Raw genomic sequence first — 55989 nt, 5'->3', positions numbered from 1 at the left:
CGGGCGAGCGCCGGATGACGTCGGCCGGGTGTCGGTGCGAGCATCTCGGTTGCCAATTAGGCGAGTTCGGCGCCGATCGCCTCCAGGCGGTTCCTGGCCTTGGTGAACTTCCTGGCCCGGTCGTTGTCGTGCCGCTCCCACGGCCGGTCCTCGGCGAACTCGAGGAAGCGTGCAGCTGGGCGAACGCGCCGTCGTCGTGGTCGACGACGTGCACGACGACGGCGGCGAACTCGATCGGCCCCTCCGTTGATGTCACGAGGTCGGCCCCAGTGTGTGATGCTCGATCCGGGCGTTGTGGCTGGCGACCGATGGCCGACTCCAGAAGGAGGGTCGATCAGGACACGGGGTCGCCGGAGCGACAGGAGTACGGCGAGCACCCGTCGGCAGGGCCGAACTCGGCTTCTTCGGCGGCAAGCTGCTCCTCCAGGGCGAGCTGCTCGCGGCGGGTGAGCCGGTCGATGGGCGCCTCGTCCAGCGGCATCCGGGACCGGTGCAGGTAGGCCTGGCCGAGCAGCGGCCGGCCCTCGGCGTTGGCGCGGGCGTTGCCTGCGCGGATCTCGCGGTCGAACTCGACCACGTCCTCCCACCCCGCCGGGTCACCGTCGCGGATCGCCCGCCACTGCGCGTTGCCGTGGTACGGGCACCCCAGGCAACTGCTCTTCGGGGTGCTCTCCAGGCCGTGCTCGGCGAGCAGGCCCAGGCAGTCGCCGCGGCTCATACCCAGCTCGATCAGGGGGAACCGGTTGCGCGTGTATTTGACGTCGGCGTCCTTCGCGCGATGGAATTCATCGGTGCTGATGCCGATCCACTGTTCGGCGAAGACATCGGCCGGTATTCGTGCCGGATAGGGGTATCCGAGGATTTCCCGGACCTGCCGCTTGATGGGTTTGATTTTATATTCGCCGGTGCACTGACGGCGCGTCATCCCAGGCGAGCCATCCTGGTTCAGGATGTAGAGCGGCATGCTGGCGAAGCGGTGGGACGGGTCCAGGGCGTCGGCCCTGATATTACCCGAGGAAACTCGGAGGATGGGTATTCCGGCGGGTTCCGCTATTTCCTGCTCGACGCGGTCGAGGTGCTCGTAGACCTTCTTGGGCTCCCAGCCGGTGTCCGCGAAAATCGCGCAGTCGAGGCGGGGCAGCTCGCCGAGGGCGGACAGCAGCAGCAGGGTGGTGGACTGCACCCCGGCGCCCAGGGACAGGGTGCGCACGGTCGGGGTACTTGTGGCGGTGGTGCTCACGCGGCGGCCTCCGCATTGGCCTTGGCCCGCTCGGTGATCGCCGAGGTCTGCCGGGAGGAGGACTTGCCGATCACGTCGGCGCCGGGTTCCTTGTACCAGGGCCGCAGTTGGAGCAGCGCGGGCTTGATGCCGGTGGCGAAGAGCAGGGCAGAGCCCTTCTTGAGGGCGCGGATCTGGTCGGCAGGCAGGATCCGCTCCTGCCGCATCGAGACCGAGGTGGAGCGGCCGGAGTCGGACGTGGAGTGGGAGACGGTCTCGACGTCGTGGTCGCCGACGAGTCGGCTCAGCTTGTCGGCGAAGTCGGCGTCATCGATGCCGGAGCCGACGAGCTTGATCGTGGCGGCGGACCACATGGCGTCCATGCCGACCTCGCCCCAGACCCGCTGACCCTGTCGGTAGGACTGGAGGATCGTGATCGGGATGACCCCACGGGAGCCCAAGTGCGAGTACAAATCAGGTAGATCACCGATTTTGCAGACATTTGCCGCCTCATCGAGGACACACAGCAGCGGCGGGTCGAGGCGTCCGCCGTCGCGTTCCGCCTGGATGACCGCGGTGCGCATCACGCTGTCCGCGGCGGCGGCGATCAGTGCCGAGGCGCTGCCGCCGCCGTCCTTGCTGAGCAGGTACAGGGTGTCCTTGTGGCAGACGAAGTCGGCGGGCTTGAACTCCGGCAGGGTGTCGCTCGGGGTGACCCAGGCGGAGATCTTCGGGTCCAGCAGGCAGGCCGCGTACTGGCGGGCGGTCTCGAAGATGCCGTCCCGTGTCTCGACTGCGCCGCTGACGGTTCCCTGCAACTGGGCTGCGATGGCGGCGAGTTGGTGTTCCTTGAGGATGTCGATCGGGGTGCGGTCGGCGGGCTGCGCGAGCCAGCCGAGCACGTCGGTGATCGGGCGCCCGTCCGCGCCGGCCGCCAGGAACAGCGCGGTCAACGTGTTGGCGGCGGCCGTGGACCAAAAGTCACCCTGCTCGTTCTCGTCGACGGACGCGGTGACGAAGTGCTGGGCCAATCGTCTGGCACCGGGGAGGTCCTTGGCGTCGGCCAGCGGATCCCACCACATTGCCTGCTCGGTGTGGGCGATCTGCTGCGGGTCCATCGTCCACACCCGGCCCGCTGCGGACCGGGCGTCGAGCGTCACCGTGAACGCGTCGCCGGCCGCCTTGTTCGAGGTGAGCAGGACGGGACCGGGGGCGCGCAGGATCGACGGGACCGCGAGCGAGGTGGTCTTGCCGCTTCGGGGAGCCATGATCGCGACCGCGACGTCCTCCCAGGACGTGCGGACCTCGGGTCCGCCGTCGCCGAGGTTGCCGAGGAGGATGCCGGTGTCGTCGGGCTTGATGGACCCCGGCTTGCCGTCGGCGAGGCTCGGCCGAAGGCTTCTCGCCTTGGCCGAGACCTCCTTGGGCAGCAGGACGGCCAGGTCGCGGCTGGTGGCCAGCCCCGGGCTCTTCTTGGAGCGCTGGCGCTTGAGGACCAGGGCCGTGCCGGCGGCGGCCAGCGCGGCGAATAGCAGGCCGGGGATGATCCGGGTGCCGATCAGAACCTGGAGAGGGCTGAGAGCCGGCCACAGGCGGCCGGGGTGCAGGGCGGCGGCGACCGGCTGGTACGGCTGCCAGGGGCCGCTGCCGAAGCAGTAGTTGGTGAGGTTGCCGCCGACCCAGGCGAGGGAGCCGTAGGCGGCGAGGGCGAGGCCGGCGCCTATGAGGGTGTAGAGGACGGCGTCGGTGCCGGGGCTGGAGGAAGGGGCTTTGGGGGAGGGCAGAGAGGGTCCTTGCGGGAAGCCCGGACGCGGGGGCGGGGCGCGCGGGCGTAGGGAAGGCCGCAGTCATGGCGCGGCCCTGGGGACGGGCTGGCGGCGGCGCGGTGTGGTCACGCACTCGCGGCCGGAGCCGGGGAAACCGCTGGTCAGCGGGAGGGGGACACCGGTCGGTGCTCCGGGGCCCACGGCCGCGTGGCGGCCGCCGACGTGGCGGAGGCGACGGGTCGGCGCCCGGCGTGCACGGCCGAGGCGCGACGACGGCCGTGGTCGAGGTCCGCGAGCTGGCAGGCGGCGAGCGCCAAGGCGTGGTCGCGGTGCAGCTCCGGAGCGGTGGCGTCGACGCGCATCAGCGGGGCGATGATCCGGACCTCGTGGCTGTCGGTCCGCAGCGCGATCCACCGGCACCCGGCCGACGGGTCGCCGGGCGGCACGATGCCGGTGGCGGCCAGGACCCGGCGGGCGATGGCCGCCCACTGGGCGTCGGTCAGGCGAGGGGCGTCGGGGTGGTCACGAATGGTGCAGTGCCACACGTCGCGGCTCCGGCCCGGGCGCGAACCCTCCTCCGGGCGGTGCTCCCGGAGGATGGCGTTCAACTCCGCGGCGAGCACATCGAGCTCGGCAGTTCCCGGAGGTGGGAGTTCGGCGATCTCGCGCCAGGCGCCGACGACGCTCACCAGAGGTCCGCCGCCCGGCCGGCGCAGGGCACGGTGCTGCGCGGAGGAAAGCAGGTCACGGGTGCTCGCGTACCGGGTGATGGAAGGGATCAAGGAGGAACGTTTCTTCACCGCCCTCGGGAGCGGTGTGGTTCGGGTGTGAGCGGGTGCGCGGTGGGGGCGGGCGGGGCCTGTACTCGATCGGCGCCGGGGGCGTGGGTGGTGGTGCGCGCGGCGGCGGAGCGGATGCGGGCCGGGCCGGCGGTGAGGCCGCGGATCTGCGCGGGCAGGTCGGTGACGTCGGCACCGGCTTCCCAGATCTCGTCCGCGGCCCGGCCCAGCGGCTGCCAGAGGTACGCGCCGCCGGGCCGGGCCTTGGTCCACCGGCTCGCGGTCGCGACCACGTCGGACACCGCTTCGAGGGTGCCGCCGTCGCGGGTGATCTCCTGGAGCAGGCCGGCGACTTCGGCGGGGTCGGCGGAGTCACGGATCCGTGCGGCGACCTCGCGCAGGCCTGCGGTGAGAAGGGCGGCGGGAGGGTCCGGGGCCGGTTCTTCCTGCGGCAGCCGGTTCACCGCGTCCTGCCGAGGGTGGTGGCTGGAGCAGTGGGCCGGGTGGTGGCCTCGGACGGTGTCGCCGGGCCCGGAGTGCTGGAGGCGATGCGCGCGGCCTGGGACCGGTGGGCGAGGGCGGCGCCGGAAGGACGGCTGTACTTCCACGGCCACTGGCCGCCGATCGCGTAGAGCCCGCGGTCGTCCGGGATGACGTGTATCCGTCCGCCGTCGCCGTCGTACTCCTTGGGCCACGTGTAGACCAGCGAACCGTCCGGCTGGAACGCGGCTCCGAAGCCGACGCCGTCGGCGAGCATGTCCGCGACGACCTGCTCGGCGTCCCGGCGGGTGAACAGCGCGTAGCCGTAGGAGTCGGCATAGCCGCGACGGGTCGGTGCGAGGCCCGGCAGGGGCGCGCGGTCGGAGCCCTCGACCTGCCAGAGGTGGACGCGCTCGTTGCCGCGGATCTCGGGGCCCTCCCACAGGCTCTGCTCGGCGGAGAGGGCTGCGGCTGCGGCCTCGGCGGGGCCGGCGTGCCGGGCCATCAGCCGGGTCGCGGTGAGCAGGTGGAGCTGGGCCTCCTTCACGGAGTCGAGCAGCCGCTCCTCGATCCTGGTGGCCTCGCGGCCGATTTCGTGCAGGTGCTCGCTGCCCTCCTCGGGGCTGAGGGCCTGGTCCCAGGCGTCGAGGTCGACCCGGACGGCTGCGGCTGCCTCGGCGGTGAGCCGGAGCAGCCCCTGAGGAGAGAAGAGGGTTCGGAGCAGCGTCTGGCTCGGCCGGCCTTCGGCGGCGTCGAGCTGGTCGGCGAGGCCCCGAAGCCGCTGGGCGAAGGGCGGGCTGGGATGGGTCAAGCGCGGGTTCTCCGGAGGTCGGGGACGTAGGAACGGACGGAGGCGGTGGCGCCGGTGAGGACGGTTGAGGCGGTGCGCACGGCGGGGGACCGGTTGCGGGTGGCCGCAGCCCGGGCGGACATGGGGGTGCCGGACTGCGGATAGGCCACCTGTGAAGCGGTCCGCTGGATCGCGGCGAGGGCCTCGGCGCTCGCGTCGAGCCAGCCGGCGATCTCCTTGCGCTCGTGCGGGAGGCTGTCGGCGTCGCGCGCGGAGCTCGCTGCGGTGCGCAGCAGCTCGCGGGCTCCGTCGGCAACGTTGTGCGAGCCGGTGACCATCTGGGCTGCCACATCCGCGAGTTCGCGCAGGTCACCCATCCGGCCGAGCAGCCCGGCGAGTTCGTCGAGCGAGTCCCGCAGATCGGCGATGACCTCCAGCGCCTCCTCGCCGGTGGCGGAGAGCCGAAGCCGCGGATCTACCTCGACTTCGTACCCGGCGCACTCCAGCTGGCGGGCCGCTTCGCCGACCAGGGCACGGAAGACGAGCGGGCCTTCGGTCATGCTCAGGGACAAGGGCTGGTCGGCGGCACGAGGAGGGATGAAGCCGGTCTTCGTCAGGACCGCCCGGGCCGCGGCATCGGCACCGCTGGCACAGGCGGCGCCGAATTGGCCCGGCACGATGCGGGTCGGGCTGGTCAACGCCGTGTCGTGCGGCCGGGCGCGGTGACGATCGGCGCGGCGGGCACCGCGGCCGGCGGTTGTACGGGCCGCGGGGTGTGCACGGTCTGGGGTGCGGTGCGCTGGGCCGCGGCGGCCCGGGGTGAGCGGTCGGCAGTATTGGCGGGGAAGTTGAGGCCGAAGCCCCGCAGCCGGGTGGTGATCTGCTCCAGGTGCAGCCGTAGCAGGACGGTGGTGGCGCTGGCCTGGCCGAACTGCTCGGCGGCGCCGCGGGCGGAGGGTGCGGGGCTCGCGCCGCCGGTGGCCTCGGCTGCGCGTAGCAGGGCCTCCTCGATCTCGTGGAGCAGGGGTTCGAGCAGTTCGATGGGCCGGGCGATGTCGGCGGGGGCGGTGCTGTCGGCGAGGGAGTCGCCCAGGCGGCGCACCGCCCAGGCGGCGACGCGGGCGGCGACGCGGGCGGCTTCTGCGTCGTCGGGCCGGCTGTGGGCTAGCGCGGTGGTCAGGCTCACATCGCTCCCTGGCTAGAACGGGTTCTCGACGACGCGGTCGGCATCGGTGGCGGCGGTGAGCAGTTCCGGCAGGTCTCCGGGGGAGGCTTCGCGCTGGTCCACCCACCAGCCGGCGCGGTCGATCGTGCGGGCCAGGTCCTCGACCTCATGCCACCGTTCTTCAGTGAACTCGCCCTCGGCTACAAGGGTTTGGTAGGCGCCGGTCACGAGCTGGTGGCGGCAGCGCTCGCCCCAGGGCAGAATCGCCGCCGGGCCGGACAGCGGCGGCATCCGGTACTGCTCAGCCCAATCGGCGGCGACCTGCTGCTCCTCGGCGCGGCGGGCGGCGATCCAGGCCGCGCGCTCCTCGCCGCGGTCGCCTTCGCGCTGGGCGCGCCAGCAGTCGGTGCAGTCGCGTCCGGCGAGCCAGCGGGCGTACCCGGCTCGCCGGTCGGCCGGCCTGGTGCCGAGGTCGTGCTCGTGCTCGTGTCCGCAGGAGTGGGTGACCACCCACCGGGTCTTGACGGCCATATCGTCGGTTCTCCTTGGCAGTTGGATGGATCAGGGGAGTTACGGGTGCGCGGTCGGCGTGGAGCTGCGGGCCAGGACGGCAGAGACGAGTTCCAGTTGGACGGCGACGGTGTACCGGCCGTGGTGTAGGCGAGCGGCTGCCCGGGCGATGGCAAGGAGGTTGTCGTCCACGGCGCGGTCGGTGGCCGGAGCCCGGTAGAGGTCGAGGGCCGACACGTGCTGCCAGCCGGCCCGGGTGAGCAGCGGGGCCGGGTCGATCGGCAGGCCGTCGGCGACGGCGGCGACGATGCCCAGCTTCGGGTGCCGGCCGATCGCGACGTCGGGCTCGTCGTCGCTGCTGGGGCGGGCGGCGACACAGGTGTCGAACTCGGGGTCGGCGAGGACCCGGTGGCCCATGGTCCGCAGGGCGCGGACGGCAGTGACGGCCCGCTCCCGGCTGCTGTGCGGTGGTACGGCGAGGCGGAACGAGCCCAGGGCGGCCGGGTCGGGCTCGAAGCCGAGTTGCGGCAGGAGCGCGTCCGCGATCCGGAAGGCCATGCCGCTCGGTGTGGCCAAGACCGTGCAGGCCTGGTCGTTGCGGGAGATCGTGATGTCGAGGGTGTCGTCGCTCTCGGGGAATGCGGACACGTGGACTCCTCAACCGTCTTGAGCAGGAGGGGGTTTGGTCAGCGGGTGTGGATGCTGTAGGCCCGGCGCGGGTCGACGGGCTGAGCGGCGGCCTCGACCGGCTGCGTGGCGGTGACACGGCCCAGCCGCAGGCTGGTGGCGGTGGCTGCCTGGGCGCGGGCACCGAGTTCGGGTGCGACGGCTGGCCGGGCGGCCTGGGCGGTGCGGGTCGGGGCGGCGGCGGAGATCGTGGCGAGGTCGCGGCGGACCCCACCGAGGGCGGTCTGCGCATCGCTCAGGACAGCGGACACCTGCGCGGGGTCCAGGGCCTGCGGGTCGTCGCGCAGCTGCTGGCCGAGCGTGGCCAGGATCTCCTCGATCGCGCCGAGCGTCTGCTGCCGGTTGGTCAGCAGCGCGCCCATCCGGCTGTCCGCGCCGCCCCGGTCGGAGGCCGGAAGCAGCCGGGTGGCAAAGGGGTCGAGGCCTACCACCGGTTTCGGTGCGCTCGCCTCCTGCTTCGGCGCCGGGAAGACCCGGGTGGCGAACGGGTCCTGCGAGGAGTCGTACGTCTCGGCGGTGTCGGCGATCTTGACCAGGTGGGTGCGGAAGGCCCCGGCGGGTGCGCCGGGGGTGTGATCGGGGTCGAACTCCGCGTCCGAGGCGACGGTCAGCCCGGCCGCCCGCAGTTGGGCGACGGTGTCCGTGGCCCGGTCGATTCCGCCCGCTTCGGGCCGGGTCAGGGAGTACAGGCGCGGATGGTTCGCCACCCGGTAGAAGCCGGCCTTCGCCAGGAGCTGGGCTGCGGCCGGGCTGACCGTGCTCTGGGTGGCGGTGATCCCGTGTTCCGGATGGCGGCCGACGGTGACGTCGGGCTGCTGCCCGGCGGTCGAGGGTGGGGGCTGGGGCAGGACGCGGCCGGGGGTGATGACCTGGGCCCCCGGGGCAGTGGCAAGGGAGGAGAGCGAAGGGTGACCGGGGTGCGTGCCGGGGGTGTAGTCGAAGGAGGGGTCAGGGTGAACCTCGGCGCCGGCGGCGCGCAGGGCGGCTACGGTCTGCCGGGCGTGGAGGATCAGGCTGTCGGTCCGGCCGGTGAACGCCATGTTCGTGCTGCCGGGGATCGGGGTGAACCCGTAGTCGGCCAGCAGGCGGCGCTGGCGGTAGGTGGCGTGCTCCAGGCCGGAGGCGGCGACGCCGTGGTCGGGGTGGCTGTAGATGCGGATGGCGGGGCTGTCGCTGATGCGTGCTCTCCTAGAGCGTGGCGGCGGTGGAGGGTGCGGCGGTCAACGTCCGGGCGGCGGGTACGGCCTGGATGATCGGGCCGGCCGGCAGTCCGAGCGCGGAGACGGCGCTCGCCGCGGTCGCTCGGGCGCTGCGCGTGGTGATGATCGGCGCCTCAACGACGGCGCGGGTGTCGGCCAGCACGGACCGGACGGTGGACAGGTTCTCGGCCAGCACGGTCGTCTGGTGGCGGGCGATGCTCACCTGCGCGCCGAGCACCTCGCTCTGCTCCGGAGGGAGCCGGGCGACGAACTCCTGTGTGGAGTCGATCAGTTCCAGGAGATTGGGCAGTGCCCCGACCTTCGGATCGAGGGCGGTGTCGAGCACGTCGGCCACGTCCCGGCTGTCGGTGAGGCTGCGCAGGTTGACCGTTTCGACGGCGAGGTCCTCGGCGGCCTCGGCGAGCCGGTCGACGCCGGCCGGCGCAGTTGCGAGACCGACGGTGGCGACCTGCAGGCCCAGGCCCTGCAGGACCACGCTCGCCCGCGCCGCCGCTGCCAGGGCCTGGCGCTCGTCCGCGCCCGTGGGCGGTAGGTAGATGTCACGGTCGGGTGCGCTGCCGTCGTAGCGAAACCCGAACTGGCGTAGCACCTCGGGAACCAGGCCCTCGGTGGAGTCCGTCGCGGTCGCTGCGACGATTCCGTCCTCCGAGTGGCGGGCGAAGACCACGTCCACCCCGGCGAGCGGCATCGTCGGTGAAGTCTCCGGGGCGGGCGGGTTCAGCGAGTCAGCTTGGTGGAGCCAGGCCGCCTGGGCCGCGCGGGCGACGGCGTCCGGGCCGCCGAAGACGTACTCACCGTCCTGCGGGCCGGGAACGGCGCCGTTCTGCCTCAGGAATCGGTGTGCGCTTTCGCGAGCGTCGGGCCCGAGCCTGGCGGTGATGGCACCGTCCGGGCCCGGACCGAAGGAGATGTCGGACAAGGGGGTCCTCAGCTGTCGAAGTACGGGGGTGGGTCAGCGCCGGCGGCTCGTCGCGGCAGACGGGGGCACAACGGCGCCGGAGATCGGGTGCCGGCCGGGCGCGAAGTGCCGGGAGACCGCAGCGGTGCTGGTCCGGACAGCTGCCGGCGGGCGGGTGCCGCAGGTGGCGAGTTCGGGTTGCCGGGTGGTGCTCATCGCTGCCGGGTGCAGCCGGTCGGGCTCGGGGCCGATTGCGTGGCGGGCACCGGAAGGTGCCGCAGCTCCGCGATGCGGGCCAGCAGGTCGGACTCGGCCTGGTCGCGGGTGGTGGCGGCGTCCTCCAGGATCTCCAGCTGGTCGGACAGGTCGGCGAGCAGTCGGTCGTCGACCCGGCGCTGGCGGTCGCCGCAGATCACGAGCCGTACGCGCTCGAACGCGACGCGGGTCTCGGCTCTCACCAGCGCGCGGTGGGCGTCCAGCACTCGGGCGACGCCGGCCTCCAGACGCACTTCCTCGGCGTGCAGCGCGGCGATGCTGGTACCGACGGCCGCCTCCACGCGGTCGTCCAGACGGGTGAGGCAAGCAGGCAAGGCAACTCCAGAAGAGCAGGGAACGGTTGAAACGACGGACGCCCAGGAGATGAGCTGGGCGAAGACCGAGGACCGTCAGCGGGCCCGACCGGCGGCGGGGTGGGGCAAGCCGGCCAGGTCGTGTGCCCCGGCCGGATCCTCGGTCCCAACGGGACCGGCCGAACGGATGCGGCCGGAGGAAGCCCGTGCTGCTGCGGCCGGCGACGGCGGGGCCGGGATGGGCGCCCGGCGTCCGGGCGACCAGAGTTCGGAGTGGTCGCTGATGAAGGAGGCCGGATTGGTGGTCCAAGGCACCACCGGTCCACGTTCGTAAGTGCTCAGGCCGACCACCTCGATGCCGTCCGGGCGCAGGATGTAGGCCCAGCTCAGATAGGCGGCGGTGTCCTGGGTGACGACGTGCTTTCCAGGGGGCGAGCTTTCCGGGAAGGTGAGGTCGTCGGCGCTGTACTGGTGGAGCTGGGGATGGAGTGCGGGCTGATCAGCTTGGCCCGCACTTCCTCGGGGGCGCCGTCGAGCAGGTCGATGCCGATGTCCCTCCAGCCGATGACAGGGGTGTCGATCAGGTGGTGGGACAGAGCCTCCACGTCACCGCCGAAGCGGTACTGACGGGCGCTCAATATCAGGGGCAGCATGTGCCGGGGTCGCCGTCGTACTGGCAGCCGATGCCCTCGAAGCCGGCGTCGGTCGGACGAGCGATGGCAGAGCGGGTGGACAGGAAGCACTCCCTGGGGGGTTCGCAGAACGGAGGACCCTCCGAGGAGGGTGGCTGGACGCCACTGCCGGGCGGCGCCACTCACCCGGGGACCTCACGGACGAAGCCCGGAGACGGCCCGCGGCGGCACCTTGCGTGAAGACGCAGCCGGCTCCCGGAGAGCGAGCTCGTCGGCGCCCTCGGCGTACCGGGTGGAGCGAGACGCGGAGACCGCGGCTCGAAGCGGTTCTGGCCGGGCGGCGGGGACGGCCAGAGGATGGCCCCAGGCGGCCACTGCCGCATCCAGGTCGGGATACTCCGTGGCACCGAAGAAGCCGGTACCGCCGTCGGTGGTGAAGACCGCCGCACCGTCAGGTGGAAAACTGGTCAGCAGGTGCCGGGGACCGTCCGCCATGCTGAGCTGGGCATGGACCACGAGGCGGCCCGCGATCAGATCCGACGCCAGGTGATGGGCCCAGATCGTCCCGGGCGCACGGGTCACCGTGGGCTCCTCCGGGGCCGGCTGCGTGACGGACTGCTGCTGCTCCGCCTCGGAGTACAGGCGCAGAACGTCGTAGCCGGCCGCGTTCAGCAGGCGGGTGGCTTCGGCGAGGAGCCGCGGGGCTACCGACTTCGCGGTGGTGCGCGGAGTCCGGTGCAGGCCGGTCGCGTCGTCGCGGACGAGCCCGGCGTGCTCCAGCCATTGCCTGCTGGAGCGGTCGACGGACCGAGCGGCGACCGTGTCGAGGGTGGGGTGGACAGCGAAGGTGATGGGTGGGGGCACGTGCGACTACTCCTCGTCGGTGTCCAGGTCCGGGTTGGCGCCCGGGTCGTGGACGTAGCCGAAAACGATCCGCTCCAGCTGGCCGAGCAGCAGGCCGCTGTGGATCCGGAAGGCGTCCAGGCGCTCGGCGACGTAGTCCTGCCGGTCGGCCTCGGCACGCGCGACCCTGGCCAGGTTGCGCGTGGACAGCCGGCCCCATTCCAGGAGGTCGGTCGGTGTGGCGAGTTCCATCCACACCCAGATCCCGGAGCCGAGCTTGAGGATCCCCTGGGGGTGGAACATGCCGGACTTGCGACGGGGGTTGGGGCTGCGGCGCTCTCCCCAGCCGCGCACCAGCCCGTGCACCAGCTTGTCGAGAGCCGCGGACCGGACGGGGGCTTCGAGGCCGGCGTCGGAGATCCGCTTGTGGACCTCCACTTCGAGGTCGCCCTTGCGGAAGCGACCGGTCTCGTCGGTCACGGCGCGGGCGGCGTCCTCGACGATCTCCCACAGCCTCAGCTCGGCGGAGGTGTTCATGCGGCCTCACGCTCCCGCCAGGCCTGGGCCATCTCGGCCAGCGCCGCCATCGCCTGCTCGATCACCTCTCCGGTGACCGCCCGGCCGACCAGCGTGAACTGCTCGTCGTAGAGCGAGACCGTGTCGGTGCCGCGGGCCTGGGCGAGAGGCGGCACCACCTCGCACAGGAACGTGGTTGCGACCCGGCGCCGGCGCACCTCCTCCTCGGCTCGCTCCTTGCGTTCCGTCCACGCCGCCGCCAGGCCCAGTTCGCCCTCGACGACCTTGTCGGCCAGCTCCGGGTCCTCCGTCCGAAGTCGCGCCAGCTGGTTCTCCACGGAATCCGCTTGCGCCTTGGCCTCGCGCGCGGTCTTGTAGGCCTCGTCGAGCCCCAGCGCGCCGCTGATCACCCGGTCCACGAGATCGGGAGCGTGACGTACGACGGTCATGGCCTGCCCGATCCGGCCGAGCGAGACCCCCGCCCTTTCACTGAGTGAACGAGCGGAGAGTTCACCGGGCGAACGGCCGCCTTGTTCAGCGGTCGAACACGACTTCGCGGCAACCATGGCGATCTGTCCCTTGGTCAGGTTGCGGCGACGGATGTTGACCGAGAGGGCGAATGCATCCGGGTCGGGGCCGTCGTAGCTGGCGAACTTTGGCTCGACGCCGGCGATCTCGCAGGCCTTGAGGCGGTTGCGGCCGTCGAGGACTCGGCCGGAGCCGTCGAGCATGACCGGGTGGAACTGGCCGTTGGCCTTGATGTCCTCGGCGAGGGCGAGCAGCTCCTCGTCGTCGAGCATGGGGAAGACGTTGGCGGTGGAGTGGAACTCGATGATGATGTCCTTGAGTTGGTGATGGGGGTCGCCGGTTCTGCGGCGACTGCTAGGCGGCGGCGAGCTGGTCGCGCGGGTCTGCCTTCATGCGACTGTCGGTGTCGTAGAGGCCCCGCTCGGCGGGGTGGAGGAGGTGCTGCACCACGAAGCTCCGCCCGGCGATCTTGTAGAGGCCGCGGCCCCGGGCGAGCGCGGCGATGGCCTGCGTCTCGACACCGGTCAGTCCCAGCAGGCTTGCGGTCGCGGCGAGTTGGTCCGGCTCCTGCCGGTAGATGATTCTGGTCGCGCAGTCCGTAAGCAGGCCTTCGGCCAGGGCTCGGCCGCGCGAGCCGGCGTCGCCGGCCGACAGGAGGTCCGACAGGCGGTGGATCACCAGGAGGTTCGCGATGCCGAGGCCGCGCGAGAGCTTCCACTGCTGCTGCATGCGTTCGAGCAGCGGCAGGTGACGCATGAGCCGCCATGCCTCGTCATATACCACCCACCGCCGCCCGCCGGCGGGGTCGGACAGAGCCGCCTCCATCCAGGCGGAAGCGCAGGTCATCGCCAGGATCAGGCCGGTGTCGTCACCGGCGGACCCGAGCTGGGAGAGGTCGATGCTCAGCATCGGCGCATTGGCGTCGAACTGCACGGTCGACGGTGCGTCGAACATTCCGGCGAGGTCGCCCTGGACGAGGCGCCGCAGGGCGTGGGCGAGGTCCTCGGCGGCCGCGCCGAGGCGGCGGGCGGGGTCACCGAGGGCGTCGTCGAGGCGGCGGGTGTTGCCGAGCATGGCGGCGATGTCGCCGAGCAGCGGCACCCGGACGGTGCGTTCGGCGTCGGCGACGACCTCGTCGAGCGCGATGTCGAGGGCGGTGTGCTCCATCGGGGCCAGGTCGCGGTGCAGCACGGTGCGGGCGAGCGCGCCGAGTAGCAGGAGCCTGCGCTTGCGGACCTCGGCCACCCAGTCGGCGGGGTTCGCTCCCGGCGGGGCGGCGGGGGCGTCCAGGGGGTTCAACCGCCCGCTCATCCCGGGGCCGAGGGCGATGGTCCGGCCGCCGAGTGCCTCGGCGACCCCGCTCCACTCCCCCTTGGGATCGCAGGGGATGTAGACCCGGTAGCCGTGTGCGATGCTTCGCAGCGCAAGGGACTTGGCCAGGGCGCTCTTGCCCATACCGATCACGCCGGCCAGCAGCACGTTCGGATTTGTATAACCTTCAACTTTCCCGTACAGGCTGAACGGGTCGAACGAGAACCCGGCTTCGGCGTGGACGTCGTGGCCGATGTAGATGCCGCCTGCGCCGAGGCCGCCTTCGGCGAGGAAGGGGAAGGCGCCGCTGGCGATGGCGGTGGTCAGCCGGTGCGCCGGGAGCTTGAGCTTGCCGCCGCGGGAGGAGGCCGGGCCGGGGCGTCCGGAGGCCGGGTAGACGGGGCGGGAGTCGAGTTCGTCGACGGTGGTGTCGGCGCGACGGTGCGGCCGGTCGGCGATGCGGGCCTCTCGCTGGGCGGCGACGAGGTCGCGGCGGGCCTGACGCCGCTCGTCGCGGTCGCGGCGGGTGGGGGTGAACAGCGCGCTGGCGCTGGTGGTGCGTATTTGCAAGGGGGAACGTTTCTTCTCGCCGGGCCGGTCAGCGGCAGATCATGCCGGTGGCGGGGGTGTGCAGATCGGTGGGTGTGGTGATCAGCCGGACCCGCTTCGAGGCCGTGAGATGGCGCTGGCAGATGGTCAGCTCCGGTGCGCCCTCCGGTAGACGGAATGCGCACGCTTCGCGGCTGGGCATCCGCCCGTCGGCGCGCGGGGCCGCGTGGTAGGCGGCGTGCAGGTGCTCGGTGCTCTGCCACATCCGGATGCGGGCGTTGTGGAGGTGGTCTCCCTCGGCGGGGGCCTGGGCGCGGGTGCGGACCGTAGCGTGGTCGACCAGTTGGTGGAGTGCGACGGCGTGCTCGTGGAGGGCGTCGAGTTCCTCGCGGGACAGCGGCCAGTCGTCGGCCTGGGCGGTGTCGCGGTGGCAGGCGAGGGAGGCGGTGGCGAACCGGAGGAGGTTCGGCTCGTCGTTGTGCATGGGGAGCCCTTCGGTGGTCAGAGTCGGGCCAGCGGGAGGGCGGCGGCGGTGAAGGCCTCGGCCTGCTGAAGGGTGAGGCGGCGCAGGTCGATCAGGGCGGCGACGGCGGCGGTTTCGACCTGGGCGCACGCGGCGCTGAGCTGGTCGGCGTCGTCCGCGGAGACCACGAGCAGACCGGTCATCGCGACGTCGGAGTGGCCGGCGATCAGCTGCAGTTCACGTGCCTTGACGTCCTGGTACTCGACGGTGTCGGCCTCGGAGTCGACCTGTCCTCGGCGTATGCGCTCGGCCGCGTCCGCGATGATCGTCGCCTTCTTGCGCTGCACGTCCTTGAGTGCGGCGTCCAGGCCCTGGGGGGTGTAGAGGAGTGAGAGCGTGCGCCGGACGCCGGAGGAGTAGAGGAGTTGGTGGAGGAAACCGGCCGAGGTCTCGGTCCTGGGCCACTGCTCGATCCAGAAGACGGCGTGGTGGGCGGAGTCGGTGCGGATCTTATCCGATTCCTCTACCAGGACGACCGGCCCGGCGGCGGCGACGTCGGCCTCGGGGCGGCCGGAGTCGGACCAGCGCTCCAGCGAGCCGAGGACGGCCGGGTCGTAGGCGGTGCGGACGGTGGCGGCGATCTCGCCGGCGGTCAGCCAGCCGCTCGGCGTCAGCCCGGCGCCGCGCACCGACGCGTCGAGGCTGGAGGTGAGCTGAGCCAGGACGGCGAAGGCGCCGCTGAGGCCGCCACCGGCCTGGTTGATCAGGCGACGGGCGGCTCGCAGGTCCAGTGCGATGGCGATGTAGGCCTCGTGGGGGGCGGCGGACGGCCCGGCGGCGGCGAGCAGGTCCTCGTAGATCGCGCCGGCGACCGGGGTGGAGGGCCGGCCGTGCTCCAGCCAGTACCGCTGGAGGGCGTCGCCCGAGTCCGGGACGGTGCGCTCCATCACCTGGATCCGGGCGATCTGGCCCGAGCGCGACAGCGCGGCCAGCGCCCGGCCCCAGCCGGCGACGGCGCCGGCCTGGGTGGACGGGTCGAGGAGGGCGAACGCCCTGCTGCTGACGCGGGTGACGGCGGTGAGGGTGGCCTGCTGCTGGTCGTGGACGGCGCCGAGGCGCCCGTCGGGGGAGGTGACGGCGCGCAGCGAGGCGGCGGTGCCCGGCAGGTGGAGCAGGCCTTCGACGCGGGGACGGGCCGAGGGGCGGGCCAGCCAGACCAGCTGACCGCGGGTACGGCGCAACCAGTAGCGCGAGGCGACGGGGGCCCACTCGGCCAGCGACCGCCCGCGTATTCGGAAGACGACGGCGACGGCCATCAGTACCCACAGCGGAGTGAGGGCGAAAGCGCCAATGATGCCGAGCGTCATCAGGACGGCGAGCAGGACCGCTGCGCCGATCGCGGTGAGGACCAGCTGCGGGAGGGTCAGGCCGAGGAGGATGCCCCGTCGGCTGCGGGCGGGGAACTTGACGGTGGCGGGGGTCTCGCTGGGCGTGCTCAGGAAGGGGGCGCTCTCTGGTGCGGGGGAGGAGGGCGATCCTGTTCCCTCCGGGCCTGGGCGGCCGGAGAGGACAGGATTGTTCTGCAAGTAGGGCGAGGCCTATCGCCCGTCCTCCCCGGGGGCGGCGGGGGAGGGAGAGGAATCGTTCCTGCCGGGCGTTCCGTCAGTCGGAGGGCGGGCCCGAGGGGAAGGTGAACCGCTGGGGGGTGCCGGTGCCCCTCGCCGGACCGGGCGGTGGGGTGATCACCGGACCGAAGGCCTGGGCACCTGTGCTGCCTGCTGGTGCGGGCGAGGCCACCGGCGACGGTGCCGAGGGGGCGCGGGTCGGAGCGGGCGCGGATCCCGGGCTCACGGGTGCTCCGGCCGGGGCCGGTGCGGAGCCGGGAGTCGACAGGCCGGGAGAGCCCGCCGCGGCGTGGGCAGCCGCTGCAGGGCTCGACCCGGCGGACGCGGCAGGAACGGAGGATCCGCCCGAGCCCGTGCCGGAGTCCGAGCCCGTGCCGGAGCCGGTCGGACGGGTGACCAGCGCCCGGCCCTGGTCGCCGTCGCTGCGGTCGGTGTTGGGCCGCTTGACGAGCGGGACGCCTCCGTCGCCGCCGCCGGAACGCTGCTGGCCGTACTGGAAGGACGCGGGCGTCGCCTTGGCGAGCGAGTCGGTGTTCGGACCCTCGGGGCCCCCGCCGCCTCCGCCGCCCTGGCTGGCGCCGACGGACTGCATACCGGGGACCTGCGACGGGCCTGCGGGGCTGCCTCCGGCCATCGCGGCGCCACCCGCTGCTCCGCCGGAGGCGGCGGTCATCGCCATCCGGCCGCCCTTCTTGGCGGTGGCGCTGGCAGTCTGCAGGCCGGCGGCTGCGGACTGGTGGAGCCCGGCGGACTGGCCGTCGCCCGCCCAGTGGACGAACTTGTAGATCATGAACGGGCACAACAGGACGAGCGCCATCACGACGAGGCCGGCGATGATGTCCGACAAGGCCTGGATGCCGTCCTTGGTATCGGAGTTGCCGATCGCCGAGACGCCCACCAGCATGATGATCGTCATCACCAATTTGGAGAAGACCACGGTGGCAGTGGCCTCGACCCAGCGCCTGCGCCAGTCGCGGGTCGGTTCCCACGGGCCTCCGGCGGCGGCGAACGGCGCCAGGATCACCAGGACGAGGATCGACACCTTGCGGAAGATCATCATGCCCCAGTAGAGGATCGCGCCGACGGCGCAGCCGAGCGCGACCAGGGCGGGGACGGCCCAGCCCAGAGGTGAGACGACCGAGATCATCGACACCCGGACGATGCGGCGCACCGCGTCGTCCATGCTGGAGTTGGCGATGGTGAACAGACCGCGGGACAGCGCGTCGACCACCGTCAGGGCGACGCCGGTGAAGGTGATCGCGGTGACGGCGAAGAGGGTGCTGCTGATGGTGGCGGTGACGGCCTGCCCGAGCGCTTGTCCGTCCCGGCGCCACGCCGATCGGACCAGCTGGAACATGAAGGTCATCACCAGCATCACCAGGGCGATGGGCAAGATCAGCGCGTAGTTGTCACGGAACCAACCGGCGCCGAGGTCGACGTTGGTGGTCTTGTCGACGGCGCGGCTGGCCAGGTCGACGGCCGACTTCGCCAGGTCACCGCACGACTTGGCGATCCATTTGCCGATCGATTCCGTGATGCTGTCGGAGACGCCGCCGACGACGAAGTCGCAGACCAACCCCGTGCCCGGAAGATCACAAAAACCCATGGTCTTCTCCTCAAGTAAGAGACGGGAAAGGGGAGTTAGGGGTAGACGGTGGGGGCGACGGCGGCGAGTGCGCAGTCGTTGCCGGGGCGGCACTGGACGGCCAGGGTGATGGCGCGGTCCTCGGCGCCCTGGCCGCCGCCGTCCCAGGTGACGTTGACCTTCGCGGTGACGGTGACGGCGTAGATGTAGGCCTGGGTGAAGGCGGCCGGGTTCTGCTGGATCGCCTTGGTGTAGGTGTCGGGCACGTGGGCGGAGACCTGGCCGGCCGTGGAGGTCTGGCCGTTGTCGCGAAGCCGTGACCACAGCACCGGGTCGGGGACCTGGCCGGCGGCGGAGTCGCCGTCGGCGTACTGGATCTCAGAGGTGAGCCACAGGCGCAGGCCGGACACGAAGTCGGGCTGGGCGACTTTGCGGGAGTCGTACGTCCACAGGGCCTGGGCGAACGCCTCGGCGAACTCGGTGGGGCTGCTCGTGTGTGGGGGGCGAGCGACGATGGCGCCCGTCTCGGCGGGCGGAGTGTTGGCGCGGGGGCCAGCCGGGATGCCGGCCCACGAGCTGGGGCGCGGCGGGGAGGAGGGCTGCGGGTCCGTGCGGGTGGCGTGGCCGCCGCCCGCCAGCCGGGCGAGGAGCCCGGCCAGCAGGCCGGCGACCAGCAGCACGCCCAGCCCGATCAGCAGCCGTCGGCGAAGAGTCGAATCACCGCTGTGGAGAGGGGACTTGGGCTTGGTCACTTACTTGACCTGCGTCCCCAGGGCCGAGAAGAAGGCGACCAGCCCGTTGGCGGCGCCGAGGAGCAGGGCGACACCGGCGGCCACCATGGCGCCCTGCTTGCCCTTCTGTTCGGCGCCGTGGGATCCCGAGTGGTGGCCCCACGCCCAGACCACGCCAGCGACGCAGAGCGCGCCGACGGTCGCGACGACCGCGAAGAGGTTGATGCTGCTCACGACCTGCTTGAGGACACTGAGGCCGGGAAGGCCGCCCTCGGCTGGGGTTACGCCGGGGTCGAAGGCGAGGTCGGTGACCGCCTGGGCGGCAAGGATCAAGGACAAACGTTTCTCCAGAGAGGGGGAGGGCATGCCGGGGCGCACGGCGGCGCCGCACCGGCACGGAGAAGAGAAGAGAGGGGAGGAGGCGCTCAGGTAGCGACTCGGCGGACCGCGATCACGCCGGATTTCCAGGAATTGAAGCTCGCGATGCGCACGACGTCCCCGGTGTGCGGGGCGTGCACGACGAGGCCGTTGCCGATGTACATGCCCACGTGCTCGGGCCCCTGGGAGCCCCGCTCGGTGAACAGCAGGTCGCCGGCGCGCACTTGATCCACCGCGACTGCGGTGCCCTGTTTCACCTGGTCGTAGGTGGTGCGGTCCAGCGTGATCCCGGCGGTCTTGTACGCCTGCTGCATCAGGCTGGAGCAGTCGCAGCGACCCATCGGGTCGGGCCCGTGCGAGTTCGTGCAGGAGCCGCCCCACTGGTAGGGGGTGTTGAGCTGGCCGAGGGCCCAGCGGATCGCCGACTGCACCGCCGAGGAGGCGTCGTTGGGGATTGTGTAGCCCTCGGGGAGCACGCCCGGCGGGATGATGCCCCAGTCGGTGTTGGCGCCCGGGGGCGTGCACGAGCCGGGCGAGGCTCCGGGTGTCGGGGGTGTTCCGACCGCCGGGGCCTTGAGGGCCGCACCGATCGCCTGCTGCAAGGCGCCGGCCAGGGGCTCCCACTGCGCGTACGCGTCGGGGTAGCCGCTCTTCTGCACCTTCTGCGCGGCGACGGTGACCGGGAGGTCCTGCCACCCGGGCACCTTGAGCAGCTCCTTGTAGAACGCGGTGGACGAGTAGACCGGATCCTGTAGCTGGGCCGGGGTGCCCCAGCCCATCGACGGCCGCTGCTGGAACAGGCCCAGCGAGTCGCGGTCGCCGCTGGACAGGTTCCGCAGCCGGGACTCCTGCATCGCGGTGGCGAGCGCGACCACCTGGCCGCGCGGCGGCACTTGGAGGGCGATACCGGTGGCGACGATCGTCTGGGCCATCGGGATCTGCACGGTCGGCAGCTCCAGCCCGGAGACGGGGGCTGTCGGTCCGGCAGCGCCGGACAGGATCAGCTTGACCGCGGCCTGGATCGCGGCAGTGTCCACAGCCTGTGGACCACCGGGCCCGGTGCACGTCCCGCCAGAGCCCTCGCTGCCGCTGTCCCACTTGCCGTCCTTCTGGGAGGCCATGGCGACCGGCAGGATCAGGACGAACGGCGTCAGGAGAACAGCGGCGCCGAGCCCGGCGACGGCCTTCTTCACACCGCCTGCCGCTGCTGCGCGCCCTTCCGGATCAGGCCCGGCGGGCCGTCGGAAGACATGATGAGGCGAAGTCCCGGCAAGGGGAATCTCCGATCGTGGGGGTGTGAAACCGGGGCGCGGAAAGGCGTTCCGGTGCACTGGCGAAAGAGGGGAAGTCGCGGCCGGCCGAGGAATCCGGAGGGGTTCGTGTGCCCCATCCAGCCTGGTCGCGGCGGTTGGCGACGTCTTCGAAGGTATGAGCCGGAATAGCTATCGTGCAAGGAGATCGGAAAAATTCCCGGGAATTTCCGAACTCCTTGCAAAAAAGCCATTCCGGCTTCTACCTTCGAAGGAGGCCCGGTGGCCGCCTGCGCTTCGGGCTCTTTCGATGCGCCAATCGCAGCCGGAATCGACTCGGCGGCGGATCCGCACACCCCCCTGATACCCAAGAGGACATTTGACCGACTACACCCTTCTCCGGGGCGATGCCCTGACCCTCCTGAGCGGCCTGCCGACCGGAGCGGCCGACTGCGTCATCTGCGACCCGCCGTACAACAGCGGCGGGCGCACGACCCAGGAGCGCGTCGGCCGCAGCGCGAAGGCGAAGTACACCACCGCCGGCTCGAAGAACCAGCTCCCCGACTTCCCCGGCGAGAACAAAGACCAGCGCAGCTACGGGTTCTGGCTCTCGCAGCTGCTCGCCGAGTCCTTCCGGCTGACCGTCGACGGCGGCACCGCAGCGGTGTTCACCGACTGGAGGCAGCTGCCGACCACCACTGACGCGCTGCAGGCCGGCGGCTGGACCTGGCGCGGCATCGTGCCCTGGTACAAGCCGGCCGCCCGCCCGCAAAAGGGCCGCTTCACGCAGAACACGGAGTTCGTGGTCTGGGGCTCCAAGGGTGCGATGGACGGCGACCGCAACCCCGTCTACCTCAAGGGCCTGCTGGAAGGCAGCCAGCCCTCGGGCAGCAAGCGTCGGCACATCACGCAGAAGCCCGTCGGCATGATGCGCGATCTGGTCAAGATCTGCCCGCCGGGCGGCAGGATCCTGGACTTCACCGCAGGATCCGGATCGACCGGTGTCGCAGCGCTCCTCGAAGGCCGGAGCTTCCTCGGCATCGAACTGACCGGCCACTACGCGGACATCGCCGAGGAACGCCTCGCCGAGGCCAAGCGCACCGCCGACGCCGGCCAGGACCCGGCGTAGCCGCCGGAGGTACCTGACGGCCTCGGCCGCCACCCCAGGCCGATTCGGCAGAACCCCGGCCCAGCGGCCCCGGACCACCCCGGGGCCGCCTCACCACCCGACGGAGCCACCACCCGATGACGCACACCAATCCGTCCCACGACATGCCGATGGCGGTCTTCCCGGGCTACCTCGCCGGCCCCGGCGAGGACCTCGACACGCTCTTCGCCTTCACCAGGGGGCGAGACGACTGGCTGCTGACCGTGGAGGGCAACAACCTGGTCGCCTGCCACGAGAGCGGGACCGGGCTCGTCATCCTCGACCGGACCGAGGACAGCACCTCCCCCCGGTGGACCGTCGCCTCCGGCCACGGCCGGACAAGCGGCCTCGCCTGGCACGCCACGTTCGACGCAGCCACACCAGCCGAAGTGGTCATGGCCGCGGCCCGCCGCCTCGCCCACGGCACGGGCCAGCCCACCCGCGCCGAACGCGAGCAGCACCTGTGGAGCCACACCTCCCACGCCGACACCCTCGACCTACTCCACACGGAGGCAGCCCGCGCCCGCTGGAGCGCCGGCACTCGGTGTTGCACCTCCACCCTCGACGCACCCGACGGCACCGCCACCCTGCGGACCTACCGCGCCGCCGAAGGCCACGGCGACGCCCGCGACCTCGCCTACACCCTCACCGCCGGCGCCCGCGGCCACCAAGCGACCTGGTGGAAGGCCGAGTTCACTCGCACCGTGCCGACCAGCATCATCATGGCCGCCCTGCGCACCGTCACCGACCCCGGCCGCTACACCCGCCGAGCCTCCCGGATCCCAATGCTCCACCGCGCGTCCCTGCGTACCCACCCAGTGGCCCGACGATGCCCGGAGCCCGCCCTTGGCCGATGACCAGCTCGACCCCAGCAGCGCCCAGGGCGGGCAGCACGTCGTGGTGCGCCCCGGCTACCTCGCGGGGCCCGGCCACCCGGACACCGCCAGCTCGGAGTTCGAGGCCTTCCTCACCGAGCACCAGGGCTGGTCCCGGTACTCCTGCGACGGCGGAGACACCAGCGTCGCCGTCAGCGACTGCCTCACCGGCCGGATCCGGCTCGCCCACGAGCCGGGCGACCGCAACTCGCGTTGGACGGTGGCCGGATACGAATCCGCCGTGGGCGAGCGTGCCTGGCACGCGGACTTCGACCTGGAGACCCCGCACGAGATCGCCCTCGCCGTCGCCGCCGCCTTCTCCCACGCGCTGTCCTACAGCACGTTCGCCGCGAAGGACGAAGTGCTCTGGGGCAGGAACAACACCTGCGAGACTCTGCTGACCCGGATGCGCGCGTGCGACTGGCTGGACGTCAGCACCCCCTCGGAAATGGCGTTCCGGTCGCCCGACGCCACCACCGGGCTGATCCGCTGGGACGGAGGAGCGTTCCACGACGCGCCCTGGAGCCGCGACTACCCGGCCGGGGTCACCCTCTGGGCCCGCAGGACCGGCGACGACCATACGCGAACGGCGTGGCAGGCCCACTTCTCCAAGGACACGCCCACCCGCCTGATCACCGCGGCCCTGGGCCACCTCACCGACCCGCGGTCCAGCCTACGGCGCCTCGTGGAAGTCCCCAGCGCTCACCTCGGCGTGGTGGACGTCCGGCCCTACAAGGGCTCACTGCGATCCGCGGCCGCCACCGCCACCGGGCGCACCACCCTGGCCGACATCCCCGTCGAACGGTGGAACGCCGCAGCCGCCGTAGCAGCACTGGCCGCCGCCACCCGATCAACAGGAAGGACGACCTGAGCACCACCCCGCCCCCCGACACTGGACGGACATCGACGGCGACGTCCACGTCCACCCGGTCTACCTGGCCGGAAGCCTGCACATCGGCGACCCCGCGCTCCAACCCATCCTCGACCTGCCGCACACCGAACGGCACCACGACGACCTCGGCAACTTCTTCGCCACCACGGACGGACGCATCCGCATCGGGTTCATCCCCGAACAGGACTGGAACACCCTGTGGAATATCACCGTCGCCCCGGACCCCTTCTCGCGAGCCCGCTGGGTCGCGAACTTCTCCGACGGCACCCCGATCGAGCTCGTCAAGGCCGTCACCACCGAACTCGCCACCATGTACAGCGCGGACGACGACACCTGGCTCGACGAGCGCACCGCCGGCCCCCTGAAGACGCGCGCGGAGACGATGGGGGAATGGCCTCGGATGAGGGCCAGCCAGCCTTGCTGTCCCGCCGTACAGGAGGGGAACCTCGCACTGGTCACTGGGGTAAGGAGAGTAGGTCGATTCCATAGAGTCGCTATATGGGTGCAGTTGGAGGTGACTTGAACAGGTTGATTGATGCCTGGGTCGAGGAGGAGCTTGCTTGGTCGCCCGCACGGACTGCCAAGAAATTGGAGGCGACGGTGTGGGGAGTGGACTCACCGAGGGCGACCAGCACCGGCTCCGGGCCCATCGCTCCCCAGAGCGCCGGGGCCGCCTGACGGGCCAGCACCACAATGGTGGGGGTCTCATCGCGCGTTGGGCGGGCCCATCGGGCTCAGGGCATCCGGGTGAGCTTGCGGCGGGCGGCGCGCCGCCGCAGCCGCGGCAGGTGCTCCAAGGCGTCGTCGCCAGCGCGCCGCTGTGCCTCGTGGAGCACGCCGTAGGCGAACACGTGGCGACGCTCTGCGCCCGCCTCGGCGCCGAGGCGGACCAGGACCTGGCGGACGACCACGCTGTCGTGCTGATTGCCTAGCACCTTGTGCAGCTTCTTCATCCGCTTCGCGTACTTCCCCAGGCGGGCGGGGGCGGGCCCGGCGGCGTCCTGGCCGCACTCGGCGATGTAGCGGGCGCGTTTGGCGGCCTTGCGGGCGCTGTGCAGGGCCTCGTCCCGTGCGGGCCCGGCTTCGGTGTGCAGGGCCTTGTCGAGTCGGCGCAGGGTTCGGCGCTGCTGTCGCCGCAGGGCGCCGGCCAGGTACTCGTTGGCATCGCGGCGGGCCCGGCGGCGCAGCGGCGGGTGAGCCGCGAAGGTTTCCAGGTCGTCGAGGAGGTTGAAGTAGCGGGCGCCTTCGAGTTCGTCGACTGCTCCTTGCCAGGCGGTTTGGTAGGTACGAGCGTAGCGTTCGGTGATTCGGGCCCGTAGCGCGCCCTCGCGCATGGGGGCGGGGACGGCAGTCAGGGCGTTCACCAGCTGGTCCGCGAGGACCTCCTGGTCGCGCGCCTCACCCAGAAGCCTTGCAAGCCAGCGCAGTTCATCGGCCAGTGGTGTCGACAGGCGGGTGTCGAGCAGCCGCGCGTGGGCCTTCAGCAGGCTCCGCAGCCGACGCGCGGTGATCCGCATCTGATGGACGGAGTCCTCCTCGCCGCGGCGCACCGCCCCGTCCAGCGCCAGGAGCCTGTTGTACTGGGTCCGGATGCCGTGCATGACGACATCGCCGGCTGACCATGCCCGGCTGGCGCCCGTGGGCGCGATGGGCCCGGCAGGAGAGTTGCTGGTGTAGCCGAGCGCGTGGGCGAGCTTCGAGGGCCAGCGGGAGCGGGTCAGGCCAGCCTTGGCGAAGAGCGTGTCGGTTTGTCCGAGCAAGGCGGGTGAGCCGTGCTTCAGCTCGACTTCGAACTCGGTCCACTCGCTGACCTGCGTCGCGCTGCCGCCCACCCGGTGAGGAAGGGTTGAGGGCGCGCTCGCCCCCAGCCGGGTGTGGGCGGGGGGATCTTCCGCGGGGTCGAATGCCTGGGCCGTCACCTGGTCCTCGGTGACCTCCGCCAGGATCCGGCCCTCGCCATCGAGCAGCTGTGACCGGGCCCGTTGGGTTTGTAGATGGGCCACAGGCGACAAGGCGGCACCGCGGGTGAACGCCGCGAGTCGGCCGGCGAACTCCGTGGGCACCCCGCGCCTGCCCCCAGCGTCGAGGGGAAGGTGTACTTCCCGTCGCGCCTCGGCGCTGAGCGGCAGCTTGACGTGCCAGCCGGGGTCGCCGCCGCCGCTTCTGCGGCGCAGAGTGATCCCCGTGCGCAGCAGGCGCAGGTCCGCCGTGTCGTAGTACAGGGCGTCGAGGTTGTCCGGCTCGGCGGCTTGGGCGGCCGCCACACCAGGCAGCTCATCCAAGCCCGTCGGCAGGGCGGACCCCTCGTACTTCCGTTCTGTCTCCGTCTGTTCCCTGGCCATACTTCGACGCCTTCCCGTACCGGCCCCGGTCACACCCGGATGCGCCAGCCGCGGGTGCGCGCCACGCCCTGCACGGGCGCCCGGGGACCGGCCACGCCGTGCCAAACCCGACCCCCGCACAGGAATCGTCAGGGCAGTGTGGTGCTGTCGGTGAAGGAGCGAGAGAGCCGTCCCCGTGCAGGCCCGGGATGTAGTCGAGCAGATCGGGACGGCCCAGCAGGACGCTGTCGCTGTCGCGGGGGCGGCCAAGCAGCCCGTTCAGGGCGTGATCGGCTGGCAGGCAGGCCGCCCAATTGACGACGGCCTCTGGGTCCTGCCCCAGGTCGTTCTGCGCTGAACCGCCGCCCCCAGCGCCCCGGTAGGCAACCCTGATCCCTGTACGGAGGGCAGGACGGCGGGTCCCGATGCGGGCCGGGGCCCGATGCGGGCGCAGTTCCGATTATGGTGCGAGGTGGACGGCTCCCCGCTTATCCCAGGAGGGCGTCGGCGGCCTTCTTCAACGCGCTGGGCTGCTGTGGCCGTTTGGGAGCGGTGGCACGGACTTCGAGCATGCGCGCGCCAATCTCTTGAAGCTCCTTACGACCCAGGGCGTCTCGTACCTTGGGGAACCACTCGCCCTCCTCTTCCTCGATGTGTTGGCCGACGGACGAGATGAGGACCGTGGTCTTTGCGTCGAAACGCTCGTCGTCCGCGTCCATCGCGTCCAGTTCCGCACACAGGACATCGGCAACGTGGTGCTCCTCGAAAGACTCCAGGATGTCGCTCTCAAGTTTGGGGACGAGATCGCGGACGCTGGGATACATGACCTCGTTCTCGATGTAGGTGTGAACAGTCAAGGCCTCCACTATTTTGCTGACGACGTCGGCCTTAACGGCCCTGTCGCTGCCGTCGGCGGCTTCGAACGCCCGGAAGAGCTGCCGAATTTCCTTGTGGTCCTCCTTGAGGAGGACGATGGCGTCGGTGGTCATGTCGGGTCCTCTCAGTTGGCTGGTGGGTCTGGATGAGTTCGATCGACCTGCCGTACGGGAGTGGTTCGGTCGAACTTCCGCGGCGGCTTGCGCCGCCGCGGGTAAGGCGCTGGTGGTCTAGTGCTTCAGCGCGTCCTTGGTCTTCTGGCCGGCCTGCGCCATGTCGCCCTTTACCTGCTGGGCTTTGCCCTTCACGACGAGGCTCTCGTTGCCGACCGCCTTGCCGGTAGCCTCCTTGACCTTGCCCTTCGCGGTTTCGGTCGTGTGCTTGATCTTCTTTCCCGCGCTCATGCGGACCTCCTCCACCCCCTCTGCCTACCCCCGCACTTCATCCTCCTTCTACCCACATAGGACAAGTGCACCGCTGCTTTCCCGTCTCGCTCCTCATCGCCTCCATCGGCGTCCCCGGCCGACCGGTTTTCCCCTGCATGGGAACGCGGCCCCGTACCTGTCTGTCTAACGGAGACTGTCGCGGTCCTCCTCCTCTTCCTCGGGTCCGTCGTCTTCCTCGTATTCGTCCTCGTCCTCCTCGTACTCGTCCTCGGGTTCCTCGCCGTCGTCTTCGTCGTACTCTGGTTCCTCACCGTCGTCGTACTCGTCCTCGGGTTCGCCGTCCTCGTCGTATTCGTCATCCTCGGGGCGTTCCTGGCGGGCCTCCTCCTCTTCCATGACTTCGTCGTGGGTGCGGACGACCTCGCCGTCGCGGATTTCTCCGCGCCAACCCTCTGCTTCGTCGTTGGTGAGTGAGACGTGCCGCTGGAAGTTCTTGAAGTCCAGGCGCAGGCGCCTGCCCTGGGCACGCCAGATGTTGCCGGTCTTCTCGAAGAAGCCGCTGGGGTAGTACTCCACGACGAGGACGATGCGGGTCAGGGTGGGGGTGATCTCGTGGAAGCTGACGGCCCCGCGGGTGCTGCCCTTGGCTCCTTCGGAGGTCCATACGATGCGATCGTCCGGTATCTGCTCCTGGACGGTCGCCTTGAAGCTGCGCTTCGAGGGTCCGACCTTGACCTTCCAGTCGGTGGTCACCTCGTCGCCCTGGGAGACGCTCTGAACGCCCTTGGCGAAGCCGCTGAAATCCTCGTACTGGGTCCAGTGGTCATAGGCGGTCCGCAGCGGTACGCCGACGTCCAGGGTCTCGACGATGTTCATGGTCTTCTTGCCGGCCTTGCGGCCGGGCTTTCCGCCGCCGCCGCCGAAGGCCTCTTTGGCCTTGTTGACGATGTTGTCCTTGACGCTCTTGGCCTTTTCGCCGATGAGAGCCTTGGCCGGGGAGTCGCCTTGCAGGACACGGGCACCCACCTTGGGCAGAATGCCGCCGTTCTCTACGACGTCGCCAAGGGTGTCGGTGAGGTCGGAGACCTTGTCGCCGGCCATCTCCACCAGGTGCTCCAGCTGAGCACCGAGGTAGTTGACGGCTTCCTCGCGCAGTCGGTCGACCCCCGACGTGTCCGTGGACTTGTCGTCCTCGGACTTCTCTTCCGTGGCGGCCATGGCTCACCTCCGCCGGGTACGCGTAGACGATTTGGCAGCAGTGCTCTTGCTCGCGGATGTCGTCTTCGCCGCAGCCTTCTTCGCTGCCGGAGCCTTCTTGGCCGGCGCCCTCTTCGCCGGTGCGGCCGCCTTCTTACCTGCGGGCTTCGACGCGGCGGTCTTCGAGGCGGACGACCGGGCGGGTGACCGCTTTGCCGAGGAAGTGGTTTTGGCCGGTGCCTTCTTCGCCGCCGGAGCCGTCTTCTTGGCCGGTGACGCGGCCTTCTTGGCCGGCCTGCGAGCGGCCTTGGGTGCGGACTTGCTGGGTGCTGCACGGGAGGTCCGCGGCCGCTCGTCGTCGCTGCTCGTGGTCCGGCGTCGACGTGGGGGCCTGGCCGGCCGCTGCTCCTCCTCGGGAGCTTCTTCCTCTTCCTCCGACTCGTCTTCGACGTCTTCGCCTTCCTCCGGCTCCTCGTCCGCGCCGTCCTCGGGCCCGTTGTCCTCCTCTGGTTCCTCCTCGTCCTCCTCCGACTCGTACTCGTCGTACGGCTCTTCTTCCTCCTCCTCGTCGGCCTCCTCTTCCTCGTCCTTCGGACTGCCGATGCTGAGGGTGCGCTCCCGCAGGGTGTCGGCGAACTCGCCGATGCGGCGGTCGGCGGCTGCAACGAGCGCCTTCTTGCCGACGTCCAGCAGCTCGCCGCGGACCTGTTGGTTCAGCTCGGCGACCTGCGGGACTTCGCTGAGCCTGCGCAGGCCCTCGCTGGCCAGCTGGCGCGGGTCCAGTCCGAACCTGCGCCCTGCGAGGTAGGTGGCGGCGGCGAACGCGAGGCGCCCCTTCTTCGCGCGTCCGAGCACGTATCCGCCTGCGACAGCGGCTGCCACGGCAACCTTGGTGGCGTCCTTCATGGGTCATCCCTTTCGGCACTCGCCCCTTCTGGAGGGATCGCCATCGCCACCAGCGAAAGGGGCTCTTTGGTGTCGTTGCTGGGCCAGGGCCGCAGGACTTCCAGTCGGCGGCGCTCGCCTCACGGGGAGGCACCCCTCCCGCAGCGGTGCGTCGATTGCAGCAGCTTGCGCCGTGTCCGGGCCCTGGGCCGGAGCGTGGTCTCCGGACCGCGAGTCCCGTGCCCGCGCCGCAGGCTCTGGTGACGTTGGCGCCCCGCCTTCCCAGTCTGGCAGGACACCGGCCCGGCGCACCCTGGGGTGCCGAAGGCCCCGCCCACAGCACCGCTCCTCGCAACTGAAAGCCACGTTCAGTAGCGGCGAGCTTCCGGTGCGCGAGGGTGGCAGCAGCCGTTGCAGCCATCACCAGGTGCGGAGGAGAGCACTCTCCAGTAGTGATCGACGGATAGTATTGGGGCATATCGGGCATACGTTCACCTGATGGTCAGAATGTCGTCTCCGAACCGAAGAGAGAACATGGCCGCAGGCAAGGAGGAGGACGCGAGGCCTGGAAGGGCCGGCGCGCACTCGACCCGCTCGCGCGGTGCCGCCGAGGGCAGACCGAGCGAGTCGTCGACGCGGCGTACCCGCAGGCCCGTTTCGGCGATGCGCGCCATGCGTAACGCCTCCGAGCAACTGGCAGAACTCCTCGGCCGCGTCCCCGAGTCGGTGTCAGCGCTGAAGCCCACGGAGGAAGGGTGGCAGGCCGATGTGGAGGTGGTGGAGCTGGAACGCATTCCCGAGACGACCAGTGTGCTGGCCAGCTACCGGGTGACGCTCGACAAGGCAGGCGAACTGCAGTCGTACGAGCGGATCCGCCGTTACACCCGCGGACAGATCGACCGCCGCACCTGACAAACCTCGTGCCGCGACGAAGCGGACGCAATCGCGTCCATCGCGACAGCGGGCCGCCGAAGGGAGGCACCGTGACTGTGGTGCCGCAACCCGCAGCCAGTGTTTCCCGTAGCGGGAACACCGGAAATCTCTACGACATCCTCGAACTGATCCTTGATCGCGGTCTGGTCATCGACGTCTTCATCCGCGTATCGCTGGTCGGCATCGAGATCCTCAAGATCGACATTCGGATCGTCGTCGCCAGCGTCGACACATACCTGCGGTTCGCCGAGGCCTGCAACCGTCTCGACCTGGAATCCGGGCGCAAGGCCCCGGCCCAGCTCACCGACATCGTCGGGGAGGTCACCGAGGGCGGCGCACGCGGCAAGAGCAAGGGCGCACTCAGCGGTGCCGTCGAGACCGCCGCCGAGGCCCTCCACCTCGGGGGCGACAAGAACGAGGATGAGGACGAGGACCAGGACCAGGACCAGGAGGAGAAGGAGCCCGCGCCGAAGCGCACCAGGCCCACGCGCCGGGCCACCAGACGGCGGGACGAATGACATGGCCGTCTACGTCTACTCCATCACCGCCGCCGACCACGCGCGCAACCTGGAAGGCCTGGTCGGCGTTGGTCCCGATCCCACCGCACTTCGCGCCGTCAGTGCGGGCCCCCTGTGCGCCGTCGTCAGTGACGCGCCTCAGGAACTCCGTCCCAAACGCCGCGACCTGATGGCCCACCAGGCCGTTCAGGAACGTCTGATGGCCCACGGCACAGTCCTGCCGTTGCGCTTCGGCCTCACCGCCTCCGACGACGACGCCGTGCGCGCCGCCCTGGCGCAGCATCGCGACGAGTACATCCAGCGCCTGGCCGAGTTGGAAGGCTGCGCCGAGTACCACCTCAAGGCCTCCATCGACGAGGACGTCCTACTGCGGCAGATCCTGCAGGAATCTCCCCAGGCCCGACAGCTCAACGACGCCATCAAGGCCGGCGCCGGCAGCCCTGACCTTCCGCTAGCCCTCGGCGAGCTCGTCGCCCAGGAAGTCCTCGCCCGCCAGGAGGCCCTGGCCTCCGGCATTACCGAGGCGCTGCGCCCCCACGCCCGTCAGGAACGGGCCTCCGATCCCACCGGGGAAGACTTCCTGAACATCTCCTTCCTGGTGGACGACGCGCATCGGGAGCTGTTCCTCGCCGCGGAGAAGGGCATCGCGAGTGAACTGGGCGCCGACTGCGACTTCCGGCTGAACGGCCCCTTGCCCGTCTACAGCTTCGTCTGAGAGGCGCGAAACCATGGGACTGCTCACCCAGATCCTCACCCTCCCGCTGGCACCCGTGCGCGGCACAGTCTGGGTACTGGAGCGCGTCGTCGAGGCCGCCGAGAACGAGTACTACGACCCCGCTCCGGTCGAACAGGAACTCGCCGCGCTGGAGAGGGCCCTCCTGGCCGGCCAGATCGACGAGGAGACCTTCGACCGCCGCGAGGACGAACTCCTGGACCGTCTCGACGAGATCAGAGCCCACGCCCAGCGCCGAGAGCAGTGACCAGGTGCCCACCCAACGAGAAGAGGAGGGCAGCACACCGTGACAGACCCCCTGGCCAATCGTCTCGGCTCCCTCCCCTCCCGAGCTGCCCCGCCCTACGACCAGCCCTCGTCAGCCAACCTCGCCGACATCCTGGAACGCGTCCTGGACAAGGGCATCGTCATCGCCGGCGACATCCAGATCAACCTCCTCGACATCGAACTGCTCACCATCAAGCTGCGTCTGCTCATCGCCTCCGTGGACAAGGCCAAGGAGATGGGCATCGACTGGTGGGAACACGATCCCTCACTGTCCTCCCAGGCCAGGAACAGTCCCTCCTCCCTCGAAGAGGAGAACCGACGTCTGCGCGAACAGATCGAGACGATGCGTGCCGACGCAGCACTGCCTCCCGCCGACAGGCCTCACGAGACGTCCCAGCCGCGCCGTTCGACACGCGCAACCACTCGTCCACGGTCCCCCCGAGGTGACACATGACCGCCGGGTCGCTCACCTACGTCTACGCCGCTGCCCGGAACAGTGCCCTGCTGAGAGCGACGAAACCCATCACCGGTGTCGCCAACGCACCGGTCCGCCTCGTGCCGTCCAGCCACGACGCCGCTTTGGTGGCGATGGTCAGCCCCGTTCCCGAGGGCCACTTCAACGAGACAGCACTGCGCGAGCACCTGGAGGACATCGGCTGGCTCGAAGCACTTGCCCGGGCACACCACGGCGTCATCGAGGCGTTCGCGGCACGTGCCACCGTCCTCCCACTGCGCCTGGCGACGGTCTATCTCGACGAGGGCCGGGTACGCGCCATGCTCCACGACCGGCAGACGCTGTTCCTGGAAAGACTGGAGCACCTGGACGGTCATGTGGAGATGGGCGTCAAGCTCTACGTCGACCCCGCGTACGACACCCCGACCGCAGAGGCGAATGCTCCTGGAGCGGCACTCAGCCCGGGGCGCGCCTACCTGCGCCACCGCCGCGCGGAGCAGGATTCACGCAACGGCGCCCGTCAGGCGGCCGAGCAGGCGGCAGCACGGATCACAGCGATCGCCCGCGTCCACGCCGTCGAGCGGGCCCGCCACCGTATCCAGGAAGGCGAGCTGGCGACCGGACCGGGGATCAACGTCAGCAACGACGCCTACCTCGTGCCGGCCGCCCACGTCGACGTATTCCGGGTGGAGGCCATGCGGGCCACCGACGGCCTCACCGGGGTCCGCGTTGACGTCACCGGCCCCTGGGCCCCCTATTCCTTCGCCACCTTGCCCGATCCAGGCACGAGCGCATCGTGAACCCCGACCGCGGCCCGGACAGATCCAGGACTGCCCTGCCACAGCAGCAGGTCGCGCTCATCGACCTGCTGGACCGACTGCTCAGCGGTGGGGTGGTCCTCACCGGAGACCTCGTCCTGTCCATCGCCGACATCGACCTCGTCCGAATCTCGCTGCGCGCCCTCATCGTGTCGATCAGTGAACAGAATCCCGCCCCCTGGGGCGTCGCCGGCATCGCCAGGCGGACGGAGCCCCCATGACCGCCAACCGACCCGGCCACCCCGACCGCTACGACGAAATCTCGCAAGCCGCCACCCGCGCGTTCCGGCTCCTGCCAGCCACCCCGCACGACAGCCCACCCCCGGATCGCGGCTCCCCACAGCAGATCCCGCGCAGGATCACCACCGACCCCGAGAGTGTGGAACGGGACCTGATGAGACTCGTCCTCACGCTCGTCGAACTCCTGCGTCAGCTCATGGAACGCCAGGCGCTCCACCGCGTCGAGGCCGGCGATCTCACCGAGGACCAGGAGGAGGACCTGGGCGCCACCCTCATGGCCCTGCACGACCGCATGACCGAGCTCTGCGCCCGGTACGGACTGACCATGCAGGACCTCAACCTCGACCTGGGACCACTGGGACCCCTGCTCCCACCAGTCGAGTAGCCCAGCAACGGCAAGCCTGCACGGAGGCCAGGACCGGCCCGGCGCTCTGCCCGCCGTCGCCGCAGCTGAACCGCCCGGAGGTTCTCAACCCCCGTTGTGACCCGGAACGTCCCACCTGCCTCCACGCCACCCGGCTCCCACGGCCGTCCTTGCCGATACGCAAGGGCACATCACGGAAGCCGAGCGCCACCCGCTCTCCGCAGGCGTCAGCTGTTTCGCCTGCGCCCCGAACGGCTGCCCGGCTTCACCTCACGGTATGAAGAGGACCTTCACCGCGCCGTCTGAGGTTCTCGCCCGAGTCCCGGCGCTGGCCACCTTTGCCGAGCACGTCAGGGCTTTCGCCGAGCTGATGAACGACCGCCGCGGACAAGAGCTCAAGAACTGGATCGCACGCGTTGAGCGGGACCAGGCCCCGGCCCTTCGCAGCTTCGCCAGCGGTCTTCTGCAGGATCTCGATGCGGTCGTCGCCGGCCTGACCCTGAGCTACAGCTCCGGCGCAGTCGAGGGCCACAACAACAAGATCAACTGCTGAAGAGACAGATGTACGGCCGGGCCAACTTCGACCTCCTGCGACGCCGCATCCTCCTGTCACCGTGATCAACAAGAAGGAACCCCTCAATCAGCGACAGAGCCCGGAAAGTGATCCAGAACCACGGTTCAACCGTCGCCGACACTCTTCATCGTGCCGCGAGCTGCCGCCAAGCGCGCGGCATGGACCGTACGGGCGGGGCGTGGCCTACTCGGCGCTGCCAACAAGTCGCAAGGACGGTGGAGTAGGCCGATTGAGCGGCCTGCCCCCGTGACCGCGCCCGCCGCCCGACCCAGAGGGCCACTGGGCCGAACGGCGCCCTGCATCGCGGCACCTGCCACGACCGCCGATCCTGGGGAAGGCATCGTGCCCACCCAGCGCCCCGCACAGCGGGTCGGTCGAGGCATGTAACGCGCTGCGGACCGGGCAACGGTGGCCGGACGCCCTGGGGTCTCGCTGTGGCGGGCCACCGCTCGGAGTCGACCAGTGGCGCCGGGCGCCCGGGTGTGTGCCGCTGAGCCGTCCGCCCCGATCTGGCTGGGCCGGAGTTCGATCTGGAGAACCAATGACCAAGTCCCACCCTGTGCGCAAGCTCGTGGACGCCGTGACGGACGCCGTCTCGGACGACAAGGACCGCGACCGGGCGGAGGTGCCGGGCGCCCCCGGCGCGCAACCGCCGCCGGTGGCGGAACCCACGCAGCCGCGCGCCCCGCTGCCGTCCAAGCCCGACCAGAGCCCACCTGCCGTCCTGTCGGCGACCGGCCGTAGCGGCGGCGGGTCCGAGGACGCGCGGGCGCAGAGCGGCGGCTACCTGACCACCGCCCAGGGCACACGCCTGGCCGACAGCGACCATTCCCTGAAAGCCGGCCCGCGCGGACCGGTCCTGTTGCAGGACCACCACCTGCGCGAGAAGATCACGCACTTCGACCACGAGCGGATCCCCGAGCGGGTCGTCCACGCCCGCGGTGCCGCCGCGCACGGCGTGTTCCGCGGCTACGGCACCGCGAGTGCCGTGAGCAAGGCGGCGTTCCTCGCGGAGAACGTCGAGACGCCGGTGTTCGTGCGGTTCTCCACCGTGCTGGGTTCGCGGGGCTCGGCGGACACCGTGCGTGACACCCGTGGTTTCGCGACGAAGTTCTACACCGGCGAGGGTGTCTTCGACCTGGTCGGCAACAACATCCCGGTGTTCTTCATCCAGGACGCCATCAAGTTCCCGGATGTCGTCCACGCCGCCAAACCCCACCCCGACCGGGAGATCCCGCAGGCGCAGAGCGCCCACGACACGTTCTGGGACTTCGTCTCGCTGCACACCGAGGCCACCCACCACACCCTGTGGAACATGTCCGACCGGGGCATCCCCCGCTCCTACCGCATGATGGAGGGCTTCGGCATCCACACCTTCCGCCTGGTCAACGCCGACGGCGCAAGCACGCTGGTGAAGTTCCACTGGAAGCCCAGGCTCGGCGTGCACTCCCTGGTCTGGGAGGAAGCCCAGCTGATCGGCGGCATGGACCCCGACTTCCACCGCCGCGACCTGGCGGACGCCATTGAGGCCGGCGCCTACCCGCAGTGGGAGCTCGGGATCCAGACCTTCCCGGACACGCCCGAGCAGACCTTCGAAGGCATCGACCTGCTCGACCCGACCAAGATCGTGCCCGAGGAACTGGCCCCGGTGCGCCCGATCGGCCTGATGACGCTCACCGCCAACCCGACCAACTTCTTCGCCGAGACCGAACAGGTCGCCTTCCACCCCGGCCACCTGGTGCCCGGCATCGACATCACCGACGACCCGCTGCTCTCCGGGCGCCTGTTCTCCTACCTCGACACCCAGATCACCCGTCTCGGCGGCCCGAACTTCGCGCAGATTCCGATCAACCGCACCCATGCCCCCGTCAACGACATGCTCCGCGACGGCTTCCACCAGGACGCCGTGCACAGCGGCGTCGCCCCGTACAAGCCCAACTCCCTCGACGGCGGCTGCCCGTTCTTCGCCGGCGCCGGCGAGCACCCCTTCGTGGAGTACCCGACGCCCGTCACGGCCTCCGCAAAGGTCCGCCAGGCGCCGGCCTCCTTCAGCGACCACTTCACCCAGCCCCGCCTGTTCTGGCTGAGCCTCACCCCCGTTGAGCAGCAGCACGTCATCGCCGCCTACACCTTCGAGCTCTCCAAGGTCTACGAAGCGGCGATCCGGGAACGGGCCGTGGCAGTCCTGGCCAACGTCGACCCGGTCCTGTGCGCCGAGGTTGCCGCCGGGCTCGGCCTTCCGGCCCCCGAAGCCACGGTGGCGCTGCCGCCGGTCGAGCCCAGTGCCGCGCTCTCGCAGCTCGGTACATCCTGGCCGGTCGACGGCCGGGTGGTCGGCATCGTCGTCGACTTCGTCGGCACCACGGACCACGTGCGAGCGGCCCGTGACGCTGTGCGCGGCGCCGGAATGACGGCCCTGATCATCGCCCCCACCGCGGGGCCCCTCGCGGACGGCCTGCCGGTACAGCGCACCTTCGCCGCGGCCCGCTCCGTCGAGTTCGACGCTCTGCTTGTGCTCGGCACGCCCGCGCGAGGAGCCGACGACCACGGGGCACGCGACGCCAAGTCCAGCGGCTCGTCGCCCGTGGACTCCCGGGTCGCGTTGCTCGTCAACGAGGCTTACCGTCACGCCAAGCCGCTCGGCGGCCACCCGGCGGCCCGCGCCGTCTGGGCGGCCGCGGGCATCGATCCGCACGCACCCGGTGTCCTGACAAGCGAAGATCCGGACGAGGTCCTGGCCGGCATCGTCGGCCTCCTCGGGACCCACCGCGCGTGGGACCGCTTCCCGCCGGACGCCCTCCTTCCGTGAGAGTCCTGGGAGATCCAGGCTCGCCCGCGTCAGAGCGAACGGCGGGGGCCGAGAGCCGCAGCAGCCCGGCGGACACCGGGGGGCGCGGGCGGGATCCGGAGGAGGCCCTTGATCAGCCTGCGAGCCCTCAGGTGCACCGCCATGCAACCGGTTCGTCAGATCGGCCTGCGCTCACAGCACGTGCGCAGCATGGTCCCCTTGCCAGTCGGCAGCGGCTCCGGACCGGCTTCCCGGTGGACCGATCGAGTGGCCCGCACACGCCCCCAAGCCGCGCCACGACGGGCCCGAACGCTCGCCAGCAGGCAGGCCCCGGACGCGGCCCCCGTGGGCCCTGGGGCATCACAGCCGGGGCATTGGGGTTCCAGCATCATGCAACTGATGCCAGGAGGGGCCCTTCACCCTTCGGTGGTGCGCGGCGATGGGGGCTCAGGACGTAGCGGCTCTGCGGGAGCTTTACCACCCCGAGAGTCCCCGCTGCCCCCAGCCCGCGTTTCTGATGTCGGGCGCGGGGCAGACGCCCGGGCATGGATCAGTCCCAGGCCCCGGTGCTCGAAGCCCTTGCGGCGTTCCACGCCAACCCGCTGACGTGCTTCACGCCTCCCGGGCACAAGCAGGGCCGCGGCGCCGACCCGCGTGTGCTGGCGACGCTCGGCGCCGATGTCTCCCGCGCGGACGTGCTCGCCACCGGCGGCTTGGACGACCGTACCGGCTCCCGCGGCACCCTCCAGCACGCGCCCAGGCCCTGATGGCGGAAGCCGTCGGCGCCGACCGCACCTTCTTCTCCATCTGCGGCAGCTCCCTGTCGGTCAAGGCCGCGATGCTCTCCGTAGCCGGTCCGCACGAGGAACTGCTGGTGGGACGCGACGCGCACAAGTCCGTCATTGCCGGGCTCGTCCTCGCCGGTATCCGCCCGGTCTGGGTCGAACCCCAGTGGGACCCACGGCTGCACCTGGCGCACCCGCCCTCCGCGAACTCCTTCCGAGCCATGCTCGCCCGGCACCCGGACGCCCGAGGGGCGTTGGTCACCTCCCTACGGCACGTGCGCCGTCCTGCCGGCCATCGCCGACACCTGCCACGCGGCCGGGAAGCCCCTGATCGTGGACGAGGCGTGGGGAGCACATCTGCCCTTCCACCCGGACCTGCCGACCTGGGCGATGAACGGGCGCGCGGACGTGTGCGTCACCTCCGTCCACAAGATGGGCTCCGGCCTGGAACAGAGCTCCGTCTTCCACCTCCAGGGCCGGCTCGTGGACCCGGCCGTCCTCAAGCAGCGCGAGGACCTGCTGGGCACCACCAGCCCCTCCGTCCTCGTCTACGCGGCCCTGGACGGCTGGCGGCGCCAGATGGTCCAGCACGGGCTCCTCCCGTCCCCATCGGAAGGGGTTCCCGCAGACCGTCGCGTTGTTCGCTGCCGCAGCGGCCTGTCACCTGATCGGGTAGCGCCGGGGCCCGGGCACTGGGAACACCTCGCCCTGGGCCGTCTGACGTCAGAAGGTGGTACTTGCCGCGCGAGTGGGATGGCGTAACAGGGGTAGGCGCTCGGGCGCAGCGCCTCCGCCTCTTCCGTGCCGGGCACGTCTTGGAGCGCCGAGGCATCTCGGAAAGGAACCTCCCATGCTCGCTCTTGTCCTTGTCCTGCTGCTCGTGCTGATCCTCGGTGGTCTGGGATTCGCCGTCCACGTGCTGTGGTGGGTCGCTCTGGTGGTCCTGGCGTTGTGGCTGCTCGGCTTCGTCTTCCGTGGTGCCGCGGAGGGCGGACGCAGCCGCTGGTACCGGTGGTAGACGTATTCGGTCCAGCCGGACCGGCTGACCTGACCTGACCCGGCCCCGAGGGGAGGGAGGTTGAGCGCGAGCGGTGTTCTTGGCGCTGAGGTGATTGCCGTAGTCCTGCGGCGTGGTGGGCGTCGTCGACGGAGTGCTGTACCTGCTGTTGCTCGGCATCACGTGTTCGCGCCTCCTGACCGTCCGGCGTTCGCCAGCTCCGCAGATGCCCCGCGTGGGTCCGTCGGCCGCATCCAGTAGGCCTGCGACCGAATCGCGTCCTAGGTTCGGGGTAGCCGATGCAGCACACCACACGGAGGAGGAACCATGCCTGCGGGTTCGAGCAAGAAGCGTGAACGACAGTACGAGCACATCAAGGACAGCGCTCTGGAGCGCGGGGAGAGCCAGAAGCGGGCCCAGGAGATCGCGGCCCGGACCGTGAACAAGGAACGGGCCCAGCACGGCGAGTCGAAGACCGCCAGCCGCTCCTCCACCCACGACATGTCCTCCTCCCGGCGCGGCGGACTGCACTCGCACTCCGGCTCCCAGGGGCCGACGAAGGAGCAGCTGTACAACGAGGCCAAGCAGCGCAACATCCACGGCCGCTCGAAGATGAACAAGAAGGAACTCGCCAGCGCCCTCGGCCACTGAACCGTGCCCCGGCACGACGGCCGGCGCGAGACCGCCGCCGTCCAGGGCCGCCTGGGCGCATCCAATCCGCCACCATCACGACGAGATGAGCACGGACGACACGGGCGCCCGCAAGAAGGACGCCTCACGCGAAGACGACACGGTACGGGAGCGGTCCGCGGAGGAACGCAGCATCACGGCACCCACCCCCGAGGACGTCCGGGCCAACGCCGACGACGTCCACGAGGGCGAGGCCGACGAGGAGACCGAGCCGCCCACGGTCGGCACTCAGGCCACCTGACCCCCGTCGCCTTCGCCCGTCCCCGCTCGAGTTGTAATGACGGATTGAGGCTGTGATGGCCGCGATCGTTCTACTCAAGGACGACCACAAGACGCTGGAGAAGCTGTTCAAGGCCTTCGAGAAGGCCGGCGGCGGCGCCCACGCCGAGAGGCGCCGCATCGCCGACCAAGTGATCGAGGAGCTGACCGTCCACGCCGTGATCGAGGAGACGGTGTGTTCTACCCCGCGGCCCGCGAAGCCGCCCCGGACACCACCGACCCCGTGCTGGAGAGCGTCGAGGAACACCACGTGGTGGTGTGGATGCTCTCCGAGCTCGCAGACCTGGACCCGAAGGACGAGCGGTTCGACGCCAAGATGACCGTGCTGATGGAGAACGTGCGCCACCACGTCGAGGAAGAGGGAAAGGACTGGCTCCCCCAGGTGCGCAAGGCCATAGGACGCAACCGCCTCGTTGCCCTCGGTGAACAGCTCGAAGACGCCAAGAAGACCGTTACACCCGCGACCCGCTGAAGGTGCCCAGCGCCACAGAGTTAAGGGGTCTCTTCTGACCGGGCACCGCCCCCATCCCGTCAGGACGGCGGTCGCAGACGGCTTTGCAGAAGACACAGGGCTTCGGCGACGCACTCCTGTTGAACGGCGTGCCGGTCGCCGTCCAACTGCCGCGAGATGACGCGCGTGCCATCCGCGTCCGCGAGTGCGATGAACACCGTGCCCACCGGCTGGCCGTCCTGGGACTGTGGACCGGCCACCCCTGTGGTGGAGAGGGCGTAGGTGCTGTCCATCAGCCGCCGCACACCGCACGCCATCTGCCGGGCCACCTCGGCATCGACCGCACCGCGCCGCTCCAGCAGGGCACGCTCCACGCCCAGCACACCATGCTTGACGCCGTCGGTGTAGGCCGTCACCGAGCCGACGAACACCCCGCTCGCGCCAGGCGCCTCGGTCAGCACGAGCGCCAGGAGACCGCCGGTCAAGGACTCCGCCACGGACACTGTGCTTCCGGCCGCCTGAAGCGCCGAATGAAGCGCACGCACCACCCGGCCCTGGCCCTCCTCGCTCGCCGGGACCGAGCTGCTCACAAGGCGCTGCCCGAACCGGCACCTGGTTGCCCTGGTCCGGGCCGGTGAGCAAGGACGGCCGCGCTGACCGCTTGGTGCCAGCCGTTCAGCGTACGAGCCTGCGCGGCAGCCCGCTCGGAAAGCCTGTCCAGCTCCGCCTGGTCGAGGCGTTCGTCCGTGTCGGCAATGGCGCGCAGCGCCCGCCACACCGCGGCCTTGCCCTCGACCCCGGTACGCAGCGTCTCCAGCTCGACCAGGTCGCTGAGCGGGGCGCGGCGCACGACGGTCCCGTTCGGCTTGAGCCGGCCGAGGCGCTCACCCGCGAGGCCCAGCCAGGTCCGGTAGCGCCGAACCGGCACGCCGAGCCGGTTCATGATCCGCACGAGGTCGTCCCGGTCCTGCTCGATGTCGCGGGCCAGACGCCGCAGATCATCGGCACGGCGACTGTCGGGATGGGTGCGGGCCATCCGGTCGGCGAGCGCGGCCCCGCCGAACGCGCCGGTCAGGTGATCGTTCAGGTAGATGTGCAGAGGCTCGGCCAGGGTTTGGTGGGACATCTCAGTTCCTCCAGGTCGACGGCCGATCACCGGGGATCGTCGAGCGAGTAGGTGCCACGATGCGGAGTCGCGGTCACGGCACCGCAACGATCTGCTCATCCCATCTTGCCGCGCAGCGGCACCAAGTGCGCGTGCGCTGGCAGCTCGGGCCCGGTTTGCCCAGCGCCTGCGCGGGTCAGCCGCAAGGCTGTGGCGGGGGCCGGTTGAGCGGTCGGCCCCGCCACCCTGCCCGGTGGACTGACAGGGGCGTCGGAGGCAGGATCGATTACGGACAGCTTCCCTGCCGGATGGGAGCCCGCTCATGTCTACCCGGCAAGACGAAACCCCCGAGGACAACAGGCCCACCGCACCGCTGCTGCGGATCGCCATGACGGACGTCCCCCACACCGCCCGCGTGCTGCACCTGCACGGCGAAGTCGACCGGGACCAGCGCACGGCCCTGGAGGTCGCACTCACCCGGGGCGTCAAAGACGGGCCACAGCTACTCGTCGTCGACCTGGCCGACCTGTCCTTCTGCGACTCCACGGGCCTCAATGCCCTGCTCACAGCCCGCCTGGAGGCCCAGGCGAACAGCGTCCAGCTCATACTGGCCGCCCCACCATCCCAGCTGCAACGGCTCCTGGAGATCACCGGAGCCGACGAAATCCTCACTATCCGTGACAGCATTCAGGCCGCCCTCGCCAAGCCCACCGACGCGGGCGCCGAGTGAGGCACCCGATGGACACCACCTCCCGCTACGCGATCACCCTCCCCGGCCCGCCCGGAAGCCACGGCCCACCAGAGGTCGTCCTGGTCCAGCCCACCGGTGAGGTCACAGCGGAGGGCCGCCCGGTGTACGCCGACGCAACCGGGAGCCTACGGGTAGAGATCATCGGCGACATCGCCCGACCGCTCACCGCCGGACCCGGACCCGGTCGTCATACCTGCCTCCACGCCACAGCGCTTCCTTGACCAGCGGCGAGGTGCTGCGAGGGGGGCGTCGAATGGGCGGGCGGACGCCATCCGGTGGCCTCGCTGAGGCCGGGCAGGTGGCGCCGCACGCGAGGCCGGCCCGCCCAGGAGCGGGCAGGCATCGCCGTCCCGCGTATCCCCGCCTTCCGCGAAGGTACGCCGGGCGACGAGCAGAACAGATGTCAGGACTCGTCGGCGCCAAGCCGACGGGGCCGGCCGGGTTCGGCGGTGGTCGCGTCGCCCTGTTTTTCGGTGGGCACCGTGTCCTCCTCGGGACCGTTCCCCTCCGCTCCGGTGACTCCCGGCAGACGGGGGTCCCGGCGCTCGTCGGGTTCCTCCGCTTCGTGGTGCAGCGGCACGCCTCCTGCACCGCCCTGGGGGATGTCGTTCACTGCTGCCTCCCGGTCTCGTGACGTGTTCACCGATCGCTGCGCGGGTGCCCAGCCCGCGACGACGTAACCGCACCATCGACGGCGAACCCGCCGGGTGCCGGCCCGGGCAGCCGGGGCAGACGCGGCGCGTGAGTTCGATCGAACGGAGCGTGGCGACCCCCGGCCCCTGGATTTCGACGCTACGCGGCGCGGCGGTAGCGTCGCCGATCGCTTCGCGTGCCTTCTCGAACGACCGCGCGACTCGGTGGACGTACCTCCGGAGCGTGAAGGCAGGGTCTTCGTGACCGAGGAGATCGGCCAACGTGTCAGGGCAGCGTCGTTCAGGGGATCTGCCCGACATGATGCCGCTTCAGGCGGCGGACGTGACTGTGGCGTTCGCGGACGAGGCATGAGCGGAGACAGGCATAGCCTCCGGGTGATCATGAGGTGGCGAAGCCCTGATCACCACGAGGGAGGACCGTGTCTGCCCGCTCGTCATCGCCCGTCCCCGCCGGCCTGGACCAGCTCGCCACCACCCGGCCTGTCGAGCCCGGGGAACACCCACAGCTGCTGGGCCGCCTCGCGGCGGTGCCTGATCCGCGCCGGGCCAAGGGCCGCCGCCACCCCGTCGCCTTCGTCCTCGCGCTCGCCGCGTGCGCGGTGCTGGCCGGCGCGAAGTCCCTGGCCGCGATCGCGGAGTGGCCGCCGACGCGCCGCCCGCCTTGCTGACCGCTCTTGGCGCCACCGTCACGTGATCAAACCGGACAGACCCTCTGAGTCCACCGCCCTGGGGCGGATGCGACCGCCGGGAGACTGCACATGATCGACGCAGGAACGGCCGCGCGGCCCGGGCGGTGGAGCCGACTCAGGAGGTCGCTGCGGGAACGAGGTGGTCGAGTCCCTGCGCGCTGCTCGTCGCGGCCTCGATCGAGCGCGGCAGCATGATGCTCTCGTAGGCGCGGACGGCGTCGTCGATGCCGGGTTCGGTGACGAGGGCGTGGGCGAGGTCGGAGCCGTCGAGCATCGCGAGATTGGCGCCCAGCCCGACCGGGGGCATCAGGTGCGCGGCATCGCCGAGCAGCGTGACGCCGGCCACGTGCTGCCAGGTGTGCGGGGCGGGCAGGACAAACAGGGGCCGGTTGATGAACCCGCTGTCGCTGTTGCGCAGGATGTAGCGCAGGCTCTCGTCCCAGTCGTCGAACATCCTCAGCAGGTGCGCGCGTACGGCCCGCTGGTCGCCGAGGTCGATACCGGCGGCCATGTGCCAGTCCTGCGGCGTGCGGAGCGCGATGTAGGCGCGGATGTGGCCGTTGCTGTTGCGCTGGGCGACCAGGGACCTGCCGGCGCCCTTCGCCAGCATCGATCCGTTGCCGACCAGCCGCGCGAGGTCGGGGTGGCGGGTGTCGCAGTGGTCGAATCCGGTCTCGACGAAGGTGACGCCGGTGTAGCGGGGTACGGCGTGCGACAGGGCCGGGCGGACGCGCGACCAGGCGCCGTCGGCGCCGATCACCAGGTCGAAGTCCTCGGCGGCGCCGTCAGCGAAGAGCAGCCGGCAGGTGCCGTCCGGGAGCGGGGTGACTCCGGTGACGGCGTGGTCCCACCGCACCGTGCCCTCGGTGATCGAGTCCAGGAGCAGTTCGCGCAGTTGGCCACGGTCGATCTCGGGTCGGCCGCCTGCGGCGGCCGGCCCTTGATGCGCCAGGAGGGCGGCGGTGGCGAAGTCGAGCACGCGCCACTCCTCTCCTTCGGGGCGGGAGAGGGCTTGGAATTGGTCGAGGAGCCCCGCCGTCCGCAGGGCGGCCTGACCGGTTTCGGCGTGCAGGTCGAGGGTGCCGCCCTGCGGGCGGGCGGCGGCGGAGGCGTCGCGTTCGAAGACGGTGACGGAGCGGCCGTGTTGCTGCAGGACTCGGGCGCAGGTGAGGCCGCCGAGGCCGGCGCCGACAATCGCGATGCGGGGATCACGAGCAGGGCTCATGGGAGTGCCCTTCGGGAGGTGGGTGAGCCGCCGGGAGGTCCGGCCTCACCAAGAAAGCACACTCACCAAATAAGTGCAACGACTCAACTTTTGCAGTCGATTCACCCTGGGGTACGGTATGCGAGTGACCGAACCGACCGGGCGCCGCGAGCGCAAGAAGGCCCAGACCCGCCAGTCCCTGGCCGACGCCGCACTCGAGCTCTTCCTCGACCGCGGCTACGACCAGGTCGGCGTCAAGGACGTCGCCGACGCCGCCGACGTCTCGGTGACCACCTTGTTCAAGCACTTCTCCGGCAAGGAAGCCCTGGTCTTCGACCAGGAGGACGACCTGGAGGCGGCGCTTGTTGCCGCCGTGCGCGACCGCACCCCCGGCACGTCGATCCCGCAGGCTCTGCGCGATCACATCCTGCTCAAGCAGACTCAGCTTGCCGTCCATGCCACGGACCCGCGGTTCGCCGATTTCACGCGCATGGTGCAGGAGACCCCCGCGCTACGCGACTACGCCCACCGCATGTGGACGCGCCACGAAGCGGCCCTGGCGCGGGCCATCGCCGAGGACGTCGGCGCCCCCAAGGGCGACGTCAGCTGCGCCGCCCTGGCTCATTTCGCCCTTGAGGCCCGCGGCTTCATCCTGCGGCACGCCGAGCCGCACCGCGCGGCCGACGAGGCCTTCGCATTGCTCGAACACGGCTGGGCGGCCTCCCACCCGAGCAGATGACTCGATCTGCGCGGAGCCCTGGTGTGCGTGGACGTGTTGCCGCCCTCACAGGCTCAATCTGAGTAACTGGGCTTCCGCGCAAGCCACCTGAACCGGCATCCAGCCGGACAAAACCTCTGAACGACACCGCCCTCGGTTCGACCGGCACTCATTTGAATGCGATTGGGGGTCGGTTGACCTCGAAGCGGTCGAATCCGCCATTGTTCCTGAGCTTCGCCGGGCATCGCCTGGCAAGGTCGGGGCCTCGGGGGCGAGTGAATGTCGCCTCGGAGACCGTGATGGTCGGGGTGGGCCCGTGAGTGGTTGTCGGTCAGGCTTGCTCGCGATCGATGTGGGCAAGGTCGGCGGGCAGCGGGGGTGGGAAGAGGCTCTGATCGCGCAGTGCCCGGCGGGCGGCGAGGAGGTCGCTCCGGTCCGCCTGTGCGACCTGCTCCAGCTGGGCGGCGGCGGTGTCGGTCCGCTCGTAGTCGTCCGGCGGTGCGAGCTGGGCGTCCCGGCGCCGTTCGGCGGCCATCCGGGTGGACAGCAGTGCTGTGCGGACGAGCCGGTCATGGCGGCGGAAGGCGTCAAGGATGGCCTGGGGCGAACCGGCTTCCGGGGTCTCGGGAAGGGCCGCACGATCCTCCCCGGTGAACCAGGCAACTGCCTCCCATGGAGTGGACTCCGAAAGGGGCGTCGGCCGGGTCATCGGCCCCTGGCCGAGCGGCAGGATCAGGCTGACCGGTGGCATTTCCAATGCGCGTGCCAAGATGAGGAGTTCTGCTGGAGTCGGCCCGCTCCGGGCGCCGGACTCCAGCTTGGCGATCACCTGCCGGGTCAGTGGATAGCCGAGGTCGGCACAGCGGGCCCCCAGGGCTTCGGCAGACAGTCCCAGCTCTGCGCGCCGGCGTTTGATCTCGCGAGCGATGGCCGCGTCTACGACGGTCGACCATGTTTTCTGATCCATATGAGAACAGTACCCCATTGAGCTCGATCTGGATCGGATCATGTGGCAGGCTGTTCGTCGAAAGGGAACACTTCCTTGCCCAGTAGGAGCTTCCTATGTCGCGCAACTTTGTCCAGGCCCGGCCCAACATGTCCATCGCCCAGCTGATTGAACTTCCCCGTGGTCGACCTTGCGACCGCCAACCGCGCTCTCGGCCTCAGTCGCACTCGCGGGTACGAGCTCGCGAGGCGGGGTGACTATCCCGTCCCGCTTCGACGCGACGGCCGCTCGTACCGCTTGCCCGGCACTCTGCTCGCCCTGGAGCTCGGCGTCGACGTTCGACGCAGTCGACGAGAGTCCGGCCGCGTTCCGGCATGGCCTCCGGTGAGAGGCGAGGTCGCTGGCCTGCCCGCATGATGCTCATCAGAGCCGAACAGGTCCCGATCGCCTTCATGCGGCAGCAGGCCGAACTGGAGCTGTCATCCGACCGTGCGGGCACCACTTCCCGGACCCACCGGTCCGCATACGGCCTCCTGCTCGCCCATGGGCAGTAGTCCACCCTGGCGGCGCTACCGTCCCAGGTCGACCTGCCGCCGGAGCGGTACTGCTACCTGAACGCACGCCACACCGAACTGGCCTACCCGTTCCTGGCCCACGCGGAGGCTGGGCGATCCCCGCGGCTGCCGAGGTTCCCCTCGTCCGCGGGTGGTGCACGACCCCCGATGGAGAAGTCGTCGACTCGATCCGGTCCGTTCCAGGGGGGCAGCACCTACTTCTGCAGACGCTTCGCCGACCCGCCCCTTCGGCCCGGTGTCAATGGCCGCGGTGTGCTGGAGGGCCCCGAGACTGGGTATGCCACCCCAACATAGTCGCCCACCGCCCGAGCCCGTGGGGCAGCCTCCCCACCCCTTCGCCCACAGGACCTGGCCGGGTCTAATGCCGCCAGGTCCGCGGCCATCGCCATCTTCTTTCGCCGCCAAAGGAGTCCCATCACAGCTGCCCAGCGCCCCCAGTCGAAGCGCCCCACCAGCAATGAGTCCTCGCTCGACCGCCGACGTGTCGGCGTCTGTCCAGTAGCGGCTCGCTCCCAGGTCTCTGTGTTCTGGTCACAGGGAGCCCCGCTGACTCCCGCCGAGCGCACCCGGCTCCTTCGCTTGCTGTTCGCTTCACGTGCTGCTGTTCCCTCTGACTCACTGTGAGACAGAAGTGCGTCGTGAGTAATTCGTATACACATGCCATGCGTTGAGTGCCCCGGCGGCGGCTGCAACCGCCCCGGGGCCGGCCGACTATCCAGGAGTCGACATGACGAATCCAAACATACGCATACGCGGTGCCATCAACACGGCCGCCCGCGTCACTGCTCCACGCGTCCTCCGAGCCGTGGACTACCTGCGGGTGAGCACCGAGGAACAGAAGCAGGGCTACGGCATCGCCAGTCAGGCCCGCAAGAACAGCCGGCACATTGCCGGCAAGCGTTGGCTCCATGTCGGCACGTACAAGGACGAGGGGGTCTCCGGTTCGAAGGAGATGGGCGAGCGCCCGGACTTCGACCAGCTGATGGAGGAGGCCAAGTTCGACGAGTTCGACGTGGTCGTGGTGGAGAAGGGCGACCGTATCGGCCGTGTCGGCCGGGCCTTCTGGCGCTGGGTCTGGGCGTTGGAGGACATGGGAATCTTCGTAGCCATCACCAACCGCAACATCGACAACACCACCCCCGAGGGCCGTGCGCAGATGCGGCGGGAGGCCGACTACGCCGAGACCGAGTGGGAGAACATCCGCTCGCGCACCCAGGGTGGTCTGCAGGAGAAGGCCGAGGAAGTCGGCTCGCCGCACATCGGCGGCAGGCCGCCGTACGGCTACCGGATCGAAGGGAAGGGCCTCAAGGGCTCTTACCTGGTCATCGACTGGCGCGAAGCGAAGATCATTAATCTGGTCCACGACCTCATTGTCGATCTGGGACTGAACATCAGGCAGGCGGCGATCTGGCTCAACGCCGCTGGCTATACCTGCCGTTCGGGGAAGCCCTGGTCAGCGGCGAACCTCAGGGATCGGGTCCTGTCGCGGGCCGTACTTGACGCAGAGCTGGTATTCCGCGGTGATCACGCGATCAAGGATGCCGACGGACTCCCGATCTGGGGTGAGGCCGTGGTCATCAGGCTTCCCCGAATCCTCACGGTGGACGAGGCTGCGGATCTCCGTCGGATGGCCTCCACCCGGAGGTCGGACAACTCGCGAGTCCGATCCGCCTATCCACTGTCCGGGCGCTTGATCGCGCTGTGCTCGGTTCCCTACACGGGCTTCAGCCGGGAGTCGATGCCGGGCGGTCGTCGGCAATACCGATGCTCCGGGAAGTCGGAGAAGGTGCCTGGGCAGGCGGTTTGCGATTGCTCGTACATCGACGCCGAAGCGGTCGAACAGAGTGTGTGGACCGAAGTGGTGAGCCTGCTCGCCGATTCCGCAAGGTTGGAGGAGCTTGCCGCGGAGTGGGTCGGCATGGCCTCGGGAGATCAAACGGCACACACGAATCGCATTGCCGAACTCGACAAGCAAATCGTTGAGATGAAAGCGGCCATCGCGTCCGTGCTTGTTGCGACGGCGAAGCAGGGGCAGTCGCCAGACGTCATTCAGGCTGCCACGGGGGCTCTCAATGAAGAGCTGCAACAGCTCGAGCAGATGCGTGCTGAGGCGGCGGCCTGGCTGGTGGAGGTCGAGGAAGTTGACCGCCGGGCTCGCGACCTGGTGGCGCTTGCCAACATGGCGCAGCGCCAGCTGGTGAAGATGAGCCTGGCGGAACAGGACGAGATTCTGGGCCTTCTCGACGTGAAGGTCACCGTCGAGGGTCCCGTGCCCCTTCGCCGCGGTGGCGCGCGGTGCACCGTTCAGAAGTGGTACCAATCGGCACACCTGGATGTTCCGGCTGCTGACCTTTCCGAGGAGCAATGGGAGTTGGTGCGCCACCTGCTTCCGCAGGGGTATCGCGACCGCGTCCGCCGCTCCGTCGACGCCATCTTCGCGAAGGCCCGGACGGGTCTCTCGTGGCCGCACCTTCGCGCGAAGTACGGGTCGACGAGCACCGCGTCGAAATACTTCACCGAGTGGGCTGCGGACGGGACTTGGGCTGAGATGAATACCATACTCGCAGAGGTGGAGCGCGTGCCGATCCCTGCTCTCGACCTCACGCCGCCAATGCGAATCGAAGGTCGCGTCGATCCCCGCGTGATTCTGATCCCCGGCGAACGATCCCGAACGGGATCGTGACGATGAGTACGCAGCAGATGATTCCGGCGAGCGTGTAGGCAAGCGCCATCCAAATGCCGCAGAAAATCAACCAGATGACATTGAGGATGAACCTTATTGCGCTCATGCTTGGTACCTTCTCACGACCGATGGCGTTGCCCTACGACCGTGCCATGCCCGCTGGTGGGCGTGTCTACGCCCTTAGGGGTTGTTCCTCAGGGTCCGGTCCGGGCTGAAGCCTCAGGTGGGGATTTCTTCGGATTCGGCTCCCGCCGAGGAGGTCCGGTCCGCGACGGCCGACGACCCCGCAGCTCGAATCAGCCGTTCCGGCGCATGTGGTGGGCGCCGGCCTGCCAGTCACGCGGCGTTATGCCGTAGGCCGCGCGAAAGGCGCGGGTGAAGTGGCTGGAGTTGGCGAAGCCCCAGCGCCGGGCGATCCCCGCCACCCCGAGCTCTCCCGCCATCGGCCGGAGCAGGTCCCGGTGGCAGCGCTCCAACCGCTGGGTCCGGATCCACCCGCCGACCGTGGTGCCCCCCTCCTGCTGGAACAGCTTGTGGAGGAAGCGGACGGACATGAAGTTCGCCGCCGCGATCGTGGACGGTGACAGGTCCGGATCGCGGAGGTTGCGCAGGATGTACTCCTTGACCCGCTCGAAGGAGGCCGCTGTCCGTGAACCCTGCGGCCGGGCGTGTCCGGCCCGGTCGTCGACGAACAGCGCCAGCAGGTCGAGTGCCGTGGCCGCGGCCCGGCGCCCGACGGCCTCGTCCAGCTCCGCCGCCTCGTGCGCCATCCTCGACAGGTAGTCCGTCAGCAGCGCGGCGCTTCCCTCGGCGCCGCTGAACGCCGTGGCGGTGAGTGCCCGCAGGTCCTTCTCCCGCACATCCAGGTCGGCGCGGGCGAAGTGGAAGGAGGTGAAGACGAACTCCTCCTCCATCCTCGTCCGGAAGACCCGGGAGGTGTCGGTGATGGAGAACCCGCCGGGCCGGATGAGCGTCTCCCTGTCGTCCTGCTCCTTGAGGGCGGTGCCCCGTTCCTGGAGGCTGAGGACGAGCGTCGGCGAGTCGCCGTCGGCGATCAGGTGCCTGCGGCGGGTCGCCATCTGGGGCCCGGCCTGGACCCTGGAGATCCGCAGGCAACCCAGTCGGTCGCCGACGATCTCCCCGGGCGACGGCTCCTCCTCCAGGAAGTCCACGGTCATCGGCACGAAGGTGCGGGACACGGCGTCCCGCCAGCTCTCCGCCCGGTCGGAGGCGGACAGCGACGCGGTGGAGAGAGATGCGGACATCGGCTTCCCCTCGGGTCGATCGGTCATCGGGACACCCGGCCCCGGGGATCCCGCGGCTCGGACGGCCCGGTGCCGCCGCGGGTGTCGCGCCACTGGCTCGGTGAGATGCCGTACGAGGCACGGAAGAGCCGGCTGAAGTGGGCCGGATCGGTGAAGCCCCACCGCTGTGCCACGCCGGAGACCGTGCTGTCGCCGCTGTCCTCGCGGGAGAGGTCCTCGGCACTCGCCTGGAGCCGGCGGCGCTGGATCAGGCGGCTGACGGTGGTCCCCTCCCCTTCGAAGAGCTTGTGGAGGGACCGAACGGACATGCGGTGCGCGGCCGCGATCGTCTGCGGCCCGAGCACCGGATCCTTGAGGTGCCGGTCCACGTAGGCGTGGATCTCCCAGATCCGCGTGTGGCGGGAGTCCGCCGCGGCCGGCGCGTCACGGGCGGCCTGCTCGGTGACGAGGATGGCCACCAGGTCGGCGAAGTTGCCCGCCAGCCGACCGGCGACGAATGCCGGGCAGTCATCGGCCGTCTCGACCAAGGCCAGCAGGGACTGCTTGACCAGGGCGGCCACCGGGCCGCCGGCGTCGGCCGCGGTGGCCGTCACCCGTTCCAGCTGCTCGTCGCGCACGCCGAAGGCCCGGCGGGGAAGCAGGCACACCCTGACGTCCACTCCGTGCGGGTAGTCGACCACATGGGGGGTCTCCGTGTACCAGAAGGAAACCGCTCCCGCGGGGACCTCGACCGTCCGGCCGTCCTGTTGCACCACGGCACCGGTGGCCCCCATGACGGCGACCACGACGTACCCCTCGGCCTGCCGGGTGCCGCGGGCGATCTCCCGCAGGCCGCGGGTGAAGCGGCAAGGGCCGGCGTGGGTCGTGATGAAGAGCAGGTGCCCCAACTGCCGGGTCGTCATCCGGCCCGGGGCCGACGCAGGCTCGTACGGGGCGACCGTCACGGGCATGGCGGCGATGGAGGCGGCCCGGCTCCAGCGATGACCGGTGCTCCCGTCCTTCGGGAACCCGGCCGGGTCGGTCACGGATGTCATGGGTCCTCTCCCTCCGCTCGGCACGGCATCCAGCATGGAACACGGGATGACTTACGTCGGCGGCCGAATGACTGTGAAGCGACTGCGGGTGGTGTGTCGCCGGACACATGACTCTCAGCGCATTCCAACCGTGCAATGCGTGCACCTACACTGCAACGGTCCAGGTCAGAGCACTGGCTTAGGCGCAGAGGAAGATCGGATGTCAGGCACCACACTGTTCGGCCGGGACGAGGAGCTGGCGGCCGTCGACGCACTGGTCGACGCCCTGCCCGAGCGTGGCGACGCGCTGCTGATCCACGGGGCCCCCGGGATCGGCAGGTCCGCCCTCCTGGACCACGCCGCCGCCCGGGCGCGCGCCTGCGGATTCACCGTCCTCAGGGCCTCGGGTGTCCGGGCCGAGAGCGATCTGCCGTTCGCGGGGCTGCACCAGCTGACCCACACCGTGACGGACCTCGTCGCGGGCCTGCCCACCCCCCAGGCGCAGGCGCTGCTGGGGGCCTTCGGCATGGCGGAGCCGTCCCCCGGTGCCTCCGGGCCCCAGCTCTTCGTGCTGTCCCTGGCCACCCTCGGCCTGCTCGGCGCGGCGGCCGCCGAAGCCCCCGTTCTGATGGTCGTGGACGACGCCCAGTGGCTGGACGGGCCGACCCTGGACGTCCTCGCGTTCGTCGCACGCCGCGTCGGCGCCGAATCCGTCGGCCTGCTCGTCGCCGTCCGCGAGGACCGTACGGTGTGGCGGGGCACCCCCGGCATCCGCGAACTGCACCTCGCGCCCCTGGCGCCGGTCGCGGCCGACGCCCTGCTGGACGCCCGCCACCCCGCTCTCGCCCCGGGGACGCGCCGCCGGGTGGCGGAACTGTCGGTCGGCAACCCCCTCGCACTGACCGAGCTCCCGCTCACCCTGGGGGCGGACGGGGCACCCGCGGACTCCAGGGTGCTGCCGGAGCTTGCGCTCACCACCCGGCTGGAGCGCGCCTTCTCCGTTTCGCTGGCCGACCTTCCGCCCGGCACGCGGCACGCGCTGCTGGTCGCGGCCACCGCCGACGACGGCGCACTGACCGAGGTGCTCGCCGCGGCCTCGGCGCTGACGGGCACCGAGATCTCCGTACGGTCGCTGGAGCCGGCCATGGCCGCGGGTCTGGTGCGCGTCGACGGGTTCCGGATCGACTTCACCCACCCGCTGGTGCGCTCCGCCGTCCTGGGCTCGGCCCCGCTCGCGGACCGGCTCGCCGCCCACGACGCGCTGGCCCGCACCCTCCAGGGACAGCCCGACCGGCAGGCGTGGCACCGGGCCGCGGCCGGCGGCCGTCCCGACGAAGCGGTGGCGCGGCAACTGGACCGGGCCGCGTTCAGCGCGAAGGAGCGCGGCGCCGCCGCGGCCGCCCTGACCGCGCTGGAACGCGCCACCGCGCTGAGCGAGGTGCCGTCGGGCAGTGTGGCCCGACTCCTCGGCGCCGCGGAGCTGCGCTTCGAACTCGGGCAGGCGGATCGCGTGTCGGAGCTGCTCCAGCAGGCCGAATCGCTGGGCCTTGACGCGCTGGAACGGGCCCGCGTGGTCCTGCTGCGCGAATGGCTGGAGTCGGAGTCCGACACGAGCACGTCCCGGATCCACCTGCTGGTCGCCACGGCCGAGCAGGCCGCCGAGGCCGGCGATCCCGGCCTCGCGCTGCGGCTGCTGCGCGTGGCCGCGTGGCGGTGCTGGTGGGCGGACCCGGGGCGAGAGCTGCGGGAGCGCGTCGTGACGGCCGCCGAGCGGCTACCGGTCCCGGAACTCCACCCGGACCTGGTGTGCACGCTGGCGGGGGCCGCCCCGCTGGAGGCGTCGGCGACGGTGATCGACCGGCTGCGGCGCCTCGAGCGTGCGGGCGGGTACGACGTCGTGACCGCCGCCACGCTGGCCAACGCGGCCATCATGGTGAACGGGTTCGACCAGGTCACCGGATTCGCCCGCCACGCGGCGAACGGACTGCGTCGTCAGGGGCGCCGGGGCCCGCTGACCAAGACGCTGGTGCTCCTCGCCCTCGCCACAGTGCACACCGTCGACTGGGAGACCGGACTCCCGGCGGCGGCCGAGGCCGCCCGGCTGGCCGAGGAGACCGCACAACCACGGTGGCTGACCGGTGCGCGGGTGGCGAAGGCCCAGTTCGCCGCGCTGCGCGGGGACCTGGACACCGCGCTGGTCGCGATCGGCGAGGCGGAGGGCCAGGGGCTGACCGTGGTCGACCCCTCCAAGCTCGCGTACATCCAGATCACCCGCGGCCTCATCGGCCTCGCCGCGGGCCATTTCGCCGAGGCGTTCTCCTGCGTCTGGCGGGTCTTCGACCCGGCCGATCCCTCCTACCACCCGTTCATGCAGACCATGGCCATCACCGAGTTGGCCGAGGCCGCCACCAGCGACGAGCAGCGCGCCATGGCGAAGGCCGCCCTGCGACAGCTCCTCACGTCCGCCGGGGCGAGCGAGGTCCAGATGATCCGGGTGAGCCTGGGATTCGCCCGGGCGCTGCTCGCCGACGACGAGCACGCCGAAGAGCACTTCCGGGCGGCGTTCGACCTGGACATGTCCCGAACCCCCTTCGTCCGTGCCCGGCTGATGCTCGCCTACGGCACCTGGCTCCGGCGCCGCCGCCGGGTGATGGAGGCCCGCACTCCGCTGCGGATCGCCCGGGAGTCCTTCGCGGCCATGGGCGTGGAGCCCTGGCGCGAGCGGGCGGCCCAGGAGCTCCGCTCGGCGGGCGAGGGCAGCAGGAGCCAAGGCCGCCCCGACCGGGACCTGCTCACGCCCCAGGAGGTCCAGATCGCCCGGCTGGCGGCGCAAGGGCTCTCCAACAAGGAGATAGGCCGGCAGCTGCACCTGTCGCCCCGCACGATCGGCACGCACCTGTACCGGACCTTCCCGAAGCTCGGGATCACCTCCCGCAGCCAGCTGAGCGAGAAGCTGGGCGCGGACTGAGCCCGACCCGTTCGCGGGGATGTTCCGGTGGTGCACGGCGACGTGACAACCTGTGCACCTTGCGGCCGCCGGGCCGGCCGGGAAGGGGGTTCGGCGTGGCCGTGCCCGGTCTCGGGGAGCGGCGCGGTCAGGCGGTTCCACCGACCGCCGTCGCTCCGGTTCATGTGGCCTAACTCCTTTGTCCTGCAGGCTATTCGGTCTTCAACCCGAGGTGTTTTCAAGGCCTTCTCCGAGGAGTGGGCGCCGCTCGGGACGAGCGCCGTCCGGGTCGGGCGGAGCCGCCGGAACCTCGGTTTGTTGAACGTTTGTCCAGCCGTTCCGCTCCTTGTATGAATGGCGCCAGAAGAACGTCCTCCCCTGAGCGCCCCGTTGCCGGCCCCGCCGCCCCGCCGTCCGGCGAGCCGCCCCCGCCGGCATCCGCACAGCACCACTTCCAACCGGTCGGAGTCCCCCGTGAACCAGTCGGGTCCCTCGCCCATGCTCGAAACCCCCACGCCCGAAGCCGAAACCCACCTGCTCGACCAAGCCGCGCGCGGCGGGGGCAACGGCTGCATCGACATCCTCTCCCCGCCGCCCGGAACCGACCCCGAGGACTGTCTCTACGTCGCCCTGCACGTCCGCGGTGCGGCCTCCGTCCGACACGGCGGTGTCAGCAGCGTGCTGGCGCCGGGGGACCTGCTGATCAGCGCCACCCCGCACCCGGCGGGCCTGTTGCAGGACTCCGAGTGCCGGATGGTCCGCTTCCGTGTCCCCTGCTTCTACCTGGACGTCCGGCAGGGCGACGTCCGGCGCGCGGGTGGGCTGGTGGCGCGCGGGAACAAGGGGATCGGTTCGCTCGCGTTCCAGTTCCTCCACGCCCTGGCCACCCAGGCGCGGGACCACCGGGCCCGGCGGGACCACCTCCTCGCGCTCAGCGCCTCCGACATCGTCGCCATCCTGGTGGCCGAGCTGCTCGACCGGAAGGACCCGGAACACCCCAACGGCGCGGCCGAGCTGCTGTCCCGGATCCGCGCCCACATCGAGCAGAACCTCGCCGACCCGAACCTCTCGCCCGGATCGATCGCCCGCTCGCAGCACATCTCGGTGCGCTACCTCCACAAGCTCTTCCAGCAGGACGGAATGACCGTGGGCCAGTGGGTGCGACGGCGTCGGCTGGACGCCTGCCGTCGGGAACTGGGGCGCCCGTCCCGCCGGCAGGCCAGTGTGGCCGCCGTCGCGCACCGCTGGGGCTTCGTCAGCCACTCCCATTTCAGCCGGGCGTTCCGCGACGCCTTCGGAATCTCGCCCCGTGAGTGGCAGGCCTACGCCGCCCGGACCGAGGGCAGCCACCGCGCGTCCTGATCGCGGACGGCCGCGGTCGGGGGAGCGCGGCCGGCCGAACCGCGCCCGCCGACCGCTTCAGTGCGCTGCAGGGCCACTGGTCATGCGCTGCGGAAGTCCTTCGCGCACCGTCGG

At 70.7% G+C, this 55989-nt stretch carries 59 protein-coding genes and 3 pseudogenes; 27 read left to right on the top strand and 35 right to left on the bottom strand.

From position 1 onward, the window contains the following. Nucleotides 1–334: 334 nt before the first annotated feature. The 23 genes from ACFVVA_RS13025 to ACFVVA_RS12915 form a co-directional block, all read right to left on the bottom strand. A complete protein-coding gene (locus ACFVVA_RS13025) occupies nt 335–1168 on the bottom strand; it encodes a hypothetical protein (RefSeq protein ID WP_387688772.1) in 834 nt (277 codons plus the stop codon). A gap of 68 nt (nt 1169–1236) precedes the next feature. After that, on the bottom strand, nt 1237–3003 hold the full coding sequence (locus ACFVVA_RS13020) for a type IV secretory system conjugative DNA transfer family protein (protein ID WP_387688770.1): 1767 nt from the start codon (nt 3001–3003) through the stop codon (nt 1237–1239). A 143-nt stretch (nt 3004–3146) separates the two neighbouring features. Further along, the gene (locus ACFVVA_RS13015) at nt 3147–3767 is read right to left on the bottom strand and encodes a hypothetical protein (protein ID WP_387688721.1); all 621 of its coding nucleotides are present in this window, start codon (nt 3765–3767) and stop codon (nt 3147–3149) included. 14 nt (nt 3768–3781) lie between these two features. Then, nucleotides 3782–4228 (bottom strand): hypothetical protein, encoded by a 447-nt coding sequence (locus tag ACFVVA_RS13010; RefSeq protein ID WP_387688719.1) that lies wholly within the window; start codon nt 4226–4228, stop codon nt 3782–3784. Further along, the gene (locus tag ACFVVA_RS13005; RefSeq protein ID WP_387688717.1) at nt 4225–5055 is read right to left on the bottom strand and encodes a hypothetical protein; all 831 of its coding nucleotides are present in this window, start codon (nt 5053–5055) and stop codon (nt 4225–4227) included. The genes ACFVVA_RS13010 and ACFVVA_RS13005 overlap by 4 nt, the downstream gene beginning before the upstream one ends. Further along, on the bottom strand, nt 5052–5594 hold the full coding sequence (locus ACFVVA_RS13000) for a hypothetical protein (protein WP_387688715.1): 543 nt from the start codon (nt 5592–5594) through the stop codon (nt 5052–5054). The genes ACFVVA_RS13005 and ACFVVA_RS13000 overlap by 4 nt, the downstream gene beginning before the upstream one ends. A 134-nt stretch (nt 5595–5728) precedes the next feature. After that, nucleotides 5729–6220 carry a hypothetical protein gene (locus ACFVVA_RS12995; protein WP_387688713.1) on the bottom strand — a complete coding sequence of 164 codons (492 nt, stop codon included), beginning with the start codon at nt 6218–6220 and terminating at the stop codon, nt 5729–5731. A 12-nt stretch (nt 6221–6232) separates the two neighbouring features. Further along, nucleotides 6233–6730, bottom strand: a complete 498-nt coding sequence (locus ACFVVA_RS12990; RefSeq protein ID WP_387688711.1) for a hypothetical protein — start codon at nt 6728–6730, stop codon at nt 6233–6235. A 39-nt stretch (nt 6731–6769) separates the two neighbouring features. Then, nucleotides 6770–7357, bottom strand: a complete 588-nt coding sequence (locus ACFVVA_RS12985) for a hypothetical protein (protein WP_387688709.1) — start codon at nt 7355–7357, stop codon at nt 6770–6772. 38 nt (nt 7358–7395) lie between these two features. Beyond that, nucleotides 7396–8436, bottom strand: a complete 1041-nt coding sequence (locus ACFVVA_RS12980; RefSeq protein ID WP_387688707.1) for a hypothetical protein — start codon at nt 8434–8436, stop codon at nt 7396–7398. A 148-nt stretch (nt 8437–8584) separates the two neighbouring features. Continuing rightward, a complete protein-coding gene (locus ACFVVA_RS12975; RefSeq protein ID WP_387688705.1) occupies nt 8585–9535 on the bottom strand; it encodes a hypothetical protein in 951 nt (316 codons plus the stop codon). A gap of 191 nt (nt 9536–9726) precedes the next feature. Next, the gene (locus tag ACFVVA_RS12970) at nt 9727–10104 is read right to left on the bottom strand and encodes a hypothetical protein (protein ID WP_387688703.1); all 378 of its coding nucleotides are present in this window, start codon (nt 10102–10104) and stop codon (nt 9727–9729) included. Nucleotides 10105–10469: 365 nt separating this feature from the next. Beyond that, on the bottom strand, nt 10470–10736 hold the full coding sequence (locus ACFVVA_RS12965) for a hypothetical protein (RefSeq protein WP_387688701.1): 267 nt from the start codon (nt 10734–10736) through the stop codon (nt 10470–10472). Between the two features lie 174 nt (nt 10737–10910). Then, nucleotides 10911–11579 (bottom strand): hypothetical protein, encoded by a 669-nt coding sequence (locus tag ACFVVA_RS12960; protein WP_387688699.1) that lies wholly within the window; start codon nt 11577–11579, stop codon nt 10911–10913. Between the two features lie 6 nt (nt 11580–11585). Next, nucleotides 11586–12095 (bottom strand): hypothetical protein, encoded by a 510-nt coding sequence (locus ACFVVA_RS12955; RefSeq protein WP_387688697.1) that lies wholly within the window; start codon nt 12093–12095, stop codon nt 11586–11588. Further along, the gene (locus tag ACFVVA_RS12950; protein ID WP_387688695.1) at nt 12092–12874 is read right to left on the bottom strand and encodes a ParB N-terminal domain-containing protein; all 783 of its coding nucleotides are present in this window, start codon (nt 12872–12874) and stop codon (nt 12092–12094) included. Before ACFVVA_RS12950 ends, ACFVVA_RS12955 begins: the two co-directional genes overlap by 4 nt. Before the next feature lie 82 nt (nt 12875–12956). Then, a complete protein-coding gene (locus ACFVVA_RS12945; RefSeq protein ID WP_387688693.1) occupies nt 12957–14483 on the bottom strand; it encodes an ATP-binding protein in 1527 nt (508 codons plus the stop codon). Nucleotides 14484–14511: 28 nt separating this feature from the next. Next, a complete protein-coding gene (locus tag ACFVVA_RS12940) occupies nt 14512–14946 on the bottom strand; it encodes a DUF6238 family protein (protein WP_387688691.1) in 435 nt (144 codons plus the stop codon). A gap of 17 nt (nt 14947–14963) precedes the next feature. Then, nucleotides 14964–16424: an SCO6880 family protein gene (locus ACFVVA_RS12935; RefSeq protein WP_387688768.1), complete on the bottom strand. Its 1461-nt coding sequence runs from the start codon at nt 16422–16424 to the stop codon at nt 14964–14966. A gap of 163 nt (nt 16425–16587) precedes the next feature. Beyond that, a complete protein-coding gene (locus ACFVVA_RS12930) occupies nt 16588–18156 on the bottom strand; it encodes a conjugal transfer protein TrbL family protein (protein WP_387688689.1) in 1569 nt (522 codons plus the stop codon). A 35-nt stretch (nt 18157–18191) separates the two neighbouring features. Beyond that, a complete protein-coding gene (locus tag ACFVVA_RS12925) occupies nt 18192–18887 on the bottom strand; it encodes a hypothetical protein (RefSeq protein ID WP_387688687.1) in 696 nt (231 codons plus the stop codon). After that, nucleotides 18888–19196 (bottom strand): DUF6112 family protein, encoded by a 309-nt coding sequence (locus ACFVVA_RS12920; protein ID WP_387688766.1) that lies wholly within the window; start codon nt 19194–19196, stop codon nt 18888–18890. Between the two features lie 95 nt (nt 19197–19291). After that, entirely contained in the window at nt 19292–20437 is a 1146-nt protein-coding gene (locus tag ACFVVA_RS12915) for a C40 family peptidase (protein WP_387688685.1), read from the bottom strand. Nucleotides 20438–20873: 436 nt separating this feature from the next. Here ACFVVA_RS12915 and ACFVVA_RS12910 point away from each other — a divergent pair, with 436 nt between their 5' ends. The 4 genes from ACFVVA_RS12910 to ACFVVA_RS12895 all read left to right on the top strand — a co-directional run bounded on the left by ACFVVA_RS12910 (nt 20874) and on the right by ACFVVA_RS12895 (nt 23931). Next, a complete protein-coding gene (locus ACFVVA_RS12910) occupies nt 20874–21623 on the top strand; it encodes a DNA-methyltransferase (protein WP_387688683.1) in 750 nt (249 codons plus the stop codon). A gap of 116 nt (nt 21624–21739) precedes the next feature. Continuing rightward, nucleotides 21740–22498 (top strand): DUF317 domain-containing protein, encoded by a 759-nt coding sequence (locus ACFVVA_RS12905; RefSeq protein ID WP_387688681.1) that lies wholly within the window; start codon nt 21740–21742, stop codon nt 22496–22498. Next, nucleotides 22488–23387, top strand: coding sequence for a DUF317 domain-containing protein (locus tag ACFVVA_RS12900; RefSeq protein ID WP_387688679.1), 900 nt, complete (start codon nt 22488–22490; stop codon nt 23385–23387). The genes ACFVVA_RS12905 and ACFVVA_RS12900 overlap by 11 nt, the downstream gene beginning before the upstream one ends. Nucleotides 23388–23418: 31 nt before the next feature. Continuing rightward, nucleotides 23419–23931: a DUF317 domain-containing protein gene (locus tag ACFVVA_RS12895; RefSeq protein WP_387688765.1), complete on the top strand. Its 513-nt coding sequence runs from the start codon at nt 23419–23421 to the stop codon at nt 23929–23931. A gap of 211 nt (nt 23932–24142) precedes the next feature. On the opposite strand, the gene ACFVVA_RS12890 is transcribed toward ACFVVA_RS12895, so the two are convergent. The 5 genes from ACFVVA_RS12890 to ACFVVA_RS12870 all read right to left on the bottom strand — a co-directional run bounded on the left by ACFVVA_RS12890 (nt 24143) and on the right by ACFVVA_RS12870 (nt 29094). Next, the gene (locus ACFVVA_RS12890) at nt 24143–25750 is read right to left on the bottom strand and encodes a CHAD domain-containing protein (RefSeq protein WP_387688677.1); all 1608 of its coding nucleotides are present in this window, start codon (nt 25748–25750) and stop codon (nt 24143–24145) included. A 467-nt stretch (nt 25751–26217) separates the two neighbouring features. Beyond that, nucleotides 26218–26718, bottom strand: coding sequence for a hemerythrin domain-containing protein (locus ACFVVA_RS12885; protein WP_387688675.1), 501 nt, complete (start codon nt 26716–26718; stop codon nt 26218–26220). Between the two features lie 117 nt (nt 26719–26835). Continuing rightward, nucleotides 26836–27009 (bottom strand): CsbD family protein, encoded by a 174-nt coding sequence (locus tag ACFVVA_RS12880; RefSeq protein ID WP_387688673.1) that lies wholly within the window; start codon nt 27007–27009, stop codon nt 26836–26838. A gap of 165 nt (nt 27010–27174) precedes the next feature. Further along, nucleotides 27175–28209, bottom strand: coding sequence for an SRPBCC family protein (locus ACFVVA_RS12875; protein ID WP_387688671.1), 1035 nt, complete (start codon nt 28207–28209; stop codon nt 27175–27177). Nucleotides 28210–28212: 3 nt separating this feature from the next. Then, nucleotides 28213–29094: a histone protein gene (locus ACFVVA_RS12870; protein WP_387688669.1), complete on the bottom strand. Its 882-nt coding sequence runs from the start codon at nt 29092–29094 to the stop codon at nt 28213–28215. A gap of 513 nt (nt 29095–29607) precedes the next feature. On the opposite strand from ACFVVA_RS12870, the gene ACFVVA_RS12865 reads away from it, so the two are divergent. The 15 genes and pseudogenes from ACFVVA_RS12865 (at nt 29608) to ACFVVA_RS12795 (ending at nt 39985) form a co-directional block, all read left to right on the top strand. Then, entirely contained in the window at nt 29608–29985 is a 378-nt protein-coding gene (locus ACFVVA_RS12865; RefSeq protein ID WP_387688667.1) for a gas vesicle protein, read from the top strand. Nucleotides 29986–30056: 71 nt separating this feature from the next. Continuing rightward, on the top strand, nt 30057–30524 hold the full coding sequence (locus ACFVVA_RS12860; RefSeq protein WP_387688665.1) for a gas vesicle structural protein GvpA: 468 nt from the start codon (nt 30057–30059) through the stop codon (nt 30522–30524). Nucleotide 30525: 1 nt separating this feature from the next. Next, nucleotides 30526–31239, top strand: a complete 714-nt coding sequence (locus ACFVVA_RS12855; protein WP_387688663.1) for a GvpL/GvpF family gas vesicle protein — start codon at nt 30526–30528, stop codon at nt 31237–31239. A 13-nt stretch (nt 31240–31252) separates the two neighbouring features. Next, nucleotides 31253–31504, top strand: a complete 252-nt coding sequence (locus tag ACFVVA_RS12850) for a gas vesicle protein GvpG (protein WP_387688661.1) — start codon at nt 31253–31255, stop codon at nt 31502–31504. Between the two features lie 39 nt (nt 31505–31543). Beyond that, nucleotides 31544–31978, top strand: coding sequence for a gas vesicle protein (locus ACFVVA_RS12845; protein ID WP_387688659.1), 435 nt, complete (start codon nt 31544–31546; stop codon nt 31976–31978). Beyond that, nucleotides 31975–32778 carry a GvpL/GvpF family gas vesicle protein gene (locus ACFVVA_RS12840; RefSeq protein ID WP_387688657.1) on the top strand — a complete coding sequence of 268 codons (804 nt, stop codon included), beginning with the start codon at nt 31975–31977 and terminating at the stop codon, nt 32776–32778. The genes ACFVVA_RS12845 and ACFVVA_RS12840 overlap by 4 nt, the downstream gene beginning before the upstream one ends. After that, nucleotides 32775–33017 carry a gas vesicle protein gene (locus ACFVVA_RS12835; protein WP_387688655.1) on the top strand — a complete coding sequence of 81 codons (243 nt, stop codon included), beginning with the start codon at nt 32775–32777 and terminating at the stop codon, nt 33015–33017. Before ACFVVA_RS12840 ends, ACFVVA_RS12835 begins: the two co-directional genes overlap by 4 nt. Then, nucleotides 33014–33421: a gas vesicle protein K gene (locus tag ACFVVA_RS12830; protein ID WP_387688653.1), complete on the top strand. Its 408-nt coding sequence runs from the start codon at nt 33014–33016 to the stop codon at nt 33419–33421. Before ACFVVA_RS12835 ends, ACFVVA_RS12830 begins: the two co-directional genes overlap by 4 nt. A gap of 256 nt (nt 33422–33677) precedes the next feature. Further along, nucleotides 33678–34018, top strand: a pseudogene (locus tag ACFVVA_RS12825) (transposase). Between the two features lie 497 nt (nt 34019–34515). Continuing rightward, the gene (locus ACFVVA_RS12820) at nt 34516–36783 is read left to right on the top strand and encodes a catalase (RefSeq protein WP_387688651.1); all 2268 of its coding nucleotides are present in this window, start codon (nt 34516–34518) and stop codon (nt 36781–36783) included. A 524-nt stretch (nt 36784–37307) separates the two neighbouring features. Next, nucleotides 37308–38141 (top strand): annotated as a pseudogene (locus ACFVVA_RS12815) (aminotransferase class I/II-fold pyridoxal phosphate-dependent enzyme); the annotation flags it as partial. A 256-nt stretch (nt 38142–38397) separates the two neighbouring features. Then, complete coding sequence (locus ACFVVA_RS12810) at nt 38398–38565, top strand: hydrophobic protein (protein ID WP_387688649.1); 168 nt, start codon at nt 38398–38400, stop codon at nt 38563–38565. Between the two features lie 306 nt (nt 38566–38871). After that, nucleotides 38872–39195, top strand: coding sequence for a plasmid stabilization protein (locus ACFVVA_RS12805; RefSeq protein ID WP_387688647.1), 324 nt, complete (start codon nt 38872–38874; stop codon nt 39193–39195). Between the two features lie 85 nt (nt 39196–39280). Then, nucleotides 39281–39475 carry a hypothetical protein gene (locus ACFVVA_RS12800; protein ID WP_387688645.1) on the top strand — a complete coding sequence of 65 codons (195 nt, stop codon included), beginning with the start codon at nt 39281–39283 and terminating at the stop codon, nt 39473–39475. A 213-nt stretch (nt 39476–39688) separates the two neighbouring features. Beyond that, entirely contained in the window at nt 39689–39985 is a 297-nt protein-coding gene (locus ACFVVA_RS12795; RefSeq protein ID WP_387688643.1) for a hemerythrin domain-containing protein, read from the top strand. A 59-nt stretch (nt 39986–40044) separates the two neighbouring features. Here ACFVVA_RS12795 and ACFVVA_RS12790 read toward each other — a convergent pair whose 3' ends face one another. Continuing rightward, complete coding sequence (locus tag ACFVVA_RS12790; protein WP_387688641.1) at nt 40045–40554, bottom strand: CinA family protein; 510 nt, start codon at nt 40552–40554, stop codon at nt 40045–40047. Beyond that, nucleotides 40551–41090 (bottom strand): hypothetical protein, encoded by a 540-nt coding sequence (locus ACFVVA_RS12785; protein ID WP_387688639.1) that lies wholly within the window; start codon nt 41088–41090, stop codon nt 40551–40553. The genes ACFVVA_RS12790 and ACFVVA_RS12785 overlap by 4 nt, the downstream gene beginning before the upstream one ends. Before the next feature lie 301 nt (nt 41091–41391). Here ACFVVA_RS12785 and ACFVVA_RS12780 point away from each other — a divergent pair, with 301 nt between their 5' ends. From ACFVVA_RS12780 to ACFVVA_RS12770, 3 genes are all read left to right on the top strand, one after another. After that, a complete protein-coding gene (locus ACFVVA_RS12780) occupies nt 41392–41799 on the top strand; it encodes an STAS domain-containing protein (RefSeq protein WP_387688637.1) in 408 nt (135 codons plus the stop codon). 8 nt (nt 41800–41807) lie between these two features. Further along, on the top strand, nt 41808–42041 hold the full coding sequence (locus ACFVVA_RS12775; RefSeq protein ID WP_387688635.1) for a DUF6296 family protein: 234 nt from the start codon (nt 41808–41810) through the stop codon (nt 42039–42041). Nucleotides 42042–42892: 851 nt separating this feature from the next. Beyond that, nucleotides 42893–43141: a transposase family protein gene (locus tag ACFVVA_RS12770; RefSeq protein ID WP_387688633.1), complete on the top strand. Its 249-nt coding sequence runs from the start codon at nt 42893–42895 to the stop codon at nt 43139–43141. 136 nt (nt 43142–43277) lie between these two features. On the opposite strand, the gene ACFVVA_RS12765 is transcribed toward ACFVVA_RS12770, so the two are convergent. Then, complete coding sequence (locus tag ACFVVA_RS12765) at nt 43278–44387, bottom strand: FAD-dependent oxidoreductase (protein ID WP_387688631.1); 1110 nt, start codon at nt 44385–44387, stop codon at nt 43278–43280. Nucleotides 44388–44505: 118 nt separating this feature from the next. Between ACFVVA_RS12765 and ACFVVA_RS12760 the strand changes: the two genes are divergently transcribed. Next, nucleotides 44506–45105 carry a TetR/AcrR family transcriptional regulator gene (locus ACFVVA_RS12760; RefSeq protein ID WP_387688629.1) on the top strand — a complete coding sequence of 200 codons (600 nt, stop codon included), beginning with the start codon at nt 44506–44508 and terminating at the stop codon, nt 45103–45105. A gap of 310 nt (nt 45106–45415) precedes the next feature. Here ACFVVA_RS12760 and ACFVVA_RS12755 read toward each other — a convergent pair whose 3' ends face one another. Next, a complete protein-coding gene (locus tag ACFVVA_RS12755) occupies nt 45416–46051 on the bottom strand; it encodes a helix-turn-helix transcriptional regulator (RefSeq protein WP_387688627.1) in 636 nt (211 codons plus the stop codon). A gap of 392 nt (nt 46052–46443) precedes the next feature. On the opposite strand from ACFVVA_RS12755, the gene ACFVVA_RS12750 reads away from it, so the two are divergent. Beyond that, the gene (locus ACFVVA_RS12750; RefSeq protein WP_387688625.1) at nt 46444–46584 is read left to right on the top strand and encodes a hypothetical protein; all 141 of its coding nucleotides are present in this window, start codon (nt 46444–46446) and stop codon (nt 46582–46584) included. Between the two features lie 826 nt (nt 46585–47410). Beyond that, the gene (locus ACFVVA_RS12745; RefSeq protein ID WP_387688623.1) at nt 47411–49288 is read left to right on the top strand and encodes a recombinase family protein; all 1878 of its coding nucleotides are present in this window, start codon (nt 47411–47413) and stop codon (nt 49286–49288) included. Here ACFVVA_RS12745 and ACFVVA_RS12740 read toward each other — a convergent pair. The 3 genes and pseudogenes from ACFVVA_RS12740 to ACFVVA_RS12730 form a co-directional block, all read right to left on the bottom strand. Beyond that, nucleotides 49269–49394: pseudogene (locus tag ACFVVA_RS12740) on the bottom strand (YccF domain-containing protein); the annotation flags it as partial. The gene ACFVVA_RS12745 and the pseudogene ACFVVA_RS12740 overlap by 20 nt on opposite strands. 190 nt (nt 49395–49584) lie before the next feature. Beyond that, on the bottom strand, nt 49585–50553 hold the full coding sequence (locus ACFVVA_RS12735) for a helix-turn-helix domain-containing protein (protein WP_387688621.1): 969 nt from the start codon (nt 50551–50553) through the stop codon (nt 49585–49587). A gap of 23 nt (nt 50554–50576) precedes the next feature. After that, nucleotides 50577–51587: a helix-turn-helix domain-containing protein gene (locus ACFVVA_RS12730; RefSeq protein WP_387688619.1), complete on the bottom strand. Its 1011-nt coding sequence runs from the start codon at nt 51585–51587 to the stop codon at nt 50577–50579. 199 nt (nt 51588–51786) lie between these two features. On the opposite strand from ACFVVA_RS12730, the gene ACFVVA_RS12725 reads away from it, so the two are divergent. After that, the gene (locus ACFVVA_RS12725; RefSeq protein ID WP_387688617.1) at nt 51787–54534 is read left to right on the top strand and encodes an ATP-binding protein; all 2748 of its coding nucleotides are present in this window, start codon (nt 51787–51789) and stop codon (nt 54532–54534) included. Between the two features lie 477 nt (nt 54535–55011). Next, nucleotides 55012–55875, top strand: a complete 864-nt coding sequence (locus ACFVVA_RS12720) for a helix-turn-helix domain-containing protein (protein ID WP_387688615.1) — start codon at nt 55012–55014, stop codon at nt 55873–55875. Nucleotides 55876–55989: the final 114 nt, after the last annotated feature.

It is taken from the genome of Kitasatospora sp. NPDC058048 (assembly GCF_042885555.1).
In the GTDB taxonomy this organism is placed as follows: Bacteria; Actinomycetota; Actinomycetes; order Streptomycetales; family Streptomycetaceae; genus Kitasatospora; species Kitasatospora lactacystinica.
This window is presented reverse-complemented; position numbering and strand designations above follow the sequence as displayed.

Coding starts and splice junctions, on each gene's coding strand:
- ACFVVA_RS13000 (WP_387688715.1), bottom strand. CDS start 5,594: ATGACCGAAGGCCCGCTCGTCTTCCGTGCCCTGGTCGGCGAAGCGGCC.
- ACFVVA_RS12990 (WP_387688711.1), bottom strand. CDS start 6,730: ATGGCCGTCAAGACCCGGTGGGTGGTCACCCACTCCTGCGGACACGAG.
- ACFVVA_RS12980 (WP_387688707.1), bottom strand. CDS start 8,436: ATGGCGTTCACCGGCCGGACCGACAGCCTGATCCTCCACGCCCGGCAG.
- ACFVVA_RS12965 (WP_387688701.1), bottom strand. CDS start 10,736: ATGCTGCCCCTGATATTGAGCGCCCGTCAGTACCGCTTCGGCGGTGAC.
- ACFVVA_RS12955 (WP_387688697.1), bottom strand. CDS start 12,095: ATGAACACCTCCGCCGAGCTGAGGCTGTGGGAGATCGTCGAGGACGCC.
- ACFVVA_RS12950 (WP_387688695.1), bottom strand. CDS start 12,874: ATGCTCGACGACGAGGAGCTGCTCGCCCTCGCCGAGGACATCAAGGCC.
- ACFVVA_RS12940 (WP_387688691.1), bottom strand. CDS start 14,946: ATGCACAACGACGAGCCGAACCTCCTCCGGTTCGCCACCGCCTCCCTC.
- ACFVVA_RS12930 (WP_387688689.1), bottom strand. CDS start 18,156: ATGGGTTTTTGTGATCTTCCGGGCACGGGGTTGGTCTGCGACTTCGTC.
- ACFVVA_RS12905 (WP_387688681.1), top strand. CDS start 21,740: ATGACGCACACCAATCCGTCCCACGACATGCCGATGGCGGTCTTCCCG.
- ACFVVA_RS12890 (WP_387688677.1), bottom strand. CDS start 25,750: ATGGCCAGGGAACAGACGGAGACAGAACGGAAGTACGAGGGGTCCGCC.
- ACFVVA_RS12885 (WP_387688675.1), bottom strand. CDS start 26,718: ATGACCACCGACGCCATCGTCCTCCTCAAGGAGGACCACAAGGAAATT.
- ACFVVA_RS12880 (WP_387688673.1), bottom strand. CDS start 27,009: ATGAGCGCGGGAAAGAAGATCAAGCACACGACCGAAACCGCGAAGGGC.
- ACFVVA_RS12875 (WP_387688671.1), bottom strand. CDS start 28,209: ATGGCCGCCACGGAAGAGAAGTCCGAGGACGACAAGTCCACGGACACG.
- ACFVVA_RS12870 (WP_387688669.1), bottom strand. CDS start 29,094: ATGAAGGACGCCACCAAGGTTGCCGTGGCAGCCGCTGTCGCAGGCGGA.
- ACFVVA_RS12865 (WP_387688667.1), top strand. CDS start 29,608: ATGGCCGCAGGCAAGGAGGAGGACGCGAGGCCTGGAAGGGCCGGCGCG.
- ACFVVA_RS12855 (WP_387688663.1), top strand. CDS start 30,526: ATGGCCGTCTACGTCTACTCCATCACCGCCGCCGACCACGCGCGCAAC.
- ACFVVA_RS12850 (WP_387688661.1), top strand. CDS start 31,253: ATGGGACTGCTCACCCAGATCCTCACCCTCCCGCTGGCACCCGTGCGC.
- ACFVVA_RS12840 (WP_387688657.1), top strand. CDS start 31,975: ATGACCGCCGGGTCGCTCACCTACGTCTACGCCGCTGCCCGGAACAGT.
- ACFVVA_RS12830 (WP_387688653.1), top strand. CDS start 33,014: ATGACCGCCAACCGACCCGGCCACCCCGACCGCTACGACGAAATCTCG.
- ACFVVA_RS12820 (WP_387688651.1), top strand. CDS start 34,516: ATGACCAAGTCCCACCCTGTGCGCAAGCTCGTGGACGCCGTGACGGAC.
- ACFVVA_RS12810 (WP_387688649.1), top strand. CDS start 38,398: ATGCTCGCTCTTGTCCTTGTCCTGCTGCTCGTGCTGATCCTCGGTGGT.
- ACFVVA_RS12805 (WP_387688647.1), top strand. CDS start 38,872: ATGCCTGCGGGTTCGAGCAAGAAGCGTGAACGACAGTACGAGCACATC.
- ACFVVA_RS12800 (WP_387688645.1), top strand. CDS start 39,281: ATGAGCACGGACGACACGGGCGCCCGCAAGAAGGACGCCTCACGCGAA.
- ACFVVA_RS12785 (WP_387688639.1), bottom strand. CDS start 41,090: ATGTCCCACCAAACCCTGGCCGAGCCTCTGCACATCTACCTGAACGAT.
- ACFVVA_RS12780 (WP_387688637.1), top strand. CDS start 41,392: ATGTCTACCCGGCAAGACGAAACCCCCGAGGACAACAGGCCCACCGCA.
- ACFVVA_RS12775 (WP_387688635.1), top strand. CDS start 41,808: ATGGACACCACCTCCCGCTACGCGATCACCCTCCCCGGCCCGCCCGGA.
- ACFVVA_RS12765 (WP_387688631.1), bottom strand. CDS start 44,387: ATGAGCCCTGCTCGTGATCCCCGCATCGCGATTGTCGGCGCCGGCCTC.
- ACFVVA_RS12760 (WP_387688629.1), top strand. CDS start 44,506: ATGCGAGTGACCGAACCGACCGGGCGCCGCGAGCGCAAGAAGGCCCAG.
- ACFVVA_RS12755 (WP_387688627.1), bottom strand. CDS start 46,051: ATGGATCAGAAAACATGGTCGACCGTCGTAGACGCGGCCATCGCTCGC.
- ACFVVA_RS12750 (WP_387688625.1), top strand. CDS start 46,444: ATGATGCTCATCAGAGCCGAACAGGTCCCGATCGCCTTCATGCGGCAG.
- ACFVVA_RS12735 (WP_387688621.1), bottom strand. CDS start 50,553: ATGTCCGCATCTCTCTCCACCGCGTCGCTGTCCGCCTCCGACCGGGCG.
- ACFVVA_RS12730 (WP_387688619.1), bottom strand. CDS start 51,587: ATGACATCCGTGACCGACCCGGCCGGGTTCCCGAAGGACGGGAGCACC.
- ACFVVA_RS12725 (WP_387688617.1), top strand. CDS start 51,787: ATGTCAGGCACCACACTGTTCGGCCGGGACGAGGAGCTGGCGGCCGTC.
- ACFVVA_RS12720 (WP_387688615.1), top strand. CDS start 55,012: ATGCTCGAAACCCCCACGCCCGAAGCCGAAACCCACCTGCTCGACCAA.